Source organism: Coleofasciculus sp. B1-GNL1-01 (assembly GCF_040220235.1).
Classification (GTDB): Bacteria; Cyanobacteriota; Cyanobacteriia; order Cyanobacteriales; family Coleofasciculaceae; genus Coleofasciculus.
The window spans coordinates 1-57,671 of sequence record NZ_JAVJTO010000051.1 but is presented as its reverse complement, the minus strand read 5'-3'; the positions used below and the strand labels follow the sequence as shown (position 1 = coordinate 57,671).

Sequence of the window (57,671 nt, the reverse complement as noted above, 5' to 3'; positions counted from 1 at the left end):
CACTACCACCAATACCAGGTAGAACTATACCTTTATCATCTCGTGTGGAATCTTTAGCAAAGTAGAAAAACTCAAATTTACTGTAAATATCCTTGTTGAATTCACTACTTAACTTTTCTTCTGCTGTTTTATAAATGACTGGTGCAGCAATAATTATTTTTTCGGGTTCAATTTTTTGAATTAGATTAGTTAGATTTGTCCTCACAACACAAGCACCAGAGATAATGGACTTAATCACGATTAAATACTGAACAATATCATTATTAACAGGCTCTTGATATTTTTTGAGTATCGGAGCAACTTTTAACTCGTTTATCTCAAAGGGGGAAAATCGTTGATTCCAAAAACAAGCGAAGGCAAGTTTTGAAACTTTAGGTTCTAAAGTCGTAAGAATTCCTTTGGCTAAAAAATCCGCATCTTCAACGGTACAAGCTACATATACATTGCTTTGACTATTAATAGACCTTAAAATTGAATTGCCAAGTTTTACTCCTAGATTAAACATAACTGAGCGATAGGCTTCAGGAGATGTGCTTTTATCTGCTAACTTATCGAGAAATTTTTTTGTTTCCGTATCGGCTAATTCTGTATAGTATCTTGAGTTTATTTTAGTTGTAAATTGCATACCAATCATCTCCTATTTTGTATAACTAAAAATAAATAATTGTATAATTTTTATGCAAGTTCATAAATATTTACTCTAAAAATTTAATTTCTTTAAAAGTAAATTTCAAGTTCATCAAATGTCATTGGTTTATTTTGCTTAACTCGTTCTTGAAAGCGTCTAAAGTTTTCAGTCTCTATACTGTATGGCAAAGTTCCTTCTTCCAGTCCATTCGCAAATTGCCATTGCAAAAAACCTTTAGATATGCTGTATGTAAACCCTTGTATTTTAGCAAGAATTTTTTTAACCTCTGGATCGATTTGCACATCTTGGCTACCAAAGTAACGAATATAAGAAGGTTGCGATTGTCGAGATTTTTCCAAAATTTCCCTAAGAGAGACATTAGATTTATCGCTGGAAAGCCACGCGCCTAGAATCACACTAGCTACACATTCAATTTTATCGGGTTCAGGATTGTCAAAAGCGCAAAGATATGCCACCGCTTGGCTAAACTCCTGTTCTTCTTGAAGAACTTTTGGTAAACTAGGGGCAAAGTAAAAGTAATCAACTTTACTAAACTCGGCAATTTGCTGAGGTATTTGATTTGCCAACCTGTCTCTGAGTTGGAAGTTAGAAACAACTAATGTCATTTCTGATTGCTTTGATATAGTTTGATTTAAGTTGTATTGTTTAACAAAATCGTCAGCAATTGAGCGTAATCCACTTCCCCATCTTAAACTTGCAGTATTTTTCAACTGGTAGTGCTGATAAATATTCTCCTGGATGTCGTTAATAATTAAGTCATCAACAAATGCCATGATTTGACTAGCAAAGAATATTTCTTTATCATTTTCTAAGACATCTTTGGACAAAACCGATATTTTATATACGACAAAAAAATTCTCATAAGTATTACTTTTTTCGTTGACTATTCCCCCTTTATTTTTGTTTTTTAGATAATCGAGAAATTGCTTTCCAAATAACTCTTGAATTTGCTCTTGTTGGTACACGTCGTCTTCACCGTCATCTTAAATAAACCAAGCCCTGCACTAGATTCTAGACGCCACAGATTATTGCTTGAATCTCTTGGGCGGTAGCTGGGGCGAGGAGAACACCGTTGCGATAGTGACCCGTTGCCAGCAAGACATTATCATAACCTGATAGTTTACCAATAACCGGAGCAGGCTGTCCTTCTGGACGAGGACGTTTTCCTAACCAAGTGCGAACCACTGTGGCTTGGGCTAAAGCGGGACAAAAGGCGATCGCATCTTCCTTAACCTGTTCAAGTAACGCAGGTTCTGCTACCACTTCAGCGCCATCAGGGAACTCAACCGTTGCCCCCACCCAATAATCACTGCCACCGATTGGCACAATATGCACATCATCTCCGGTAATCACAGGCTGGAAATCGGGATTTCCGATTGTATTTTCTAAGCGTAATTGTAACGCTTGACCGAGAACGGGTTTCAGCTTAATCGAAGACGAGTGATCAAGTGGGGGTAGCAGAAAATTGACCAATTGCGCCGAACCTAATCCAGCCGCAATTACCAGCCAATTCACTGCCAAAGTTTCCCTGTTTGTGTGAATTTGTTGACAAATTCGCCGATTGGAACCATTGGCAGGTATGGATTCCACCCCTTCAACATCAACACCAAACTTAAACGTTACCCCCCTTTTTTCGGCGGCAGAGACTAGGGCGTGAGTGAGGGCGGTGGGTTCAACTTGTCGATCATTGGGAGAATAAATCGCACCGATACTATTCTCCAGATTAAGCTGAGGACAGTGGGATTGAACCTGAGAGGGGTTCCAAATTTCCAGTTGCCATCCTTGAGATTGGCGAATTTTGACTAAATTCTGCCAACGGGCTAAATCATCGTTCTCAAACGCCAGCATTAGAATGCCTTGACGGTTAAAGGGAATGTGATGCCCAGTCAACGTTTCCAATTCCGGAATCAGGGTTTCATAGCGCTGCATACTGCCTTGGCGCAACTGCCATGTTCTTCCCTTAACCTTTTGACTAATTACACCCATCAAGACACCCAATGCTGCCCCAGTTGACCCTTGGGCGGGTGGTTGGCGATCTAACACAGTCACCTGTAGCCCCGGAACGCCACTTAGTTCATAAGCGATCGCGGCACCAACAATCCCACACCCAATGATGGCAACATGAGTCATTCAGGCAACTCCAGCTACATTACTGGCATCCGGAATCAGCTTTAAGAACCGATCAAAGTCGATTAACGCCTCTTGATAATTGTTGATAGCAAGTTGATAGTTGCGGTTTTCAGCAGCAGTGTTGATTTGCTGCAAATGTTCAAACAAGTCGTCTGCCGCTTCACTGGCTGCCTTTTGGTCTTGGGAAACCAATTGGCGTGTCAGATAACTCATGGTTCGCCGCAGACTGCCCAATGGACCATGAATATAAGTGCTAACATCAACCCAGTCACGGTTATCAATTTTCGTTTTCAGAACGGGCATTTTTCCCCGCAGTTCCGAGAGGTTAGACACCGTGCGCTGAATCTGCTCAACCTGCTGAGATGTATAAGCTGGGGGCGGTGCAGTTGCCGCAGGACTCCCGCAGCTTACCAGACAGGTGGTCACCAGCGCCAGCATCAACGCCAGAATGGAGCGATAACTTCTGATCAGCATGAGTTTCCTCGTATACAATCCTTGATCTTGATATAGACAAACGAATACATTGGGTTATAGCTCAACCCAAACCTAACTAGAGGTATTATAGGGGGTGTTGCCAATCTGAAGGGGTGACAAGCTTTTTCCGATTTGGGACTGGACAATTCCCACAAATTGAGTATACTTAGGTTGTGTGTGTGAGGAAAAGGAAAAGGCGCTTGGGGTCGAAACACGGCAAGACTCCCAGGCGCTTTTCCCATATTTGCCTTCTCCCTCCTTGACGCCTCTTTCTTAAGAGGGATCTCATTGTTACAAAAGCGTGTAATAGTTGTTACAACAATCTGGCTGGTCGAATTAAGAAGGTAGGCATAGGCGACTTGAGTCGGCTATTCCAGAGAGGTCAGACCAGATGTTAGATTTAAACGTTATAACCTGTGGGGTTATCGGATCGTGTGCGGATACCCCGCCTATTGGCTGATTCCGAGTCAGGCGATCGCACGGCGAAAACCTTGACAAGTCCCTGAAACTATGATTTTTATGGGTGATATGAAAATTGGCAGCAACTACCTGGGTAAGGGTCAATGTGAATTCCGAGTTTGGGCGCCGTTCCGGGACAGCGTCGCCGTTCACATCGTCTCTCCCCACGATCAAGTGATTCCTCTGCAACAGGATGAATGGGGATATTGGCAGGAAACGGTAAACGCTGACCCCGGAACCCTCTACGTTTACCAACTCGATGGGTCACTGGAACGACCTGATCCCGCCTCCCATTACCAACCAGAGGGAGTCCATGGTTACTCTCAGGTGGTGGATCACCAATTTGACTGGACGGATAATTCCTGGCAAGGAATTCCCCTCAAAGACCTAATTATTTACGAACTCCACGTCGGTACTTTTACCCCAGAGGGAACCTTTGAATCGATTATTCCTCGCTTGAGTTACCTTCAGGATTTAGGCATAACCGCGATTGAAATTATGCCCGTTGCCCAGTTTCCCGGAAGCCGCAACTGGGGGTATGACGGGGTTTATGTCTATGGTGTGCAAGAGTCCTATGGGGGACCTGCGGGGTTGAAAAAGCTCGTGGATGCTTGCCACCAGGCGGGGATCGCGGTCATTTTAGATGTGGTGTATAACCATTTAGGACCCGAAGGCAACTATCTATGGGCGTATGGTCCCTACTTTACGGATCAATACCGTACCCCTTGGGGCAATGCAGTTAATTTTGATGGTGCTTATAGTAATGATGTGCGGAATTTCTTTATCCAGAATGCCCTGTACTGGTTAGACAAGTACCACATTGACGCCCTGCGAGTTGATGCAGTTCACGCGATTTACGATATGAGCGCTCAACCCTTTCTACAAGAGTTAGGAGATGCGGTGGCTAATTTCAATCGCACCACGCCAGTGCAACGATACGTCATCGCCGAAAGTGATCTCAATGACGTGCGCGTGATTAAACCCAGGGAAGACGGGGGATTTGGTCATGATGCTCAATGGTGCGATGACTTTCACCACATCTTGCACAGTCTGTTAACGGGCGAACTATCGGGATATTACGAAGATTTTGGCAAAATTGAGCAGTTGGCAGTCGCTCTGCGCGAAGGCTATATCTATAGTGGACAATATTCCAGCTTCCGCAAACGCAACCATGGCAATTCAGCAGCGGATCGCCCAGCAGAACAGTTTGTCGTCTGTATCCAGAACCACGATCAAATTGGTAATCGGCTAATTGGCGATCGCTTATCCACTTTGGTAGACTTTCAGGGGTTGAAGTTAGCGGCAGCGGCGGTATTGCTTTCTCCCTATGTTCCCATGTTATTTATGGGTGAAGAATATGGTGAAGAGGCACCGTTTCAGTATTTTGTTAGTCACAGTGATCCCGATTTAATTGAAGGGGTGCGTACCGGGAGAGCGGAAGAGTTTAAAGCGTTTGGTTGGGACAACGCCCCTGATCCCCAAGGGACAAAAGTCTTTGAGCAGTCAAAACTACAGTGGGAGAAGATAGACCAAGACAACTATGCCGTATTGCGGCGCTGGTACAAACAGTTAATTCAGCTACGGAAAGAAACCCCAGCTTTAGCTAATCTAGATCGCCAAGCTCTCAACGTTTCTAGCTTGTCCCCAGAAAAAGTTATCGTGACCCATCGCCAGACTGGAGAGAACCAAATCTTCGCTTTGATGCACTTTGGCAAAAATGCGGTAACCGTTTCGCCTCAGATTCCCCCAGGGAACTTCTCCAAAGTGATTGACTCGGCGGATAAGGAATGGATGGGTGAGGGATCTCAACTTCCCCAACAGCTACAAGCTGGACAATCCTTAACCCTTGCTCCTCTGAGTTTTTCCTTATATGCTCAGTGACCTGAAGGGGTGACAAGCCGTCCAAAACCTTTTAAAATCAGGTTTTAAGTGACATTAGTATCTCCAAAGATGAAGCCTTATTGACACCCTTATTGACAGATGAAGACCACCTGAGCAGATATATTCAAGCGAAGCGTTGCGCAGGGGGTATGGGGGAGGCGCTCGTCCCCCATTGGGGGGTCTGGGGGGCTAGTCCCCCAGAAAAAACTGCTATCTTTGACCTTATCTGTGACAAGAAGAAAAGGGATAAAAGCAGGATGGCTCAACACTTCAGCTAGTTTGTCACCCCGTTAACTCAGTGACACTAGCCTCGGTTCAGTCGTCAGAAAGAGGCGCAATCCGCCCAAAAGGGGATGTAAGCCCAGTCAAAATCATACCATTATCAACAAATAAGGTGTTACCTAGAGATAATGCATGTATTGGTTTATTTGTCAATCTTGGTGGCTGATATCAAATTCGCTTTTGTCACCCCCTTTATCCCTTGAGGTTCGTTTTCCTGGAAACCATCTGCCTTGGAGCTTTCTTGTCCGGTACTTTTGGTATTGCTCAGAGCTAATCCCTGTATAATTAACTAATGTTAAGCTATGATTTAAGCATTACGTTCAACGCCACTACCCTACGGTTTGACATCTTTGTTAACAAGCAATTTTTAAATCTAGTCCCAGAGCCAACGTTCTGTCAGTTCTTTAACCCCTTGAAAAGCTTATGATGCGGATTCCCTTCGCCACCTATAGAATTCAATTTAATCCTGAGTTTACCTTTGAGTCAGCAAAAGCCATTATTTCCTACTTGGCTGAATTAGGAATTTCTGACTTGTATGCATCCCCCATATTTAAAGCCCGATCCGGTAGCACTCATGGCTACGATGTCGTTGATCCCAATCAAATAAACCCAGAACTCGGCGGATTGGAGAACTTTGACTCTCTAATGGAGGAAGTGCAAAAGCACGGATTAGGATGGCTTCAGGATATTGTGCCGAATCACATGGCGTTTGATAGTCAAAACCCCATGCTGGTTGAAGTCTTGGAGAATGGTCCTAATTCTCAATATAAAGATTATTTTGATATTAATTGGGAACATCATTATGAGGGCATTCGAGAGCGAGTTTTAGCGCCATTTTTAGGAAAATTCTGCGGCGATTGCTTAGAAAGTGGTGAACTCAAACTCCAGTATAACCAAGACGGTTTTACGATTAATTACTATGACCTGCAGTTTCCCATTCGCATCGAATCCTACTCCAATGTCTTAACCTATGATTTGGCACGTATTCGCCGGAAATTAGGCAGGAATCATCCCGATTTTGTCAAGTTCCTGGGCGCTCTCTATGCGCTAAAATACATTCCCTCTGGCGAAGAAGGAACGGAACGCTATGATCAGATTGGCTTTATCAAGAGCATGTTGTGGGAACTCTGGAATGATAGCGTAGAGATCAAGGAGTTCATCGACGAAAATATTCAAATCTTTAATGGAGAACCCGGGAAACCCGAAAGTTTTGATTTATTAGAGCAATTATTAGCCGAGCAGTTTTTCCGCCTCGCTTACTGGAAGGTAGGTAATGAAGAACTGAATTATCGGCGATTTTTTACGGTTAATGACCTGATTTCCGTTCGCATCGAGGATGAACGGGTGTTTAATCATAATCATGCTTTGATCTTCAAGCTGATTGAAGAACAGAAATTTAGCGGCGTCAGAATCGATCATATCGATGGACTGTACGATCCGGCTCAATATTTAAATCGCTTGCGAGACCATGCCTCTGATGCGTATATCGTGGTTGAGAAAATCTTGGAAGAGGATGAAGATTTGCCGCTAACGTGGCCCGTACAAGGGACGAGTGGGTATGATTTCTTAAACAAAGTTAATGGCATTTTCTGTCATCAGCAGACTCAGCCTAAGTTTGACAGCGTTTACTATCGCTTTATTGGAAATTCCATATCCTATCAAGTCATCATAGAAGAGAAAAAGCGATTGATTATCGCCAAGCATTTGACTGGAGATATCGATAATTTAGCCAATTTACTCAAACGAATTTCTGGTCGGTACAGATACGCTAGTGACTTTACGATCTATGCGCTGAAAGCCGCTTTGGTCGAAATCATGGCACTGTTTCCGGTATACCGAACCTACATTAGTCCAGAAGGCTTGAGCCAAGCGGATCGGGACTATATTGAGTCTGTCATTAGCCAAGCCAAAGAAAATACGCCAATTTTCTTTAACGAACTGACGTTTATTGAGAAGTTTTTATTACTGGAGGTTGATGAGTCACTCAATCCCGAAGAAGCCGAACAATGGCGTTATTTTGTTATGCGGCTACAACAGTTTACCGGACCGCTGACAGCAAAGGGAGTAGAAGATACGGCGTTCTATATTTACAACCGTCTCATCTCTCTTAATGAAGTGGGTGGCAATCCGGGTGAGTTTGGTGTTTCCTTAGATGACTTTCATGAGTTTAACCAACACCGCATCGCTTATTGGCCCCATACACTAAATACAACAGCCACCCATGATACCAAGCGGGGTGAAGATGTGAGAGCAAGAATTAATGTTATCTCAGAAATCCCCGGCGAGTGGGATAGTATGTTGAGGAAATGGCAGGAAATCAATGCGGTGCATAAGGATTGTATTGATGGGTTAGATATTCCTGATCCCAATGACGAATATTTTCTTTACCAAACCTTACTGGGAACCTTTCCCTTTGATGAAACGGAGTTCCCTAGCTATGTGCAGCGGATCAAAGACTATATTATTAAGGCAATCCGAGAGGCAAAAGTCCATACCGCTTGGTTGAGACCCGACACCAACTATGAAGAAGGGTTTATTCGGTTTGCGGAACGCTTACTCAAAGATATCCATGACAATCCATTTTTAGAAGCGTTTCTACCCTTTCAACGCAAAATTCAACATTACGGCATTTTTAATAGTCTCTCCCAAGCTTTGTTGAAACTGACATCTCCCGGTGTTCCGGATTTTTACCAGGGAACAGAACTGTGGGATCTAAGTTTAGTCGATCCCGATAATCGCCGTCCGGTGGATTTTGAACAGCGGCTGGCTTTAGTTCAAGAATTGAAGCAGCGCTGCGAAACGGATAAGCTGGGTTTAGTTCAGGAACTTTGTCAGAGTCCAGAAGACGGTCGAATTAAGTTATTCGTCATCTATCAAGCCCTAAAAACCCGACGCGAGTATTTAGAGTTATTCCAGCGAGGGGATTACCACAAACTGACTGTTATTGGTAGTTTGAAGGATCATGTAGTCACCTTTGCCCGAACCTGGGATCATACAACCGTGATTGTTATTGTACCTCGGCTGTTAACGGGTTTAGTGAAGCCAGACGAATATCCCATGGGTGAACAAGTTTGGCAAGAAACCCGGATTTCTTTACCATCTAGTTCGTCCTCTATGTGGCAGGATATGATGACGGGACGAGAAATTGAGGGCGACGATACGCTGTGGATTCGAGATGTTCTCAGTGATTTTCCGGTGGCGTTATTGGTGAATCAAAATCAGCAGGAATGATGTATAAACATGGTAGGGGCGACCCGCCGCACACAATTTACACCACCGAACCATTAATTTGTTTGGGTCGCCCTCCACGGGGTTTCGGCAATTATCTGACGTCACGTACTTTGAGAAAAGGGCGAGTCGAGACAGGTTAATTCTCACACCATCTATTGATGCAGCGACTCGCCCCTACAACCAAAAACAAGGTTAAGTCAAGAATAATGATCTACTGATTAAATACCATCGCTGGATCAAGGCGCGTCACTTTCTGAATCGCGAAAATAGCCGAACCGACGCACATTCCCACGGTTATCGCCAAAACCGCGATCGCGGATACGGGGGTGATCAGAATCAAAATTCCCTGAGTTGCTGATGTCCACAAAGCTACGCTGTAACAGAGAATCATGGCGGGGAGATAACCGAGAATCGACATCCACAGCGCCTGTTCAATAATTACCCCGTAAATGCGCCAATCTGACGCGCCAATGGCTTTAAGCGTGCCAAACTCGGTAATATGGTCAGAAACTGATGAATAAAGAATTTGACCAACAATAATCACACCCACGACAACACCAACCACCGCCCCCATTCCGAGGATAAAGCCAATACCCGTTCGTTGTTGCCAAAAGTCTTGATTTCTTTTAATAAATTCCTGGCGCGTATAGGTGCTGACATTGGGTAATGCTTTCTCTAATCGTGCTTTCAGTTGTGACAAATCCTGATCGGGTTCCGCCGCAATTAAAACATATTGAATCAGATCCGAGGCAACTAATGGATTCGGTGGCGGTGGCGGTTGATTTTCAAGTTCTGCTTCCGAGGTTCTCGAATATGTATTTGTACAAATTAAATCCTCTGAACCTGACGGCAATTTACAAGAGAGTTCCGACTTTTGACCCGATTTTAAGAACGCATTCGCACTGGTTAGGGAGGTAAACATGAAGGAATTGGACACAATCGATGCATTCCCTTGGGTGAAACCCATGACTTTTGCAGGTAAGGAATTCACTTGGGCAATATCCCCAATCTGTTGAATATTTAGAGAACCTTGGTTGGTTGCATCGACGATAATGTTATAGGGTTCAGATAAGTCCTTCACATCGCCTTGAACGAGATTGATGGGTTGAAAGAGTTGCCCATTGGGGTCAAATCCGACGACTCTGACGCGGGTAATTTCTCCTTGGGGTGGATTCCACAACGCGCCACTAAAAATCAGGGCTTCAGCTTTGGCAACGCCTTCCACATTACGGGCAGAAATAACATGGGATAAGGGAATGGGTAGTGTTAGTTCAAGTTGCACCAATTTATCCGATGCTACCCAAATATCCGCACTAGAATTGTAAATTAACTGAGCCGTGGATTGGGTAAATCCATTAAAAATACCCGTTTGCAAGGTAACTAAACTCACCGCAAACATAATCCCAGCTTGGGCGACTAAAAAGCGGGGAATGTCTTCAAGTAAGTTCTTCCGGGCGAGAGAAACCATAGAGATTTGTCATTCGTCATTCGTCATTTGTCATTTGTCATTTTGTCATTCGTCATTCTCATGGGGCCACAGCAAGCGAACAGCCATTAGTGCAAAACCCACCGCCGCGATCGCTTTAAGCATTCGCACGGGTAATAGTTGCGCTACGCCTCCCCCAGCTAATACGCCAATCAACGTTGCCAACAGCAATGCGGCTACCGTCCCCAAGAATACAGCACGGGGCGACTTGAGGCTACCGCCAAGCGCGATCGCAGCCAGTTGGCTTTTGTCTCCAATTTCGGCTAGAAATACGGTAATGAAACTTAATCCTAGTAATTGCCAATCCATAATCTTCAAATCTCTGTGATTCAGTCGGGGCGGGTTTGTTCACATTTGGGTGAAGACAAAATGATCGGAGTCAAATCTGCCCCTACACACTCCAAATTGTTTCATCCGAGTTGCACCACATCCCACAGCAGCATAACAGAGATGAAGAGTAATAATGTCCCGGCGGCGGTTTCCAGGGTTTTGGGCGGTAAACGCTTGGCTAACCAGGTTCCCAGCAAGACACCGATTAAGCTGGTGGCAATGAGTGCGATCGCGGCTCCTGTAAACACAATCCACGGCGATTGAGATTCTGCACTGATCAGCAGTGTAGCTAGTTGGGTTTTATCGCCAATCTCAGCCAGAAAAATGGTTAGGAAGGTGGAACTAAAGATACCCCATATTCCCCGTTGGCGCTTGACGAGGGGACGCAAACTGGTGGGAGTGGGAGAAATTGGTAACTCAGAGGGATCAGAGACATCTTTGGGGGCTGGATTCATCGAGGAAAAGGGTGCTGTCAGGACAAAACCGACGATGGGCAAGGAAGATAGTTTCACAGGGATTGCTCAGTTTACGTCAATCTTTTTTCATATTCTATTCATCTTTGCAGAACTTTACAAATTTGACTACGATCTGCGCTGAAGTCAATATGAGAGTCGGTCAGTATGTATCTCGAATAACCTCTATTGGGGTTTCTCCTGTTTTTAGATGATAGAAAACGTTGACTATTTGACCGTGAACATCAGCAGAAATAAAGGCAAATAGCTTAACTGGGAATCTTATCCTTGTATCCAAGGAATTATAGGGGCGTGACGTCTCTAATTTGATGGATTGGAATGACGCCTATAAACTTGAAGAGTGCAAGTCTTGCGCCCCATTTAACTGGATTGGTGTTCTAGCTTTGCTGTTAATGTTGACGCTGTCTTGATGAAATTATCCCGCTAATGCCAAGTGCGACTAAACCCACTCCGGCTGTCGGTTCCGGTACGCTAACTGGAAATTGCTGCGACGTGAATAGAACCCCAATGGGACGTTGCATTTGGCTAGTTGTATCTACAAAAATCGCTCCTTCATTTCCTGGTGTCGGCAAGGGGTCTCCCGTGACACTGTTGTAACGTAAAATAGCACCAAAATTATTGTTAGTAAAATCAAAGCCGACTGTATAGAGAGTATTATCCGGGCTGATCACTAAGTTGCCGATGAAATTGTTAGCCGGAATCGTTCCGGTGTAATTTGTGGATAAAGTAGCCACCAATTCTCCCGTATCGAAGTCATAACGCCTGATATCATTAGCAAAGTCACTAACAAATAAATCATTATTGGGTCCGGTGGTTAAGCCAAGGAAACTGACAAACCCAAAACTATCAGGTGATGGAGTTGGCTGTTCAACGAAAACTGTAGACTGTTGGGTTTCCAAGTCGAAACGCAGCACTTGGCTAGGAAGCCCCGCACTAAAATCAGGTTCTCCATTTGTCGCGACACTACCTTGAGTGGTTACGTAGAGGGAACCATCGGGTCCAAATAATAAATCATTCGGTCCGTTTAAGCCACCTGGTTGACCATTACCCGAGGCAAAAACATCAACAAACGCTCCAGTGATAGCATCAAAACGTAAAATTTGGTCAGACAAAAAACTACTGACATAAAGATAACCATCGGGTCCAAACGCTGCGCCATAGGGACGAAATAACCCATGTCCTGACGCGAAACGATCCAGGAACTCTCCGGTTTTGCCATCGTAACGGAGAACAGCCGATGTTTCTGGAGTCGTACCACTGGTGATGTATAGATTCCCGTCAGGACCAAAATTTAAATCATCGGGAGAGAGTAAGCCTCCCGTCCCCGATGGAATTAATTCACCTAAAAATTGACCATTGCTTTGATCAAATAAAATAACATTATTCCCTTCAGTGTTGCCAATAATGAGTGTGGCATGGGCAGGTAAACTATCAGAAAACCAAGCCACGAATGCTGTCATCACAACTGTCGATAACAGCGAACTAATTTTTTTCATTTTTTGACGATAAAACAGAGTTGGGTTAATTTTAAACGACTGTTTTCATCAATGTAAACAAATTGATAATGACTTTACAAAATCTTTAAAGAGTGTCAGGCGGTACAAGGATACTCTTTTATATCCCCACTTCCCGGTCAAAGCGTAGTATCTCCAAACTGCGATCGCCGTAGAGATCCGCGATATGATCCCGACAACAGTCGATCGCAAAATCGTTTAACTCCTCCGGTTCAATCCCATACATCTGGTGAAAGATATCCGCCTCCACCCGACAGAAGCGAGGGCGATGGGCATAAATGCGACATTCACGAGTCGCATGATCAAAATTGACACACCAGCCGTCTTCCCCCACCATACTCAAATACTGGTCTAACTCCTCTGGTGTTAGATAGGTTTCTAATCCAGGGCGTTCGGTTGGGTCTAGATGACAGCACGCACCACATTGCTTTACACAACGCCAAGTTGCCATTGCATTTCACCATCGAGCGATTGATTCCAAGCTTCTCTAGGATAACGGGTTTTCGTCTGTCGGATAGACAAGGACAGATGACCCAGGACAAATGACATTTTTGTTACTTTTTGTATAGTTTTGTTAATTTGATTAAAAAAACTGACCCATTTCCCAGTAAAATCTAATCGGCAATTTTTAACGACATCATCTAAATTAGGTTAATCGGGAGGATAGATGGATTTAAGTTTTATCGGGAATATTAACTGGGAACTGATTGCCCAGCTTACCGTGCTGGCGGCGATTGTGATTGCTGGTCCTGTGGTTATTTTTCTGCTGGCTGCTTTTAGGGGAGACCTGTAGCCGTCTGTTTGCTTGTAGTGGGAGCATCTTGCTCCCTGATGCATTGAAGCTGGGGGATTTATCAGTTATCAGTGAACAGTTATCAGTTATCAGGAGCCGGGGGAGCCGGGGAAGCAATGTAGAGACGTAGCATGCTACGTCTGGAAGCTGGGGGAGATCCGGGAGATAGGGAAGCCATCTGATGACAGTTGTAGGGACGGGTTTGACAACTATCGTTTCTGTTGCACCCAAATCTAACTAAACCCGCCCCGACTAAATGACAAAGGACGAATGACAAAGGACATAAGACCAATGACCAATGACCAATCACAACTTTAAAGCACGAGTTGCGGCTTTAATTAAATGATAGTAATGAGGTTGGGTAACATCTACCTGTTTCGCATCATCCCGCTTAAATCCTAAAAGCCCTGTACGTTGTCCTTTTTGAACCACCAGAACTTTGCCTTCAGCATTCCTAATTCGCAACTCGTTTAACGATTCCCATAAGCTACAGGTATAGCGGCGTTCGTTGTGGTAAAATTCAGCTTTTTTAATCGATGATGGGGCGGATTTACTCACCCGAATGCCGACTAATTCTAATTCAATTGTCACATTTCCATTCCAGGCATTATCTTTGAGTTTATAGGCAATATCTATATTCGAGGGTAGAGGGAAATATTCACCCCAACGCCACGCGATCGCATTCAGTTGCTTGGTTCCATCAAATCCAGACAGGGTAAGCTTTAGATGTCCTTTGCCCACGAGTCTTTGTTCCACCACACGCACATTGGGCGTCCAGAATATTGGGTCGGGATTGCCAATTCCGCAAGGATGCAGTCGGTCAATTTGTTGGTAGAGATTATAGCTAATTTGATTAAAATTCGCCTCGGCGTCAATAGCGACTAAAGGCTTCAGATGTTCCGGTTCTAAACATTGATGGGCAAAGTGACTCAGCTGAGTTTGAAACGCGGTTAAATTTTCACTGGGTAATGTAAAGCCTCCGGCGGCTTGGTGTCCGCCAAATTTACCTAATAAATCATGGCACGATTGTAGGGCTTCAAAGACATGGAATTCGGGAATTCCTCGTGCAGAACCGCGAATATGTTCCTGATTTTCGTCTTCATAAGTACCAATAAATACCGGGACACCATACCGTTCCACCAGGCGCGACGCCACAATCCCAATCACCCCATGATGCCAATCCGGTTGCACTAAGACAAGAACGCGCTGCTGTTGCCAGTTTAACGCCTCTGTTTCAATTAGTGCGATCGCCTCTTCCTCAATTTCTGCACAAAGCTGTTGACGTTTCTGGTTAATTTGTTCGCATTGCATCGCCCGTTCCAAGGCGATTCCAGAATCACTGGTGGTGAGGAGTTCAATCACGATTTGCGGATCAGCTAACCGCCCCACGGCGTTAATTCTCGGTCCAAGTTTAAAGCCGATATCTTCCGGTTTCAGGGCGATTTGGTCTTCACTGACGCCTGACATTTGAATTAAAGCCTGAATTCCCGCCAGTTGAGATTTAGGTAGGCGTTGCAAGCCTCGTTTTAACCAACGGCGGTTAATATCCGTTAAGGGGGCGAGATCCGCAATCGTACCCAGGGTGAAGAGTTCTAGGAGTTGGCTAGTGAGTCCCTGGAGTTGACCTAAGTCTTGGGCGAGGGTAACGGCTAATATATAGGCGACACCGACACCAGCTAAACTGCGATAGGGGGAAGATTCAGGTAACTGTTTGGGGTTAAGAATCGCATCGGCGTTGGGCAGTTCAGGGGGAAGGTCGTGATGATCGGTAATAATAACCGTTACACCCAATTCTACAGCCCGGGCGATCGCGTCGTGTGCTGCAATCCCATTATCTACGGTAAGAATTAGCCCCACGCCTTCATTGGCGAATTCTTCCACAATCCGAGTATTAATCCCATACCCCTCTTTCATCCGGCTAGGAATCGCATAGTCCACATCCGCCCCCAACCACCGTAATGCCCGCAGTAACAAGGCGGTACTGGTCATGCCATCAGCATCATAGTCCCCACAGATCGCTATTTTCTCATTTTCTGCGATCGCTTCTTTGAGCATATCCACACTAATCGCCAAGTCAGGAAATTCATCCATAGGGGTGGGCATCGCCTGGGATTCTGGATACAAATAGACCATAGCTTGGTCTACGGTGTCGAATCCTCGGTTAAGTAACACTTGACCCAGCAGGGGTGACAATCCTGTCCCTTGGGCGAGTTGGTTGGCTTTTTCTGGGTTAGCGGAGGCTATTTGCCACCGTTGATTGGGCAAACTCTTTGGGGAAGGGTCAGAACTGGATTGGCTGAACACGCTAACTTGGGCAATTACATTTGGGCTAGAGATAGTCTACAGCAGATTTGTCCTTTGTTATTAGTCCTTGGTCATTTGCCAAACATGCGATACCTGTTCTGCTTAATCGAGAAGAAACACAGATGCGGGCGTCTGTAGGCGTGCAAGGCTTGCATTGGTGGAAAGCCGAGGTGTAGGGGCGGGTTTTACTAAGAATGTTGTGGCACAAACTGATAACTTAACTAAACCCGCCCCTTTTTTTCTTATCAAAAATCAAATTATTTTGTTCTTTAATCCAGGATTTCAACGAAATAATCTATCCCTTTACGGCTTGTCAAACGCCCAGTTATTTGAGTAATATCATAGAGTGTCATTGAAAAACCATCCCCTAATCTTAGGGCGCTAACGCGATGCCAAGTTTGAGTATTGTCTGGCTCATAACAAAAATCGCAGTCCATTGGCTCTCCGGTTTCCACCACCCGCACAAAGTCATCAAACAGAGACGGGTCATATTGGTCAAGGAATTTTTTGAAGCTAAATTTGCTTGTCCGATATTCTTTTTTGCCACCGAGGAATTGAGCCATCACCCTATTGACAACCACACATTGAAAATCTACAATTTCTCCGGTTGTCGATTCCCGAACTGCTTGCATTGCCGCAATACCTTCTTGACAAGAATTCAATACACTGGTAAGCAATGCGCGGGATTGGTGGAGAACTTCCTCGGCTTGTTGACCTTGTTTAATTTTCTCTTGCAAGAAAGCTTTTTCTCGTTTAATTGATAGTTGATTTTCGAGGCGGATAATTACTTCTGAGACATCAAAAGGTTTAGTTAGATAGTCAACTCCGCCAACTTTGAAGGCTTTAGCTTTATCAAAGAGCTCATCGGACGCACTTAAGAAAATCACGGGAATGTCGCAGGTGGCTTCATCAAGTTTGAGAGTCTCACACACTTCATACCCATTCATTTCCGGCATCTTGATATCCAACAAAATTAGATCGGGGGGATTCGTGCGGGCTAGGTTCAATGCCGTTCTGCCGTTGGTAACTGTGTGAACCCCATAGCATTTTTTCTTTAATAAAACCGATAAAACGTTGAGGTTATCGATAAAATCATCAACGATTAATATAGTGGCTTGCGTGGGCTGTTCTTTGACATTAGCACTGTTTTCTTGAAGAATATTCGCAGAGGATAAACCTTGGGTCTCAATAATTTTCTTAAAATTGGTTTTCGTAATTTTATCGCCGAAAAGTTCTGATAGAAGTTTCCATAAACGATATGCTGCATCCTTGACAGCACCTTCACTTAAGTAGAATCTTTCAGCAATTGCGCTGTACTTCTGGTTAAGCCAAGATGCTTTGAGGATATCTTGTTGTAGCGGTGTCAGGGTTTTACCTGTTTTGGATTTAACTATTGCGACTACAAATTTTATCGCGTCTTCACAATTCATTCGTTTTGCACAACTGGTATCGATTCAACAATATTGCTTTAATCTATCATTCGACTTTTCTGACTTAAAATCCGGACTTTTCCGACTGACATTTACAAAAAGACAGGTAATGATAGAGACAAGAAGGCAGAAAGCCAGACGGTGAAGCCAACTTCTGAATCAATCAAGAGTTAGATTGACGCTCAGGAGTGATAACCTCCCTAAAACGATTAGCTATTGTTTCGGGTGGTTTGAAAACTAGAGGTTTGCTTACTCCTGAATGCTGTTCCTGTTTTCTAGCTTGGTCACCGGGGGATCTATCACATACAGAACGCCATGAGTTTCTCACTCCATTAATAAGGCGTTGGCAAACTATGAGTTCTGTATTTCATCAACTGTTGTCCTTGTTTTTTGAGAGAAAATATCCCATGAAATTCCAAACTGTTAAAGCTTCCGTTGCTCTTGCTGCTACTGCTGTTAGTCTTGTTGGTTTCACCTCTATCGCTCGTGCGGGTGAAGGGGGTGTCGCGGGTGCTGCGGCTTTCACTGTGGATGGAGGTAATGTGACTGGCGTGGCTGTCTCCGCTGCTGTTGGTAAACAAGATGCTGCTGCAGCTGCGTTTAACTACGCCGGGGGGGGAACACCAGACGTACAAAACTCAGCATTCTCTTTAGGTAGTGCTGGCGTAATTTCTGCTGACGCAATTGGTGATCCGTCTATGGCTTCCCTCACAGGAGGTGAAGATCCTGCACTTGGAGAGCTGCAAAGAAATAGCTTCACTGAAGGGTTCAGCATCGAAATTGGCACTGCAAGTGGTGAATCGGTAGTTACAGCTCCTGTTGAGACTAATACTAATACCGATCTGTAGAACTGCTGCAAGTTGTTAACTAATCAGTCAACCCAAGCCAGTTAATTAATTTTATTCCCTCTCAGACATTACTTGAGGATCTCACCGACTTTCTTCCTACAGAGTTAAGGCGAGATCCTCAGGAAGGGGGAATTTTTTGTCCACAATTCAAGTATCAAACGGAAACCCTGAAGATGAAATCAACCGTACATTCCACCCTAACGCCTTCCAATCAAGTCGCTACGCTTGTTTTTATTGATGCTGGTGTTGATAATTACCAGCAATTAGTTGATGGGGTTATTCCCAGCGCTGAAGTATTTGTCTTAGATAGAGCGGCTGATGGCATTGTGCAAATTAGCCAGGTTTTACAACAGCGTCAGGATGTTGACGAAGTACATATTGTTTCCCACGGTGCGCCTGGTTGTTTGTATTTGGGGGATAGCCAACTGAGTTTAGATACTTTCAACCGTTATGCGACGCAACTGCAACAGTGGGATGTTGATAATCTTCTTCTCTATGGTTGTAACGTTGCGGCTGGCGATGCGGGTGCCGAATTTATTACTAAGTTGCAGACTCTGACTGGGGCACAAATTGCGGCGTCTAAGACGCTGACGGGTAGTGCTGCTAAAGGTGGAAACTGGGAGTTAGAAGTAACGACAGCCCAAACGCAGCCAGAGTTAGCGCTGCAACCCAAGGTAATGGTGAACTATTACTATGTATTAGCCAACGCCTTTGGCTACAAGGCTACAGACATAACATACCAAGCAATCGATCTTATTCCCGATACTACTGGAGTTACCTCCATTCTGACTAACGCTGATAATAGTTTTACTGAAATCAGCTTAGGGAGCAACACTTTCAACTTTTATGGCACCAACTACTCTTCGTTGTATATCAGTGATAATGGTCTGATTACTTTTGGTAGTGGTAACTCCAACTCTGGGAACACAGAGTTCACTTCTACTCCCAGTCAAGCAGCGATCGCCCCCTTGTGGGATAACTGGATAACTTATGTAAATACAAATGACCAAGTTCTCTATCAATTCCAAGATCTCAACAACGACGGCACTAACGACCAACTGGTAATTGAGTGGAATCAAGTCTACGGACTAGATGAACATCACTTTAGCTTTCTGTACCACAATGAACCATACTACTACAATGAACCGTACTACTACAATGAAACGTACTACTACAATGAGCAAGACTACTACAATGCTTATCCTAAGTTGGACTTCTACTATGAAGAGATACCAAGTCCCAGCAGCATAAACTTCCAGAGCATTCTACAGTTAAATACAGGTACAAATGCAGGGAATATTACTTTCAACTACATCAATTTGGATAGTGATAATTATCAAAACAGTGGGGCTAGTGCGACAGTCGGCATTAAAAACGCCGATGATAATCCCGATCCATTGTTAGTATCATACAACGATAGTAGTAATCCCCTCTTAGGAAATAGTAAAGCGATCAAAATTAGTGCCGCTCCCACCAATAGCGCTCCCACTGATCTCAGCCTCAGTGATAACACCATTGATGAAAACGTTGCCTCTAACACCACAGTTGGTACTTTCAGCACCATTGACCCCGATACAGACGATACTTTTACTTACACTTTGATAGAAGGCTACGGGGATAACGACGCCTTCACTATTGACGGCGATCAACTGCAAATCAAAGCTTCCCCCGACTTTGAAACCAAAGATAGCTACAGCATCCGCGTCCAAACTGATGATGGTAAAGGTGGTACTTTTGAGAAAGACTTGACCATTAGGATCAATGATGTCAACGAAGCCCCCACTGCTCTGGGTCTGAGCAACAACAGCATTGATGAAAATGTTGCCGCTAACACCGTCGTTGGCACTTTCAGCAGCACTGACCCCGATACAGGCGATACCTTTACTTATACCTTGGTAGAAGGAGAAGGTGATACAGATAACGCTGCCTTCACCCTTGACGGCGATCAACTGCAAATCAATGCTTCCCCCGACTTTGAAACCAAAGGTAGCTACAGCGTCCGTGTTCGCACTACCGACCAAGGTGGAGAGAGTTACGAAGAGACGTTAACTATCAATGTTAATGACATCGACGAGACAATGTACGGTACACCCAACCGAGATTTGCTGCGGGGTACTGCCAGTGTAGATCAAATCAACGGTTTAGCTGGGAATGATCGCCTCTACGGTAATGCCGGAAACGATACCATCAACGGTGATGCTGGTAACGACATCCTTTATGGTGGTGCAGGCGATGACCTCATCAATGGTGGTGCAGGTCGCGATCGCCTCTACGGTGATAATGGTAACGATATCCTTCTTGGCGATATGGGTAACGACCTCATCAAAGGTGGTGCAGGCGACGACCTCCTCAATGGTGGTGCAGGTCGCGATCGCCTCTATGGTGGTGCTGGACGCGATACCTTTGTCCTAGCATCAGGAATGGGTACAGATACCATCTACGACTTTGAAGATGGCGTAGACTTGCTTCAATTAGACGGTGGTCTCAGTTTCGGACAGCTAGATATTGTCGAACGTGGCAGTCGGACTCAGATTAACTTCGCTGACACGGGAGAAACCTTAGTCACGTTGTTTAGAACTGATGCGACACTGATTACCGAAGCTGATTTCACTATCGCTTAACAGTCTAGCTTCTCCTTTAACCAACTCTCAACTTCCCAGGTGCGTTAACCCCCATTAACGCACCAATTTCCTTTCCTTTATCGCTGTCTTCACCCCCACAACTCAATCCGCCTCTCGATTAAACCATCTACCCCCAATTCCTACCCCAACTCAACGCAGAAAACCAGGGATTTTCATCTCCAACACCTCATTGCTTCCACCCTGATTTTGCTCCTTGTCATGATTGTCTTTCCCTCCCCAAACACCTTCCCTTCTCAAAACCTGAAAACCGCACTCAATAGCACTCTTATCGTTAGTTTATCGGTCGTTAGTCTGCCTTACTCAACCTCAGCACTAACACCGACTCTTTCCCATCCCCACTCAGATCATCTTGCCAATCATTCTGAGCCTAATACGCCAACTTCGCCAACTCCGACTATTTCTGTCACGCCCGAAGAACCCAGCTTACCTGAAAGACTCGACTGGTCTACTAATGCTGCCGATCTCAAAATCACTTCACCTAATTTAACCCCTGAACCGACGCCCACCCATCTACCTTTAGAAAGAGAACCTAATACTTCCCCCCTCCCTTCTTCTAACCCTCAAGAAACAGAACCCACTCCCACCTCTGACCCCGATTATATTAGTCCACCGCGAATTGCTCCCCAGGAACAAATCAATCCTTCAACCACCACTATCCCCCTAAATGACACGCCAATTACTCACCTCACTGACTGGGAATTTAGTGCTGGAAAAACCTTTGCTGACACCCAAGAAAGCGACTTTACATTTAATACCACAATCAAACTTGACAGTCAAGTTGTCGAAAGCTTAAGTCGAACCAATATTTATACCGTAGACCAAAAAGGTAGGTATTTCCAACTGCGTACTGTTCCCCGCCAACGCACCGTTACCACTACAACCACCGAACCCCAAACCATGACCGGGTTAGAATTACAAATGAGTTTAACCGGGGCTTGTATTCTACCCAATTCTCCCGGTGGTGAACAATGTACCTATACTCCCGGTTTAGTCATTGATCGTGATAGTATTGATCCCCAATTTTTTGTTCCCACTCGCGTCTTTCAAACCTCTCAAGTTGGCGAGGTTGTCACGCCAGAATCTTTGGCGGTGATGCAATTACCCGGCTTTCAACGGGGTGCGAATGGTCAAGACATTGGCTTAGACCTTTATTTCCCCAATTTAGGGACATTTCCCCGCAATAACAACGGTGACGCAACAGAAATAGACAGAGAAGAAGACATTGATTACACGATAACCGGAACCTTTTCCCAAGTCCGACAAATTGTTAAAGCCAATGACACCGAAGCCGTTTTAGGGCGGACAATTCGCGGCATTACGATGTTTTCCTTCGACGATAACCGCCTAGTAAATACCACACTGCAACTCGGCGCTCAGGTTTTACCCGATGTCATTCCCGATTTAGACGGTAGTACCAATCCCGCGAATAGAAATATTAATCGTAACTTATTCCTCGCCGCCAATAATACTCGCTTACCAGCCAGTAGTTTTACTATCTATTCCGCCGGAATTGGACGCGCTGAAAGCTTAACCCCTGACATCACTGAGCTGAGTCAAATTCCTACGGCTAATTATAATAGTATTTGGCTCGGTCTTTCTCCAGTTATTGATCGCACGTTTTCCACAGGTGAACTCTTTTATCAAGCCACCAGTGCGCCGCGCTCAATCGCCCGTGCTGGTGCAGAGGGGGGGGCTGATACTGATATTGAACTGGTTTCTGCCGTTAACCATGATATCTTCTCCACGGCTAATTTACAAGATTTTTATACCCAAATTTATTTAGACTTTTTCAACACCGATGTTAACTACATTAGTGAGAGTATTTATCAGGAAGAAACCCAGTATTATCCTCACTTTAGCTTCACCGGAAACTTTAGCGGAACTCAGGATGTAATTCGCTATTATGCCGGGATTATTGCCGCCGAAGAAGTGAAGGGGTATCTCGGCGCTGATTATACCCGCAACACGAATAACGGTTGGAAGTTTAGGGCTGGCGGTGTTGGTTATTTTAACCCCGATCGCGACTATTATAGTCAATTATGGGGCAGTGTTTCTAAACGGATTTCCCTGGGTGAACAGGCGAATTTAATTTTAGCGACGGGCTTTAATTATGCCCTAGATCGGGAAACCCAGATTGGCGATGTGGTGAGTATTTCCCCCGCCAGTAGCTTAACCGCTAGCGGTCGTTTAAACTGGGGAATCATGTCTTTGGGGTTAACTAAATACTTTGGCGATGTTTTCCCCAATTCCTACGCCGATCAACTCCTGGCTGATGTCACAATTCGTCCCCTAGATAATCTGCGCTTGTCTGCTTATTTTGCGCCCATTGATGAAAATTCTAGTCGTTCGCGCTATGGTGCAAGTCTGTTGTGGAAATTGGGGGAAAGCTATAATAGTCCAACCCTTTCGCTGAATTGGCAAAATCAGGATTATGATTATGGCAGCGACGCTTTTGGCAATAATTTGGTGGTAAATGATGATATTTTTACTCTGCTATTTAGGGTGGGTTCGCCGACTAATCCTTTTTTTCAGGGAACAGGGAATAAGTAGTTGGACAAAAGAAAACGGTACTGTGTTAAGTTGTTTAAATAAGCATCGAACCCTTACATAAACGAAGAACTTAGCTTGTTTCCTTTCAGGAGCGAGTAAGAAAAAGAACGCTCCCCACCGTTAACTATAATTGTGTCCACCTACTTAATTCGTTTCCGAGGGATCAAGACGCTGCGATCGCGTTTTCCGACGTTGCCACCATGCATCAATGGAGACGTCATTAAAACTATTGCCAGCAATTAAGATAAAAAACACCAGACAATAAATCAATTGACTTGTTGCCGTATCCCAGTTTTGCAGTAATGTCACCCCATACATCAGCACGATCATTAAGCCAAATCCGGTGACTAACGCCGCTTGAGTCGCTAATCCCAGTGTCACCAGAAATCCGACAATAAATTCCACAATTGGCACCAGTAAAGCGGGTGCCCTGACTAAAGGTTCGGGAATAAAGGTATCTTGAAATAAATCAACCATCGACTGGGCAAAGCCGGGAATATTACCGAGGCGTGTAAAGCCGTGGTTAAAAAAGTTTATGCCTAAAACGATTCGCAGCAATGTATAGGCGATGACAATATCTCGACGACGGAACCAGGGGGTTGGGTGATGGTGCATTTGGTTAATTGTTGTTTGTAGTCAGTGCTTTAGCATTTGTTTTATTATCATCCTCTCTTGTCCGCCCTGATATGACTCGCGCCTGCCCGTTTGACCCCTATTCAGCGATCACCCTTAAAAAGGTGGCGTGGTGAGGAATCACTGCACTTATAGGGCGGTGATTATGTCAATATTCAGATTACCATTGCCAAGTCACCCGAATTCGCGTTAGTATGAATACCTCCCCCCTCACCCATGGGGTTACCACTATTCAGGGTAACCCCACCCCCCTTAATCTTCCTTCCTCTGAGAATAATGTTTCTGCCATGGGTTTGCATTAAACCCGAACCGGAAAACCTGATCGCATCCTCACTGGTGATGCTAATAATACCGCCATTCGTGGTTAGCGCGATCGCAGTTCATCTCGCGCTTGGTTAATTTCCTTGAGTTTGGCTTCGGCTTTCTGGCGTAAGCGCTGATTGTCCTCGGGGACGCGATCGGGGTGTCAAATAAATGCCAAGTCTTTGTAGGCTTGGTTCACGTCTTCGAGGGAAGCGCCGGGTTCGAGTCCCAGTATTCTATAGTAGTGGTCTAAGTTGTTAGATGACATTGCCGTTTAGCACCTGTTGAGCCGTTAGCACAAGGTTGGGGAACAGATCACAGTGAACGCGATCGCTCTCTTTATATTCTGTTGAATCATACCAACCTTCGACCAAGGTGAGGCGGGTGACTTTGGGAGCATGTCACCTTTGTAGGTTGGGTTGAGGAACGAAACCCAACGATAGCAGGCTAACTTGGACATGGCAGTTTTGGGGCTTGGGGGATAGTTCTAGTGTATTGGGTTATTGCCCAAATCTTCACGACTGATGAGTTGAACATAAACCTCCATGGTATTACCGTAGGGGAGTCTAGAGCCACCAACGAGAATAGAAGCGTTTCCAGGTTTATCATGCTTGCTCACCCGACATTCTGCCTTTTTTGGCTCGGTTTGTGACAACATAGCCACCGCGTTACCTCCCCATAACGCATATTCATCCGCCCCATTTGAGTAGACGTGCAAAATAGCCACCTCTGGCGATAGCTTTATCGTGATGTAAAGCTTATTGGGCGGGAAAAATATTTCTTGAGTTCTAATTATAACAATTACCGATTGCCTAAAATTTAGTAGAGAGCGCACAGCCATCATCTTTGTCAAAAAGATATCTTGCATCAGCATTATCAATGGTGCGTTACGCTTCGCTAACGCACCCTACGACACACCTGATTTAATGGATGACGCTTATATCCAGAAGCTGTAGGGGCGCACCGACGTGCGCCCACCGACGTGCGCCCAACCCAATCGTAAACTCGATTAAACCCGCACCGTATAAGTTTCTTCAATCAACCGCGCCGCAATTTTTCCCGAACTCATCACCCCCGGTAATCCCGCCCCCGGATGCGTTCCCGCCCCCACAAAATAGAGATTCGGAATATCCTCACTCCGATTATGAGGACGAAACCAAGCCGACTGCGTGAGAATCGGTTCCACGGAAAACGCACTGCCTAAATAACTATTTAGTGTATCGCGAAAATGCAACGGATCAATATAATGTTCGGTGACTATATGCTTAGACAAATCCGGTAAATAATGCTGTTCCAAATACTCAATAATCCGATCCCGATACGGTTTCGCCATCACCCGCCAATCGGTTTGACTCCCCAAATTAGGAACTGGAGATAACACGTACCAACTATCACAACCAGGTGGGGCTAATGATGAATCAGTCGCCGTCGGATGATGTAAGTACAAGGCAAAATCCTCTGCAAGCTGCTGGCGCACAAAAATATCCCGCATTAATTCCCGATACCGAGTCCCCATCAATATTTCATGATGTGCCATCTCTGGATACTGACGATTTGTACCAAAATACAGCACAAATAAGGACATAGAATAGCGCATTTTTTTAACGCGACGGTCATTATATTTGCGGCGAAATTTCTGGGAAACTAAATTCAAGTACGTAAACGCCACATCCGCATTACTCACCACCCCATCCGCTTTCAGGACTTCTCCACCCTCTACCCTCACGCCTGTGGCTTGTTTCGTCCGTTCATCTATGACAATTTCCGTTACCGATTGATTCAGTAATAGTTGTCCCCCAAGTTCCTGAAACAATTGCACCAACGCCTGAACTAATGCGCCCGTTCCTCCCATCGGAAACCAAATCCCAAACGCCTGTTCTAACTTATGAATCATGGCGTAGATAGCCGTACTCTGAAATGGATTTCCGCCAATTAATAAAGGATGAAAACTAAAAACTTGCTGCAATCGTTCATCTTGAATGTACTGATTCACTAACCCAGCGACGGATTTATAAGTCTGTAAGCGAATCAAATCTGGAGCCACGTTTAGCATATCCTTGAAGCGGCTAAACGACTGCTCCATCAATGGCAATCCTTTCTCAAAAATAGCGTTTGCAGCTTTAGCAAAGCGTTGATATCCAGCAACATCAGCCGGATTAAACGCCCGAATTTGTTCAATTAAATAGTCGGTAGAATTATTGTAGTGAAAGACTGACCCATCGGGAAAGCGAACATTATAAAAGGGTTCAAGGGAGACAAGTTTGACATAATCGGCAGTCTTTTTCCCCGCTAAGGCAAATAACTCATCGATTAAATGTGGCACCGTGATAATCGTGGGACCCCCATCAAAGGTAAACCCCTGCTGTTGATAGACATACGCACGCCCCCCGGCGCGATCGCGCTTTTCCACAATCGTCACCCGATGACCCCCAGCCTGTAACCGAATCGCCGCTGAGAGTCCACCAAATCCGCTACCAATGACCACAATATCCATAAGTTAGCTCCTTATCAGTGTTCGGGAAGCAGGGGAAGCAGGGGAAGCAGGGGAAGCAGGGAAAGCAGGGGGAGATGAGTACATACAACAAATGACCAATGACAACGGATAAATCGCTCTATCATAGGTAAAGATGTAAAGAAATGTAAAATTATATGCCAGATAGAGTGATTGTGGTCGTCGGTGCCACCGGAGGTATTGGATCAGCCGTCACCCACCAATTAGCCCAAGAGGGAGCCAATTTAGTCCTCGCCGCCAGACAGAGCGATCGCCTAGCCACTTTGACGTCCCAACTCCCCATGGCTAACCTAGAGCAAGTCTTAAATGTACCCACGGATATCACCGATCCAGCCCAAGTGGAAACGCTGATGCAGAAGGCGGTTGACAAGTTTGGTCAAATTGACGTACTCATCAATGTAGCCGGAGCAGGAGTTCTTAAACAGTACAACAAAATTACATCGGCTGACTTAGACGCGATGCTGGACTTAAATCTCAAAGGTAGCTTCTATACCTGTCAAGCCGCCGCTGAAGTGATGAAGGCTCAAAAATCCGGTCACATTTGTAACATCATCGGCATTTTAGGCAAACATTCCATGGCGATGGCGTCAGCTTACTGCGCCTCGAAGTTCGGCGTTGTCGGATTTAGCAAATGTATGGCAGATGAATTAAAGCGCTTTGGGATTAAGTTTACACTCTTTTACTTTGGCGGTGTAGATTCACCCTTCTGGGATAATGTCAGCTTAAAAGTGGATCGCAAAAAGATGCTGACTCCGCAAACAGCAGCGAATGCCATTCTGTTTGCCCTGAGAACTGATCCCCAAGCCGTACCGATGGAAATTAACATCCAGCCGGAAAGCCATCTCTTTTTCTAATCACCAATTATGACGAATGACAAATGACGTAGCTTGCTTCTCGCGATAGCGAGTATGACAAATGACTCTCCCTTAAGAATGAGCTGAAATTCCGCAAAAGACGGCAAAATTGACAACCAAGTAAGCTGCCGGATGGGATAAGCCATGAGAATCGATCACATTCACTTTTACGTTAAAGATGCGCTAGCCTCCCACGATTGGTTTGTTGAGAAAATGGGCTTTCAATCTGTGGCATCGGGGGCAAGTTGTCACACACACACTACGGTGGTCAAGAGTGGTGCTATTTATTTTGTCCTGTCGTCTGCGATCGCGCCTAATAGTCCCGTTGCCCAGTTTCTGCGCCAGCATCCTCCAGGTGTTGCTGATATTGCATTCAAGGTTGCCGATCTGGAATGGAGCCTGGAAAAACTTCTCCAACGCGGCGCGAAGGTCTTACAACCGCTTCAAACCCAAGTTGATGAGTCTGGATACATAAAGTGGGCTAAAGTCGCTGCATGGGGCGATATGACTCATACTTTGGTCGAACGCCATAGCTTTCATCCCATCCTCTGCTTTCCGGTACAGGTAGACTGGCTGAGTGAGACGAAGGTGGGGTCAAACGGAGTAAGTCAAAAGGACAAGTCAACATTCAACCCTCAGACGCGCCATGGCGCGTCTCTACATTCAACACTTCCCCAATCCCCAACTGAAACTGAAGCGTTTACCCATATCGATCACATTGTCCTAAATGTGGCGGCTGGGGATTTAGCGAAAGCGGTTCAGTGGTATCAGCAGGTGTTGGACTTCCAACCGCAGCAGGTGTTTACCATCCAGACTGAGAAATCTGGCTTATGCTCTCAGGTGATGGTGCATCCGGTAACCGGGACACAATTGCCCATTAATGAACCGACATCGGCGAATTCTCAAATTCAGGAATTTCTGGATGTGAATGGAGGAGCCGGAATCCAGCATATTGCTTTAGCCACGAGAAATATTGTGGGTGCGATCGCGCAGCTGCGTCGTCAGGGTATGTCCTTCATCAACGTTCCCCCTAGTTATTACAGTCAACTGCGTGATCGCTATCCGGGTTATAATTTCTCGACGGCGGCGTGGGATGCGATCGCGCAGCAGCAAATTTTGGTGGATTGGCAAGCTCAATACCCGCAAGCGTTGCTGCTACAAACCTTTACCCAACCCATTTTCGCCGAACCCACCTTCTTTTTTGAGTTCATCGAACGGCGATGGGGAGCCAAAGGCTTTGGTGAGGGGAATTTCCAGGCTTTGTTTGAGGCGATCGAGCGGGAGCAGATGAAACGCGGTTGTTTGCCGATGGAAAAGAGTTGATCCGTATTTTTTAGGGAAAAGAGGGAACAGGGAACAGAGAGGGTAGGTAGCTACAGGAAACAAAGCTGAACATCTCTACCCATTGTTACCCAAAATTATGTCCTCGAACCATGTCCTCTTTCCGAAGTGAAGAAGTAAAGGAGAAGTGAAGGAGAAGTGAAGGATGGGCAGAGATTTATCCCGATGGAATTTACCCTCTTGTCTTCTCCTCTTCCCCCCTTTCATCGCAGGAAGCTGCTAATCAGCCAGAACAGGACAAAGGTGACCAATGAGGCAAATTTCTCAACGGTCAAACCCATGTCGATAAGCAGTGACTCTAATGCTCCTCCCAGAACGGTTCCCAACGCTACACCTAGCAGCAAACCAACGAGGGTCAGCAATACAGCCCGACCAAATTGTTGTTCTTTGCGATTGAGGAAATAAATCGTACCGCCAAACCCCAAGGCGACAGTAAAGGTAAGAATTGACGCTTCTGGATAAAACAGAGTCAGACCAATCAAGACCAAGAACACCACCGTGGGTGCAACTAGATCACTTCTCGTCGGGGTATCCAACAGTCCTTGCAACCAAGCCGGAGAGGAATTGGCTGAGGGGGAGCTAAAACCCAACGGGGTTTGTGGCACTTTTTCCCGTTCTGGAAAACGAATGCGTTCTGGAACCTTGATTTTTCCTTCTTGGCGCATTCTGAGACGATCCATAATAATCGCATCATAAGCCGCCTCTACTGACTCGACAAGCTTAGGTTCGCCGCGATGCTGCTGCATCAAGCGTCCTTTAGCATCCTGAATTTCATCGAAGGAAGCGTCTTCTGTAACCCCAAGTTTTTTGTAGGGATTTTGATCGCTCATTCAAAACCTCCTAGACATCCCTTTTTTCACTGGTATATGTAAGACTCTACACTGGTTATTATGATAGACATCGATCTTCTAAACCCTGCTGTACCCAACAGGTAACAGCCTAGTTACGTACCGAGTGCCATGTTAACTCCCTTGCAAGCTAGTGTAGCCTGTTCTTTGCAAACAAGTCCTCTTGGCAGAAAAATTCGTTGAGGCAAGCCCAAGTGATGCCAGATCTGCCAAAAGCGGTTATGCTATTGGGCGGCTGCCCTATTTTCCCACTTGGGTAATGATGCCAGACGCTATTGGCATCCCTGAGTTCTCTGGCGATAATTGATTTAAATGCTGATTACGCCATTGATGTCACAAAAATCTATACCCTGATTCCTGATCCAGCTACGCTATAAGAGTATTGACTAAAATGCTCAATACATCCTAGTGGTGAATAGGTGTGCATCTTGTATCAATCCCTGAAATTAGTTCTCCGTGGAAATTTATGACCATGGTCTCCGCCAAAATTCTTGTCGTGGACGACGATCCGGCAATCCGCAATTTAATAATTCGCTTTTTGAGCACAAAGAACTATCAAATGGAGTCGGCGCAGGATGGTAAGACGGCTCTAGCCACATTTAAGCAATTCAACCCAGACTTAGTAATTCTGGATGTGAATTTGCCAGATGCCCTTGGCTACAACCTTTGCCGGGAAATGCAAAGCATGAATGATGTTTTTGTCCTCTTCCTCACGTCTCGCGATCAACCCGATGACAAAAATCAAGGGTTCAAACAGGGTGGTGATGATTATCTCACCAAGCCCTTCGATTTAATGGAACTCGAAAACCGAGTTGGGGCGATTTTGAGACGTAAGCGGGAAATTACGCCGACTGACCAGCAACGTCTCGTTTACAATCACTTGACGATTGATCCCACCCGTCGGGAGGTGACCCTTCACGACCAACTTGTCCCTTTGACCGCTCTAGAGTTCGATTTGTTACATTTCTTAGCATCTCACCCAGGTCAAGTCCTGCGCCGTTCTGAATTGATTCAGGAAGTTTGGGAATACGACTATGTTGGAGACCAACGAGTTGTTGACGTTCATATTGGGCAAATTCGCAAAAAGATCGAAATCGATGCAAGTGACCCGAAATTAATCCAAACGATTCGGGGGGTTGGCTACAAGTTTGAAGCACCCAACACTGAGCAACATAATGGGCAACGGTCTTTATGAACAACTGACACCAAGCTTATGTCATGGTGTCAGCTTTTTAGTTCATCACGAATTACTTAATTATAGACTGCCTACGATTAAGTCATACATCTTGTCTATCAGCAGCCGCCCGGATTCCCAGACCGATAGAATTTTGAGTCCTCCCTTACCAATCTGATGTTGGTTACTTTTTCATTTATAGTGAGTGCCACCGTCAGGACATCAATATCCTGGCGTTTTGTGGAATTTTAAGCACTGAGAAATGAGAACAGCTAGGGAAAAATCAGTTAGTATCTACCAATTCTTTGTCTTCACGTTCGCTAAAAACTATGTTTTTAGCTAGCTTGAGACGGAGTAGCGGCATGATTATTGCTATCTGTTGAATCACCTTCAGAAGTAGCTGGCTGCTGAGTTTCAGACAGTGCAGGTGTTTTCGCCGCTTGTTCTAACTGTTGAGCCTCACGCTTAAATTCCGTTTCAAATTCTCTCGAGGCATCTTGAAAACCGCGAATGGCTTTCCCTAGACTCTGACCAATCTCTGGTAACTTTTTCGGTCCAAATACTAATAGCGCCACGATTAAAATCAGCGCCATTTCCGGTAAACCAATACCAAAAACGTTCATTTCATAACCTCCTGATATACCAATAGCGGTTTCTATTGTATATCAAATGCTAAAGTTTAATTTTCATTGATAATTGTCTCCCCACTGACAAGCAGACAGGGAGAGGGTATTCATGGTTCATGCCTGATTAGAGAAAAGTTTATGGCTATGAACCATGAACGATGAACCATGAACGCTCAAAACCTAGAGACCTATTGACCTAGGCTTCTCCAATCCACATTGATGTTCTCCAGCAACAGCGAGGAGTTGTATAGCTGCAAGATAATTAGCAAGAAAACGAAGAATAAGAGCATGAACACTGCCATTAAAGGCGTTGTTCCCCAACCGGGAGCTACTTTACCATATTCAGAGTTCAGGGGTTTGAGAATATCTCCTAACCGCGTCTGTTGTGCCATGGGTCACCTATGATTAATTTCGATCACGTTTTGTAATGTTCTGTAATATTATAGAGGAAGAAGACTCATTTATATGATATCCACAATGGAACCTGCAATAGTTCTTAGCATTTCAGTCGCTGTGATTCTAATCGCCGTCACTGGCTTTTCCATCTACACAGCGTTTGGTCCGCCTTCGGCTGAATTGAGTGATCCATTTGAAGACCATGAGGACTAAGCTCTGACTTTCCGGTCTGAAGAGAGGGGAGTTATTTCAGAGCTTCGCTTTATTTCAGAGCTTCGCTCCACGGCGCTAACACAGGGAGTCATTGGTCAAAAATGCTAGACTGATAACTTGCTACTGTAGGAACTAAAAATCTATGCTGCATCGGCGTTACCAGTTTGATTCGAGTCAAATTATGCACCGGGCTGAGGAGCTAGTCACCGCTGCTTCTAACCGCTATCGGATTACGGTGCAAGTGGCAAATCGGGCAAAGCGCCGTCGCTACGAAGATTTTGAAAATCTGGATGATCCAATGATGAAGCCAGTACTGCGGGCAATCATTGAGATGTCTGATGAATTGACACAACCGGAAATTATTGGGGACTAAAGGTGGGCGCTAGTGCAGCGCCCTTGGAAATACTTGAGCAGCTTCGTAGATACGATTAAGCTCTTGGAGCATGTAGAGACGTAGCATGCTACGTCTGGAAGATGGGGAAGAGGAAAATAGGTAATCTTCTACCAGAGAGGGGGTAATCTTTATGGCGACAGCTATATCATCCTATTCACTATGATCCAACTGAAACGGAAGGGTAAGGCGACGCGCTTAGTTGTGCTGTTCACCCTTGCCATTCTGACGAGTATCGGCTTGTGCTGGGGCAAAGCGGGGGTTAGGACTATCCCCGTTTTGTCAATTATGGGTTCCCAACCCGCTAGCGCCCAATTAATACGATCGCAGGATACTTGGCGTCAAGTTTATGAACAGTTGCCCGATTTTCCCAAAGAAAACCAGTATGTCACCAATGAAACAGGCGAAGTCAATTTAGAGAGTACATTGGCAAGTCGCCTGATTCGTTATCACCTGTATGAGAAAAGACGTCTTCCTAATTATCGGTTTGATTGGAAGCTGACACTGGCGGATTATCTGGGGGCGAATGAGTATATCAATGAATCTGAGTATCCTGGTAGTAACACGTTAACGGAAAATCCGATGGCAGGCGATCGCGCGGCGATAGAAAAGCTGACGCGCCAGCAGCGAGAGGATTTGATTGAGGTTTTGGTTAGCATTTATAATCCCAATCGCCCCGATACCCAAATTTCAGCACCCAGCCAGCAGCCGTCGCCGCCTTCTACTCCAACTCGCCCTTCTAAGCCCCGATTACCTCAACCTGGGGATGCTGATTTACTTCGTTGAACGACTTCTCTAGAAGGGGCGGGTTTAAACACGTAAATAGCTGGTGATATCCGTTTGCTGTAAAACCTGCCCCTACAAATACCTGACCCCCTGCTTGCACATTAATGCAAGAAGTGACGCATACCTGTCAGCACCATCACTAAACCCAATTCATTCGCCGCCTGAATCGAATCCTTATCCCGTAAACTTCCCCCAGGTTGTACGATCGCGTTTATTCCAGCATCAGCCGCTGTGCGTACTGAGTCATCAAAGGGGAAGAATCCATCACTGGCGAGAATACTCCCTTTCGCTTTTTCCCCAGCTTGTTCCAAGGCAATTTTCACCGCACCAATGCGATTCATTTGACCCGCACCAATGCCCAACGTGGCGCGATCGCCTGTGACGACAATGGCATTAGATTTAACATGTTTACACACCTTCCAGGCAAATAATAATTCCTCTAATTGATCAGGTGTCGGTTGCTTTTCAGTCACAACTTGCCAGTTGTCGGGGCTATCTACCGCATCATCTGAGGCTTGCACCAGTAACCCGCCAGCAATAACCTTTACAGTTTGCTTGGGACCTTTTTGCAACTCAGGTAGCAGTAAAACTCTTAACTTGGATTTTTTCGCCAGAATCTCTTTGGCGTCGGGTTCACATTCTGGTGCGACGACACATTCTAAGAAGGTTTGGGTTAACGCCCCGGCTGTCGATAGGTCAATTGGATGATTCAAGGCGACAATACCGCCAAAGGCAGAAACGGGATCAGCGTGTAAGGCTTTTTCGTAAGCCTCAAATAGCGTACCTCCTAACGCCACACCACAGGGATTGGTATGTTTCAGAACAGCCGCCGCAGGTAAATCAGTAAATTCAGTAATAATCCGCCGTGCGGCTTCTAAATCCACTAGGTTATTGTAACTGAGTTCTTTTCCTTGTACTTTAGTTGCAGCTGTCCAGCCTGTGGGAGTGGTTCCGGTTTGATACCAAGTTGCTGATTGATGAGGATTTTCCCCATAACGTAGGGATTGTAGTTGCTTTCCAGAGAGGACAAAATCCTGGGGAAGGGATGGTGCTTCCTGGGCTGCGTCGAGGGGTTCCTGGGTTTTGCCTAGGTAGGAGGCGATCGCGCGATCGTAATCACCCGTATGAGAAAATGCTTCTATCGCACAGGCTTGACGGAATTCTAGAGACGGTTGATGGTCATGCTGGCGTAATTGTTCGAGATAGGTGTCATATTGGCTGGGCTTACACAAAACTGTGAGATGGGCAAAGTTTTTAGCTGACGCCCGTAACATGGCAGGTCCACCAATATCAATATTCTCGATCGCCTCGGCTAATGTTACATCGGGTTTGGCGATCGTTTCCTCAAAGGGATATAAATTCACCACCACCAAGTCAATGGGTAGAATCTGATGGGCTGCCATTTGTTCCAAGTCTTCAGCCACATCACGCCGTCCCAGAATACCACCATGAATCCGGGGATGCAGAGTTTTCACTCTACCCCCTAAAATTTCTGGAAATTCTGTATAATCAGATACTTTAGTTACGGGTAAGTCCGCCGCTTGCAGGGCTTTGGCGGTTCCTCCACTACTCATTAAGGCAAAGTCAAATTCTGTAACTAACTGACGGGCAAACTCAACCAGTCCAGTTTTATCCGATACACTCAGCAGGGCTAAACGTGCCATAACTCTTCTCGATTACAATCTTCTTTAGGATATCTGGGATTTGGGATGTTTCGTCATTGGTCATTGGTCATTGGTCATGCGTTAAGTCGGGGCGGGTTTAGTTACATCTGGGTGTAACCGCAAAGATAGTTGTGAAACCCGCCCCTACACAATTTCCCTCATCTTCCTCATCTTCCTCATCTTCCTCATCTTCCTCATCTTCCTCATCTTCCTCATCTCCTGATAACTGATAACTGATAACTCCTTCATCAAAAACCCCGTCCTCGCCAATTAGGGGGACGGGATTATTTTTTGGAAACTCAAAATTACGATGAAGCAATAGCGAGTTTTCCGGCTACAACTAATCCTTATAAGTCGGATTTTTGGATAGCTTGTGGTGGCAATTCTGTTGGGAGGATGTCACCAAATAACAATACCAACAAATTCTCTCCTCAATCTCTACCCACCATTCAGCTTAAGGCATCGGATGGAAAAGAAGATCCGGGAAAAAGCGGTTAAACTCAATCAAAATTCCGGCGGTAATGGTTAGCCAAACCGCAATTAACACCGGGGCTAAGGACAGATACTTGAGAAAATACTGCATCACACTTCTCCTGAACGTAATAGGTAAGGTAAGTCAATTAATTTGCCAATCTCTAGATTAGCGAGGGGATACGGGAACCTCATCCGCCTTGGCATATAATTTGCCAGAGAGGGCTTCTTGCACGGCAGCTAGGGGCCAAATAAAACCAAAGAGCATTTTATTAATTGCCAAAGGCACGTCGATGATAATTTCTTTTTCTTCGGGATTCTTTTCGCTTTGAATCGCTTGTAAATAGGCGCGACCAACCCAGCCAATCCAGCCAGCCATATACAGCCAGAGAATGCTAGGAATGAGAAAGTCACCCGCTCGACTCCAGCGACCATCCGCAATCAAGTGGGGCAGTCCGTCATCACCACAGAGGGCTTCGGAATAACGCTCAAAGCGTTTTTTGCCGGAATCGGGGTCGTCGGTGGTTGGACGGGCGTTCTGCGCTCGTTGCTGAAATGCGGGGGACTCACTACAGGGGGTGAGATGGTCAAAATCAGCCAAGGCTGGGGTGACAAAGCTAAACCAGAGGGTAACGGCGAAAAGTAGAGCCAACAATCGTCGCATAGAATTGTTTCCTTTTGTTACGAAATCAAAAGTTTTATGTACGAAACACAGAAACGGTTTGTACACTCCAGCCATATTACTCTGAGAGGTTGAACCGAGTAAAGTTTATGTGAACTACCAACATCAAATCAAAGATTATGATGTTGGCTTCGCGTCTCATTCGCCGATGCCGCCACACCCTCAAGATGTATTGGTCTTACTCAGCGTCTCTGGTTGAAATCCAACCTTTATCTCCGACAAGTGGGAGAACCCGCGCAGTTGCCCTGATTTCCAAGGCAGAAAAACTTTTTGTTTACACAAAAGTGTTCAGATTCCCGACCCTAGCCAGCTTGGTTTTCGCTGTTATTTTCTATACGGGAATCCTTTCAAAGGATTTTACCATCTTACTGAACAAGTTAAGATGTAACTTGAGTATTTCAGGTGATGGGCGGATGGCTTGTGTTTTAGCCATAGAAACCAGTTGTGACGAAACCGCCGTGGCGGTGGTGCAGAATCGCACTTGTTGCAGTAATGTTGTGGCATCTCAGATTCCGGTGCATCAGCCTTATGGCGGGATTGTGCCGGAAGTGGCGTCGCGATCGCATCTGGAGATGATCAATACCGCGATCGCTCAAGCTTTAACCGAAGCGAATCTGGGTTGGGAGGCGATTGATGGCATCGCGGCGACTTGTGCGCCCGGTTTGGTGGGTTCGCTGTTGATGGGGTTAACGGCGGCGAAAACGCTGGCTATGGTTCATAATAAGCCGTTTCTGGGAGTGCATCACTTAGAAGGGCATATTTATGCCACCTATCTGATTGAACCCGAACTCGATCCCCCGTTTTTGTGTTTGTTGGTGTCTGGGGGTCATACGAGTTTAATTTATGTTAAGGATTGTGGCGTCTATGAAATGCTGGGGTCTACTCGTGATGATGCGGCGGGTGAGGCTTTTGATAAAGTAGCGCGATTGTTACACCTGGGTTATCCTGGAGGTCCGGCGATTGATCGGTTAGCCAAGGAAGGAAATCCTCACGCCTTTAAGTTACCAGAAGGAAGGGTATCGCGTCCCAGTGGCGGATATCATCCTTATGATTCCAGTTTTAGTGGATTGAAGACGGCTGTCTTACGGTTAGTGCAAAAATTGGAGCAAGAAGGGGATGAATTACCCGTTCCGGATATTGCGGCTTCATTCCAGGAAACCGTCGCGCGATCGCTCACCAAACGGGCGGTGAATTGTGCGATCGATTATGGGTTAACTACAATTGCTGTGGGGGGTGGCGTTGCGGCAAATAGTGGCTTGAGACAGCACCTACAAGCGGCGGCGTCAGCTCACAATTTGCGCGTTCTTTTTCCACCGATTAAATATTGTACCGATAATGCTGCCATGATTGGTTGTGCGGCGGCGGATCATCTGAATCGGGGACATACCTCTCCCCTAACGATTGGTGTGCAGTCACGGTTACCGATTACCAAGGTTATGGAATTGTACCAACAGTCAACAGGCGATTAGGACAAAGGAAGGCGCTGAAACCTTGACCAGTCAATGTTTCCGTTATTTTGTTCTGGGGGGAACTTCAGTTTAACTAACCGCGAAACCGTCGTACTGGCGAACGAAAGGTGAATGGTAGGCTAGGACAATATCTGTTTTAGGAATACCGGATTCAATAAGTTCATTAGCTACGCCGACTTCTGTACCATCATACTGAATCCAAAGTTTCTCTCCTTTAATATCAATATGAATCAGGGCGCCGTATACACGTTTTTTTTGAAGCCATCCAGTGCGTAAAACTTGATAATGATCTCGATCTTGATCGAACAAAACATCCATCTCGATTTCGCCATAGACAGGTTTGATTTGGCTATGTGCCATTAGTATGTCTTGAACAATCTGTCGATATTGGCTCACTTTATCCATTGCACAATCCTCCTATCTTCTAGATCATAAATAACCAAATAAAGTTGATACTCTATTACCCCTTCTTGAATAAATCTGAGGCGAAAGAATTCTTCATAGGTTTGGCTGGGTACTGCCAGATAAAGTGTTCGGGTTGGCTCTTGTACTCGCAGTGCCCGACGGTAGTTGAGGTATTGTCCAACAGCAGTGTGAAATTCAGAAATTGCTGAGGGATTGATAAAACTTTTTACTTCTACGGCAATTTTTTCGGCATCTCGTTCGGCAGCGAGTAAGCGCTCAGCACCCAAATCAATCTGCATTTGCACATCACCGTAGTCTATGGGAAAAGGATCGTGGGTGATCTGCCATCCTTCTGCAAGGAGAGCCTCTTTGACAACATCGTGAAATAGATCTTTTGCCATTACCCATCCCTTTGCTATGACTTTCTGTTCTTCAGTTATGTTAAGAGTTGACGAATTTGATCTGCCATGGTTTGGCTCGCGCTATCCGCCGTTACCAGTTCGATTTGTTCGGCGCTGCTAGCACCTAATCCTAATTCTACGGCTCGTTGAATTTGCTCTAACTGCCAAATTGAACCACTAGAAACCGCGTCAGTGGTGCCAAGCGATCGCAAGATGGCAATGGCGACAGCATCAACCGCCACGCGATCGGTTCCCGCTAGCATTACCTCGGCTTTTACTTTCTTCCCAGAGGCGGGTCCACCATTGACAAAAGCGTCTACCCCATCTAATAGAATCAGTGCAGGTTTGTAGGCTTGGTTAATTTCAGCAATCATTATTCGTTGGTGAGGGGAGGAATGTAAATCCTGCATATAATTAAACGAATCCCCAGGTACATATTTGGCAACCATCCCCACGGAATTTTTCAGCGACAGGGTAAAATGACCGCCAAAACGATGAGTTTTCAAGCAACAGGTATTCACAATTGCGCCTGCATCTAAAATTGGACGAGCAAAGGCAAACCCTTTTTGCCAATGGGTTCCCTCGGCGGAAATGTACTGCCATTGATCCGCATCCATCTCGTCAAAAACAATCGTTTCTAAGCCATAGCGATCTGCTAATTGAAACACCTGTTTTTGTTCCATGGCTTGACGAGTATTTGCCATCCCAGAGCGATCGCCTATGGTAATTCCTTGGTTTCCAGCCGTCTGTAACTCTTGCACTAGCGCCTCTAGGAGTTGAGTATCCGTGGCGGCTGGGGCGGGATCTCCGGTGTTATAGTTAGGCTTAAGGAAGACAGTGCGATCGGAAAGTCCTTCGGGTTGTAGCAAATCCAGTGCTTTTTGAGTTCCTGCTACTCGGTCATCAGTACGCACCAGAACCACTTTACTCACATTACCGGATGGAGACTGGGCGATGGGGGTGGGTGTGGTGGTGGGAACGGTTGCATCAACGGCTGTATCAGGTGTTGGCGAGGTGGAATTCCCGGTTCTGCAAGCCGCAGGCAGAATTGAGGTTCCCGCAGCGAGTGCGGCTAAACGTAGAACACGGCGTCGTTTGTATTTGCGAGTGGAGTGATTGGGTTGCATGGTGGCTTGAGTTCAAAAACAACAGTTCTGAATTAAATTGGCTCAGTGCTAAAACCTGTTGATATCTTGTACCATTTTAAATCAGTCCGCCCATTCGCCAAGAACTCAAGTTCTTGGCTAAAAGCTCAAGTCCACTAAAGTGGACTAAAACTCGTGTATCAGGTCTATATAAACCATTATTATTATCGTATATTTTGCCATTTTTATACTTTACTTATTTCATCGAATTTTGACCCTATGCTTTGCCTTCACCATAATGTAACTATTCAACCGGACACGATATTCTACAGTCGTCTTTAGACGACTTTCGCTTTTAGTCTTGGGTTTTAACCCAAGGCGATTGGTGCGATCCTATACCCAATTTAAATGTGTGATAGCTTACCAAATTTGGCTTGCAGGATCAGTTTCAAAATGGTTTTGTACGAAATAGTTTCATTGTAATACTCACATAAGGAGTTCCACAGGTTTGGATGTGGATTTGCCTGTGGGTGTTTAATCTGAACGTGCCGAAATGCATCCAGCAAACTCAGATTTTCTTCTTCTTTTAAAGTGGCTACAGCAAATAAACTGGAACGACTGATTCCAGAACCACAAACAATTAGCACAGTTTGACTCTTGGCTTTTTCCTGGCGAACAAACTCAACACCTGATTTAAGCTGTTCAAACGGCAGCGGTTGACCATCTTCAACGGGAATATAACGGGAGACAATATTAGGCTGTTGTACATCCTCAGCTAGGTGTAACATTGCACCAATTTGGTTATGCTGGAGCAAGTCATAATTTAGACTTTCTCTATAGTTGCCAACGTACAACCACGGTCTAATACAATACATTTTGTTCTTGTCTTGGAATTTCAACGATAGGTCTAGTTTAATCCACGTATTGTCCGACTATAATCATGCAATAGATTGATGGTTAAATTGGGCGCACGTCTGTGCGTCCCTACAATTCTAATCCACCAATTAAGGTGTGCCACGCCACTACACATAGATTATATCCTAAGTGTATCTGACTACATTTTTTATCCTTAATTACTCCGGTTACCCTTCTCCCTCGATGGGAGAAGGGGTTAGGGGATGAGGGTGAAATGCTACGAAACATCAACTCACAAATCTGGTTCAATTCCTGCGGCTCGCAATTGTTCGGCTAATCGCTCGGCTCTTTGACGTTCTTGGTCTAATTGAGATTGAACCTGTTGGGCTTGTTCATGACCCGTTAACAATAAATTACCTTCAGAATCCCACCAACGTAACCACGGCAATTCTGTATTTTGATATCGACCTTGCCAAATTCCTAATTCAACACCTAACAGTGAAATCGGATAATGACCCCGTTCATTTGCCGTTACTAATTGATACTGACCTGCAACTAAACAATAAACCTCAACACTGGCGCGGTTCACTTCATAAATGCCGTAATACGCTGGACGAATTATCTGTTCATATATCCAGAATTTTCCCGGTTTTTCTGCTCCCGGTTCTTGAGTTCGGGATAAAGGAGTATTATCTCGTTCCTGTGAGCCATCTCCTGAGACAAATTCTAAAACAATCAGGGGTGGAATTAATTCTTGCCACAATACATAAGACCGCCGTACTTGACCATTTAACGTAGGCGGTACATTCGGAACATAAAACCAGTCCGGTGCTTCGGCTCCTGTTTCGGGTGGGTCAGTCAAACGCCAGTAAATCCCGCAATCTTGACCAATACAATATTGCCCATCTGGATGATATTGTTGCAGTACAGATGTGATGGAATCAGTTAAAAGAATGCTTTGGGGATGCTCCTGAAAGTTGTTCCCAAATGTACCATCAGATTCTGGTAATTGAGTATGGTCAGGTAGGGTTTTTGGAAAGGTTGGTGGGTTAGCTGTAGAAGTCATCGGAACCTGGGGATAACAGCTCTAACTGTATCTTAGTCTTAACGGCTGAGTTTCTCACTAGAATATTGAACCCAAAAGCCATCCTAATCCAAGTCCTAACCAAGAGGTTCCCAGTAAAATTAGAAAGGTGTGAAACTTGCTGAAGGATTCTTGTAACTTCTCCTTAGCCCCAGCCCCAGCCCCAGCGCCAGCCGCAGCTACAGGCACAGCCGCAGCCGCAGCCACCGCCACAGCCCCAAGCAAAACCGCAGCTGTAGCTCCAGCCCCAGCCATAGCCGCAGCTACAGCCCCAAGCACAGCCACCGCCACAGCCGCAGCCACAGGCACAGCCCAAGCCGCAGCCGCAGCTACAGCCCCAAGCACAGCCACCGCCACAGCCCCAACCTCAACCAAGAAAAAGCCTATCCCTAGGTAGCATCCTGCTATTACCGTAAGCCTAACCCACGGAATAGTTCTTGCTTTTCGAGTACTTGCTGTTCTAAAAGGTTGCCTAGAAGTCTGATTAGCTGAAGGACGAAAAAACTCTTGCTCGTGAACTGGAGGCGGAGTTAAAACTGTTGGAATTTCCAGCAACTTCAACCAAGCCTGCATCGACTGGGGACGCTTTTTTGGCTCCAACGCCATTCCTTTGAGAATTGCCCGATTCACCTGCTTACTAATCCCTGGAACAATTTGCCGAGGTTCAATCAAAGGTTGCTGATAAAGCTTGCGATCCAAACCCTTAGTAGGACATTGACCTGTCAGTGTATAATACAGCGTTGCCGCTAAACAATGAACATCGACATTTGGCTCCCGACTTCCCCGGTGTACCTGCTCATAAGGCGCAAATCCCTCATTACCAACTGCTCCTGTTGACGTGTATGTCGAGGGAACCAGTTCTTTAGCAATACCAAAATCAATTAAAACCGCTTTGCCATTTTGCCGCAATAGAATATTTCCTGGATGAGCATCTCGATGAGTCAACCCTACCTGATGCACTACAGCCAACGCTTCCCCAATTTGGCAAATATACCTCACCGCTTCCGCTTCAGGTATCGCTCCCCTGCGCCTAACTAACTCAAACAAATTTTTCCCCTCCACAAAATTCATCACTAAGCAGTAAATTGCTTTTTCTTGGAACAAGTCATGCACTCCGACAATAGAGGGATGCGGATCTCTGGATAGTCGGGCTAATATCTGTGCTTCTTCAATAAATCGAGCCACATACTTGTGATAATCTGGCTCGTATTGCAGATATTCGTTAGGCGTTTTAATCACAACATCATGATTCAGAGATACGTGCCGCGCCTTATAAGTGATTCCGAAACCACCTTGTCCCAGAACTCCTTGAATTACATATTTACCGCCTTGTAATTTTTGCCCTGTTGCCCAAACCATAGCTATTTTGAAATAATTCTAGAATTGTCTATGGCGAAATCGTCGATGATGGAGTAGGAGACGGGGGTGACTGAGGCTTTAACCGATCCATCCAGTCTGACAAGGGTCCAAAGAATGCCACAATTAAACTTAGCACCGCTACAATCAACCCCGCGATCGCAAGTTTTTGCTCTAAGGTTAATCCTCTCTTAGCAGGCGGTGGCGTGGGTGCTGGAGGAGAATCTTCACTGCTCAACCCCAGCGAATCTAACCATTCTCGCATCGACTGGGGGCGCTGCTTGGGTTCTAATCCCATACCCTGGAGAATCAGCCGATTTGTGCGATCGCGAATCTGATCGTTATACTCTTTTGGTGGGACTAATCGCTCTCGATCTAGCTTCCGCTTAATCGCACTCACAGGTTTTTGTCCGGTTAACAGTTCATACAACGTCGCCGCCAACGAATAAACATCCGTATATTCTCCCGGTTTCTCAGCCAGTCGGGAATAGAGTTCCATTGGCGCAAACCCGTCTGAGGCTTCTTTTGTCCGCACTGAAGTCACCTCACAGTCAAACTCCAGCGCTAAATCGAAATCAATTAAAACGGCTTCCGCTTTTCCGTCACGAACATGGAGAATAATATTACCCGGTTTCACATCCCGATGAATCAAACCATTCCCATGCACCTCAATCAGCGCCTCACCAATTTGCTGAATATAATTGAGGGCTTCGGCTTCGGGGAGCATTTTCGGGGCGCGGTAGGCTAAACTCATCCCATCCACATAATCCATGACGATGCACCACCGTTTCCCCTCTTTAAAAAGATCTCGGACTTTGACAATATGAGGATGATTACACCCTCTGAGTTTGACGGCTTCCTGGCAAAACTTAGTTTCCAATCGGTTTTGTTCTTGTGGGGTGAGGGAATTGAGGAGTGCATCATTCAAGGTTTTGATCACCCAGCGACAATCATCTCTATCCCGCACCAGATAGGTAATCCCCAAACGCCCTTGTCCCAGTTGTCTCTCTAAGATGTACTTACCGTTATAAAGCGCATCCCCTGTCGCCCAAACCATGGTTTGCCATTCTCAAAACTTAGGTTAATTTTGACACAGTATGTCAGAGACTGTAGGGGCGCACCGACGTGCATCCGTGTCAACTTAAGGTGAAAGTCAATGCTGGCAAGGTTTTAAACTGTGGCTATCTACTCCTTGACATTTTCCCCCTCATCCCCTAACCCCTTCTCCCGACCCCCCTCGTTCCCCCCTACAAGAGGGGGGAGGACAGATGATGCTTCGCTTTTGTTGCACGGGAGAAGGGGGATCGGATGCTCTTACTCCCCTCTCCCCGGCGTGGGAGAGGGGCTGGGGGAGAGGGGTTGAGCTTAAGTTGACACCAATGACCGACGTGCGCCCTTAGCCAGGGAAGCTATTCAGCATTTAAATCTTAATATCAAGAAGTGCCAATTTTTTGTAGTGTGAGCATCTTGCTCACTACCTAAAACACCACTGAAACCCGAAAACATACAGGTGTAGAGAATGATTAAAGGTTCAGTGCAAGATTCCAGTTAGCTATTCAGTGATATCAGAAATAATTACGCTTTGCTTAATTCTACTCCTCTAAAATCTCAACCAAATCCTCAACCATCACATCAAACGTGCGAGCCAACTTATAGAGGGCAGTATAATCGACCATTGACATTCCAGGACGACGGGCATAACTTCTCACCGTACTGTAAATTACACCGGAACGGTCGGACACTTCCTTCAACGTCCATCCCTTCTCTTGTGCGAGTTCTCGAATCTTTAGCCTAACTAACCCCATCCTTGACAAATGATGCAGTTGCATCGTTTAATGAGAGAATCTGAAAAAGCGATCGCCCTCTAGCCTGGAAAACTGTGGAGCGATCGCGCCAATGTCCCATTAAATGGGATGTAATTTCTATGTTATCAACACATACCACAAAAACGCCCATCTTTGGAGCGTCAAAACTAAACTATAAATCCTCCACCCGTCACCCCTTGGCACGATTCGTCACTGTAGAGACAGTCGCCTTACTGTTTAACCTGTCTCCTGACGAGGTTTATCGCATCGAATGCTGGCAGCATATCGTTTATGTTCACGGTAAAGGGTTGAGTCGATTTGTTAGCTACGCCGACTTTCCACCAATCCTGGAAGCCGAACCCCCCACCCCTCAAGATATGGTGCGTTGGCGTAAGCGCTGGAAATCTCCAATTGCCCCTGAATTTTGGACAACATTCTATGGATTCCAATTCAACCGAGCAACGAGTGAATCGCAGTTGCTAGCGTGGGGGCAATTCGTGGCTACTGTCAAAGGATTGCTATCAACAGCCGCCTTGCAACACCTGCGCCAACGGTATCAGTTAGAACAATATTGGTGGCGTCACTTTTGACGGCTGAATCTGGCTTAACTCAAGGAGAACAAAATCATGATAGATCAACGTGCGATCGCGTCAACCTTACCTATTCCTCCCCTGGAAAACGGCGATAAACTCACCCGCATCGAATTTGAGCGCCGCTACCATGCTATGCCCCAGGTGAAAAAAGCGGAATTAATCGAAGGAATCGTTTATATGGCATCACCGTTACGCCTGAGAAAACATGGAGAACCTCATGCTCGAATCATGACATGGTTGGGTAACTACTGGGCAACAACTCCCGGAGTCGGATTAGCAGACAATACAACGGTACGTCTGGATACTGATAACGAACCGCAACCCGATGCGTTATTGAGGATTGAGGTAGGAGGACAATCCTGCATCAGCGATGACGATTATGTCGAAGGTGCGCCAGAATTGATTGTAGAAATTGCCGCCAGTACCGCTTCCATCGATTTACATGACAAACTTAACGTTTATCGCCGCAATCAGGTACAAGAGTATTTAGTGTGGCGGGTGTACGATCAGCAATTCGATTGGTTTAAGTTACAAGAGGGTACATATATCAAGCTAGAACCCAATGAAAATGGTATTATTTGTAGTGAAACCTTTCCTGGCTTGTGGTTAAAACAATCCGCCTTACTTGCTGGAAATTTAGCCAAGGTATTGGAGATCGTCCAACAGGGGATAACCACAGCAGAACATCAGATGTTTATTAAGTCCTTATCGAGGGAGTAATCATGGGACGAAAAGCGAAACTCAAACAACTTCGACGCCAAAGTCAAGGACAAGAACAGTCGCCAACGTCAACACAACCGAACCATTTTGAGTCAACCCAATTCGTGCAACAACTTCAAGTTGAAGGCTATAAGCTTGATCAAGCGCAGCATTCTCCAGACGTGCCATTGCCAAAGCCGTTAAAAAAACCCAATCCCCAGTTATAAGTATTTACAGCCAAATTTTAGGGTGCGTTAGCGGAGCGTAACGCACCAATAAATCCTTAACATAGCCGTACCATAGCAGGTTAGAGAAAGAGGACTTACAGTGTAACCTGTGCCGTTTCCAACCAATCAAAAATTCGGTCTAATTGCTCTAATGAAATGAGTCCGTATTGCCACAACGTCATCGGTAATAGATTAGGACTCTCTTCCTGATGGCGTAAGGCTAAGGAAATTGCTGACGATGGGATCGCCAACTCTTCTCGTAAAAAGTGAATAAACTTGTCAAGTGCTGGGGATTTCATGGTTTTGGGTGTGGGATACTGGCTCTTGTTAGTAGTAAGGTACATCTAACGGGGATCAAAAAACCTCACCCATTAGAGTTATTCTAGTGCTGCATGATAGTACCGTAGGGTGGGCATTGCCCACCAGCATACCAGTCAGTACCATTGCCTTAACTTCCATACAAACGTTCACCTGTTCCCGGTAGAAGTGTCAGCATTCTCGGATTAATACGCTCTCCCACAGTGACTTCAATATCACCATCCCACTCTTCAATCGAGAGAACCTTATTCTCAGAACCTTCATAATCAAAATATCGACAACGTTCTGCTGTGCGGTGCAATGTTGTACCTGTACGTGTCATTTCTGCCACACCCGATTCTACACAGCGATAGATGTCACCGTCAAAGGTTAACTGCTTGGGAGGTTCTCCACTCACTTCTAACTGCTGCGTTGGCTCTAACAATGCCACTTCTACTCGGTCATCTTCATCTACAGAAAGCCAACAAATACGCTCTCCATCTTGCAGTAAATACTCGTACCAAGCATAGTCGCCAACATTGTAAGTCAGTTTTCCCTCCACTACCCAATCTGTCCCCATGTACTGGACAATATCACCAACTTCCAGGGTAAAAACGGTACGTTCTTCCAAGGGTAAACGCCCACGTTCACCGAACCCTGATAACTGTCCCCGTTGCTGAAGGACTAGCAAAACCACAGCCGTAGCAATAATTATAATAATTCCAATCCAAACAAATACCATCATCTGACTTATGACTGACTACTTATGGAGAAGGGCAGGTTTTGTTTAACAGTTAGCTAAGGCGGGTTTCGTTGTTCAGTTATTTTACCAATAGCTGACTGTAGTTCCTAAACCCGCCCCTACACGACGAAGGGCAGGTTTTGTTGAACAGTTATCGGTTAGTTAGGGCGGGTGCAAGTTGTTCAGTTATAGCGCTACGCGCTAGGCAATAGGCAATGGGCAATAGTTAGCTAGGGCGGGTTTCATTGTTCAGTTATTTCACCAATAGCTGAGTGTAGTTCCTAAACCCGCCCCTACAATTGACTAATGATTAATAGGCTGCCCAACGAGGGTCAGATTGATACCGCACAATCACGGGATGAGAGAGGCGATTTACCTGCACATTTCCTATTTGGACATCCCCAGGCAACTCAAATAAATGCTGCAAAATCGGCTCAGTCAGATAGCGCGTTGACACCGATAATGTCAACCTATCCGCTTGAATCGAGTGCCGCGACGCCAAAACAAAACCCCAGGGTCCAAAACTGGGAACACCCACCACATAAGGATGAGTTGATAATCCCACATCCGATAGCGTTGCTACAATACAGCTTAGAACATCTGGGGCAAAAAAAGGACTCGATGCTTGGGTGACAAAAACGCCATTCTCTGCCAGTCGCGGTAACAAACGCTGGTAAAACCCTTCAGAATACAACTTGGCAAGCACTTCTCGGTCAGGGTCAGGAAAATCGGCGATAATGACATCAAAGGTTTCATTTAAAGTAGGTGCTGTAACAAAAGCATCGCCGTTAATCACCTGAACACGCGGATCAGTTAACGCCCCCCCATTTAACCGCACCAACTGGGGATGAGACTCGGCTAACTTGACCACTTCAGCATCTAACTCAATCAGCACCACCTGTTCCACCTCTTCCCACTTCAGCACTTCCCGCAGCGCCATCCCATCCCCTGCACCCATGACTAGCACACGACGCCTATTCTGACTCGCACTCATCGCCGGATGTACTAAGGCTTCATGGTAGCGGTACTCATCCAAGGTGGACAGTTGTAAATCCCCATCCAAGAACAATCGCAAATCTTGTCCTCGGCGCGTCAAGACAATCCGTTGATAGGGAGATTGAATCCGGGTAATCACCGGGGCTTGATACAACGTATTTTCCAGCCGATTACTGATGGGAATCGCGGCGGGTGCGGATAATGTCAGAATAACGCCTAAACCTAAGCCTAGATATCCCCAACGGCGCAGCCGAGGAAACTGCTGTCCAATAGCAAACACCATAAAGGCGGGTAATGCGCCCAGCACAAAAGCGGCGGGAAATAAGCCAATTAGCGGTAATAGCAAGACGGGAAACAGCAGCGAACCCAACAACGCGCCGACATAATCCAGCGCCAAAACCCCAGCCAGCGCCTCCCGCACTCCCTCCTCTAATTCCAGCACTCGCGTCAGTAGGGGAACTTCTAAACCCGCTAAAATGCCCAGTAATATAGTGACCAGGAATAATCCCAACCAGAGGAAACCGTTTACCACAAATAGGGCAAATAGTCCTAAGGGTAATAATGCTGTCAGGGGAGCCATTAGCAGTTCAACCTGAACAAATGCCACCAGGAGTTGGCGTTGTTGGAGCCAAGGAGGGGACTTGGAGGCGATAAACTGACTTAAGTAAGAGCCAATCCCCATGGCGGCTAAAAAGCCACCCACGGCTACTCCAAAAGACAGCGCTTGATTCCCTACTAAATAGCTAGCCAGGGTTCCCAGTAAAAGTTCAACCGCTAATCCACAGCTAGAGGAAACCGCCGCCGCCGCCAAAAGTAGCCGACGTTGCAGCCGATTTAATGATGAAACCGGGGGTTGAGTGACGGGTTCAACATTGGAGTTGTCTGTTGAGACTCCTTGATCTGCCATGAATTTTTAGTCAGTCATCAGTTATCAATGTGTGTCAAGGACTTGGGAACAGGGGGAGATGGGGGAGCTGGGGGAGATGAGGGAGATGAGGGAGATGGGGAAAATGAGAGAACTTTCCTTGTCTGTGTAATCAGTGTCAATAAGCTCTCACCTCCCTACCCCTATCTCTCCAATAAATCCGTGAAATCAGTGTTTTGACAAATGACAAATGACGAATCCCTATTTTCCTGCACTTGGACCGCCGCCACGAAACCCCCTATAAGATGACCGATTGGGTAGAATAATCCAGGTTCCGCCACGATAATCGCCCGATAATCCTGTTCCATGTCGGGGCCAATAGTTATCCTGTTTCTCGGATCGTAGGACGAGGGCAGAACGCTGAGTATATCCGGCTGTAATTGTCAAGAGGGCGATCGCGATCGCAGCCCCAGCAAAAATCTTAGTTAACATTAGTTAAACTCCTAGAATAAACAGAGTTTTGAGTTCTCACTCAGACAGTGAACGAGTGCTGGATCAGGCATGTTTATCTTGGGGATGATCCGATAAATCCGATAAAGGAGATGGGCGAATATGAACAACCTCAACGGGAACAAGAGTGTGGTTGCGATCGCGCACCGTCAGCTTGGTCTGATCCACGGGTGCATCTGGCGTCACCTCGACATGAAACCCATAAGAACTGCGAGGGTCTAAGGTGAAAAAACATTGGAGTTGATGCCTCCTGGTATCTTCTGTTCCCAAGATGAAATGCATAGGCATAGCACGGGCATAGACTTGTTCCCCATAAGCATCATTAATCACCAGACGGGCGGTGAGTTGTCGGGGTGAGGTTTCGTCAGCTTTAACATTGATCTTGACCCGCACGAGTTGATCAGCCCCTCCCACCGTAGCGCGTCCACTGGGATCGCTATCCTGAATTGTTTTCGCGATCGCGGTTTTCCCTGACACGGGTGTGGCAATGATCGCGATAATTCCCAGAATTGTCGAACCGATTAAACCTGACCACAAATAGCGGGTATCAACCACCCCATTTTCCACTGTCACCTTAAATCCCACAGGTTGTTCGAGTTCTTGTCCAGAGGTGTTACCATACCCCAACACGGCAATTGCCACGGTTATTTGCTCATTTTTCTTTGCCTGAACGTCGAGTCCTCCCTGCAAATCCGATTCCGACCAACTCCCTGACTCTCCATCCTCGTACCACGTCCCCGACTCACTCCAGGCTTCCTTCCTTGCTGAGGCGATCACGTCTCCATTTTGGTCAAGAATTTGAATTTCGTAGATCACCCAGGTATTGCTTGGCAGCAATGCTCTCACATCAATCCGCAACGCACCAACCAGCCGAGGTTCGAGTTGTATCGACTCGAGTTCAACCGATGCCTCTGGCTCAACAGATACCCTCTCCGATACCAGCTTTTTATAGAAAAACTGAGACCCCATCAATGCCAGTAGCACTAATCCTGCTGCTCCCAGAGCAATATAAGACCAGGGATCGATAAAACGACTAGTTCGCTGAGTTTTGGTAGTAACTGGCATTGGCTTGAAGTTCAATTCAAATCGTCTAGAGAACTGAAACACGTCGTCTCAGTCTATTGCTGCTTCTGTTTAATCGGAGAAACTAGCGTAAGTACCTGGATATAAAGTTCGTTGGGCTGAGTTAAGAATTGTAAAAAACCTCAAGTCCTTGTTCCTGTTCCCTGCCCGTGAGTTCCCTAATCTTAACCGTAAACTTTAATGAAAGTCCGACTACTTAGTACAATTCTATCGTTAGGAATGATTACCGAATCCGAATCCGGATTCCCGAAGAGCGATCAATCACCTCTGAGCGTTGGATGCGGACTCTACCGGATCGCGATCGGCGTCTGGTAGACCGGGGTGTATCAATAATCACAGGGTCAACCAGGACAGAATCGGAAATCGTGGAATCGATAATCGTGGGGTTAATTAGCGTAGAATCACGAATGGTTCCCCGAATCGGTTTTTTATATCGACGATAGTCGCGATCGCGATAATTGCGATAGGATGAACCTCCAGAGGAAAAAGTACAAGGTCGTCCGGTGACTGGATTAACTGGCACTGGCGCTGGAATTGGGCTACCGTAAATCACTGAAGAACAGCGTGATGACTGAATGGGTCTAGCCTCTACAGCGCTATCCCCCACTATCATCCAAGCGACTCCCACGGTTAAAGGCGTGAGCATAATGTTCAGCCAACGGTGTTGCAGGAGAGAAAATTTCAGCATTATTTCACCTCAAAATAGGTTATATAGCGAGTCAGCGATTTAGTGAAGCGCAAAATTTATCCTGTATCCGGCAATCCTATTCCCTTATCAGTGTACCTATCCAAGCTGAATACGGATGTCAGTCCAACCTTACGCGAATATCAGGTTGACCCATTAGTTCCTTAGCGCTTTAATTCCGGCAGGTTTTCGTGTAATTTCAATATACAACCCAACAGCCAGATACAACTTCATCCAATGGCACTAACTTAGTGTCTAAATAATGATGTCAAGTTTTTGACCAATGACCAATGACCAATGACAAAGAACAATTCCGCATCGAATACCAAACCGGACAAGCTACCTTTGAGCGAGGGGACTATCGCACGGCGGTGAAGCATCTCGAAAAAGCCTGCACCTTGATCAACCGCAATTCTCGCGTCGGCGGAGAGGCGCAAATGTGGCTAGTTACAGCTTATGAAGCCGCCGGACAGCAAACTGAAGCGATCGCCCTCGGTCAGCAATTAACCAAGCATCCTGACCTGGAGATTCGCAAACAGTCCACAGGCTTACTCTACATCCTCCAAGCCCCCCAACTCAAGCGACCCGAAGAATGGATGACCAAGATTCCTGATTTAGGTGCTATTTCTGAAAGTGATCCTAGAGATCGCCGAGGTAGTGGGGTGACTAGAAGCAATCCCAGTTTGAAAAAGTCAGTTGAACCGGAGGCGATCGATCTGAGTACGGTTAATACCAAAGATAATCAGTTTATCTGGGTGGCTCTGGTTGTTATTGCTGCATTAGTGGGTGGACTCTTATGGTGGGGAATTTAACCCTAAAACTGTTCCCTGTTCCCAGACGTGCCATGGCACGTCTCTACATTGCTTCCCCTGCTTCCCCTGCTTCCCCTGCTCCCTATCCTCCCACAAGACTTACAGCTCTTTGCGCTGTAATAAAATACAGTAGATCAAAGTCCCCCTTCAGATCCCCCTCCCGTCCCCCTTTTTAAGGGGGAAGCAAAAGGATGCTTCGCTTTTTTGGCACGGGGAAACCAGAGGATGCTTCGCTTTTTTGGCACGGGGATTTAGGGGGATCGACAATGTACCGCATAGCAGAGCAAACTGCTGTATTCAGCAGACCCTACTTATTTACCATGGACTACCTATCATCGTAAACGCTGACCAAAAATAGGGATGAGATAAGTCTTTATCCCCAATCTCTGCTAATTCTGGCGGTAGCGTAATACTCTCCCCACTCCCCAATAATTTCCCCTCTTCTAACCGCACTTCTCCCCGAATCATTCCTAGTTGCGCCTGTCGCAGCGCTTCGGATTTAATCGGTGCTGTCTCTAACTGACGATAAAATTCGGTCATTAATCCCAATGTCGCTTCATCGCTGACATACCAGAGACTCCCCAGTGCCGATTTTACCCCCGCTTGTACCGCTAATCCCGCAAAGCCTAATTCCGCTTCTTCATCCCCCACGGCGGTGCGACAAGCACTTAGAACTAATAATTCTACTGTGGGTTCATACAACTTTAACTCACGCAGTTGATCAAGGCGTAGTTTGGTATCCCATAACTGAATATAAGAGTTTTCCGGGCGTCCCGATTTAAATTCACCATGAGTGGCTAAGTGGACAATCCCAAAGGGTTGTAGTTGACGCTCTTGTTTTAGGTTTTCCAGGGTAAACTCTTGGTTGAGGAAGGATTCTCCTTGCCATAGTTCTTGGGTAATCGCGGCTAATTCTACCGGGACAGCTTTTAAGGGGTTGGCGTCGGTAAATTCAGAGGCTCCCATTGCCAAAACTTGGAAGTCATTAATATCGCGATAGCGGGTATCGGTTAAGCTGATACTAGGCATTAAACCCGCACTATATTTTTCAATCAGGAATTGTTCCCCATCGTGGAGAGCCAGTAAGGGAATGGAACGCAATCCCCCATCCATGATAAAGCTGAGATTTTGAATCCCTTGGGTTTGTAATTGGTCTTCAATTGGGGCAATTATCCATTGATACAGTTGTTGGGCTGGGGCTAAATAACGGTTGGTACTGCGTGTAATTGGATTAGTAATCGCACGGCGTAATTTTTGAGCTTCCGCTAGAACAGTAGCGCGAGTTGCACCGGGAATGGGCATAAAGATGGGTTCCCCAGTTGGTGTAACGACAACCAGTTGCAGTTGGTCATTATCTTGGGGAACGGGATTAGTTAAAGAACCGGAGTTTGGTGTAATTCGGGTGGGGTAAAAGACGGTATAAATTAGAGCGGGTTTTTGACCTGTGGCGGATTCAATCTTGCTCAAGGTTATCCGAATTTGCCTTAAACTGCTAACGGAAGGATTGAAGATTCCTAGATATTGTTCAAATTCGCGGGTAAATAATTCTTCTAAGGGGAAACCGCGACGGTTCAGTGTAACGGTGAGAGATTGCGGCGGTTCAGCTTGGGGTAATAAGTCTTGGAATTGTTGTAGAAAGTCGAGAGTGGTAATAATTTGAATCGCACCTTTGCTGTAGGGACCCGGAAAGGATTGGAAGGGTAAGATTGAGTTATTGGCGCTGGTTGTTAAGGCTCCAGCCGTACCGTTTATCGTAGCATCACCAACATCAAAGGATATTCCTCTGGCTCCACCATCATGGCGAATAATAATTGTCCCTTCACCAACACCCCCCGCCGTAGAAATGCTGGCAATGATGTTATTTTGGTCGCTAAATGTGCCAGTCGCCTGGAAGAATTGTTCGGTGGTAATATCAACGGTTCCGCCTGTTCCTTCTGTACCCCCTTGGGCGTCAATTAGGGTAACTTGAATCCCATTTTCGGGGTCTAACTTGACAGTTCCGCCATTTCCTGATAATGAACTGGTATTGATTTCTTGGGTAATAATGCGATCGCGTGCTGTAACGGTAACATTTCCCCCCCCTGTTTCTCCCGTTGCGATTAAGTCACCGCTTTCGACTGCACCTGTTTGACTTTCCAGGCTAATATCACCGCCAACACTCGTGGTACTTGAAGTGTCGAGGGTTCCCGCCAATAGGTTATTCTCCGCTATCAGGGAAATATTACCGCCTGCGCCAGTGGTAGAAGAGGAATCCAGAGTGGCTGCGATCGCGTCGATGGTATTTCCGGTTATCGTAATCGTACCGCCATCCGTATCGATAGGAGATTGGAGTGCGATCGCGCCCGCTCGTAGTTGCGCTTTAGCGCCGATCACGCTCAAATCACCGCCTCTAGTGGAGATAGCGTTATTTAAGCTGAAACCCTCTGCGAAGGTAAGAGAAAGACTTCCTCCCTCGGTGTTGAGACTCTCATCTGAAGAGAAAACAAGATTACTCAGGGGATTAGTATTTCCCGCGATAATATCCGCACCACCGATAGAAAGGGTTTCGGGGAGGGTAATGTCTCCCGGAGTATTCAGGGTTAGACTATCGCCACCTTTGTCAGTTGAACCGAATCGTATCGCGTCGCTAATTGTGATCTGATTTCCAGCCGAGAGGTCAATTTTACCGCCACTCCCATTGGTAGAACTCGCATCAATTTCACTGGCGTTAATCTCGTCAGCCGCGTCAATAACTATCGCGCCACTCGCGCCATTTTCTGAGGATGAGTTAAGGGTTCCAGCGCTAGTATTAATACTGCCATTACTGCTGGTAATTGTAATATTCCCCCCAAAGCCTTCGCCAAAGCGTACACCTGCAAAGATGTCTGCTTCGGCGATAATATCTCCACCTGCTTTAAAGGTAATATTTCCGCCACTCCCTGTACCTGTATCGGTGGCGCTTAAACCTGCTTTGACGGTATTTATGGTAATGCTACCTGCTGAAGCCTCAAGAGTAATATTACCGCTTTGACCATCCACAGAAGATGTATCTAGAAAACCTCCAGTAGCATTAATACTACCCCTATTGCTGATCAGATCAATATCTCCACTACCTAATTCGCCAAATGAGTTGATATTACCTGTGATAATATCGTCACTCGCTTCCAGACTGACTGCACCACTTTGGCTACCAGAGACTGTTGATAGAGTACCAGCGCTAGTGTTTATCACTCCGGCGTTTGACCGACAGAGGATTCTATCGTGGCGGTTATGATATCGTTTTCAGCCTCAAGGGTGATTAAACCGCCGTCACCATTATCTGAGGATGTAAATAAAGTGCCAACGCTGGTATCGATACCGCCTCCGGTGCTAGTGAGGTTAATCTCTCCACCGCTTAATTCACCTCTTGCTTCAATGTCACCTGTAATGATGTCACCAAATGCAGTGATTGTGACATCACCACCATTGGCGTTGGGAGAACCAGTACCAGCATCAGTATCTATTTTTCCACCACTTATATCTATTGAACCTGCTTGACTGGTAATAGTAATGTTGCCAGCACTACCAGCATCTTCTGATTCTCTCCTCGCCCATTGGTTCTCCAGATAAGTTGAGAATCGAAATATTACCACCACTGGTAAAATGAGCATCTCTGGAAATCTTGCCATCACTGACTAAACTCAGATTTCCCCCACTCACAAACGGGGTGTCTGGATGATTCAGCGCCAGAATATCAATTCCATTATTCCCCTGAATATAAAGATTCCCCCCGGCTTGGGCTAAAAAAGGACTGGTGTGGTTATCCCTTACCAATACTGTATCCTTCGCCAATAGATTTAAATCCCCCGTTGTTACCAAAGAAGGTGCAACGCCTTCCCCAACCGGAACTAAGGTTATATCCCCTTCAGCCGATAACGTTGCTGTGTATCCTGTTACCTGATTAACAACAATATCTCCAGCTTCTGCTTCCACATCCGCCGCCGTGATTCTCGTCGCTTCAACCACACCCCCATTCGTCAACAATTCCGGTAACATTAACGGTTCAATCGCCAACAAATTCCCCTGATTATCTGTCGGTAATTCAACCTCCAAACTCAGAAGCTGTCCCTCTTGAGTCAACCGTACCCGACTCGTTCCCGGTACTGTCATCACTGAAATATTACCGTCTGGTGCTGTCAAACTCCCCGTACTCAGCACCCCGCCACCAATCAGCGCAAGATTCTGTCCTTCTGATACCTCTAAATCACCCGCATTAATAATCGCTCCGGGCTGCACCGTCTCAAATTTAAATCCATTCGGATTTGGGTAGGGAACAATATGGGGAGCCTTACAAGTATTTTGCCGTAGAAACCTTGATATAGTGTTAATTCAACTCCCTAAGAATGTCGGTTACCAATAATAGCGCGATCGCGAATACCAAGCTGCGGGTTACTTATGTATGTTTGGGGATGAACGCTAAAACTATTACGGCATAAAGCTTAATGCTGGATTTAGTATATTTGTCCGAAAATACTTCAGTTTAGGGCGCATCTAAACAACCCTCAAATTGAGGCGTATAAATTGCGTTCCTCTCTCGGCATTGATAAATATATAGATATAATATATTTCTTCAAAATAGCTAAGATTGATTAAGCGTACTGCCTGCGTAGGCGGGCAAATGAACTTATCCGAGTTTGAGCTTTTAACACTCCATAAGCTCAACTTGATGAGCTTGATGACTTTCCACTAATTGATAGGAATCAACGTAAGCAGCATCCACATAGTGTTCCCTCGGTAGCCAGTCTTTTTCGGCTAATTTATGATGAATTAATGATGTCAAGACACCATCGGGAGTTGTCGCTACCGTTGTCTCTACATTGGTAATTATATTTGGCGTGTCCGGGTCACAAGTTTCCGTCAAGTGAACTTTATATCCTGTCCAAGTTTTCTCTCTTTTTTTTCCCTTTCTTGCCTCCGTGTCATAGGGCGATTCAATCGAGATTGAGTTGGGAGGTAATCCCGTTTTTTCTTTTTTCCTCCATAACAATCTTCCCTCTATAAATACATACTGTTGAATCCACACCAGTCTTAAGGTGGCTACGCTCTCAATTTGACGCAACTTTTCGGCTTGTGGGTCATCTTCACTCCATAACTTTTCCATGAGATGGTGTCCATCCCTGCCAATTAACAATGCTATTTCTTCCCGTTTGGTTTTCTCTTTGGGTAACCGATAATTCTCAAATCGCTCACTGTATCGGTCAAACCCGTCTTCTGATATAATTTCTTGTAGCCATTCCGGTGCAAGTTTAGCTATTTGATTCAGTGTGGCTCTTAGGGTTTCGCCAACTAATTCTAAACGATTAACTTGACGTAT

General features: G+C 45.8%; 57 protein-coding genes and 2 pseudogenes (1 of these 59 running past the window's edge). 19 read left to right on the top strand and 40 right to left on the bottom strand.

Annotated features, from left to right (window positions below):
- The 4 genes from RID53_RS12505 to psbQ all read right to left on the bottom strand — a co-directional run.
- A protein-coding gene (locus tag RID53_RS12505) for a hypothetical protein (RefSeq protein ID WP_446388408.1) crosses the window boundary here: on the bottom strand, window positions 1-625 show its 5' portion. The gene continues 98 nt to the left of window position 1, outside the view; only the first 625 of its 723 coding nucleotides appear in the window; its start codon is at window positions 623-625; its stop codon lies beyond the left edge, outside the window.
- 92 nt (window positions 626-717) lie between these two features.
- Window positions 718-1,614: a hypothetical protein gene (locus RID53_RS12500; RefSeq protein ID WP_446388407.1), complete on the bottom strand. Its 897-nt coding sequence runs from the start codon at window positions 1,612-1,614 to the stop codon at window positions 718-720.
- A 46-nt stretch (window positions 1,615-1,660) separates the two neighbouring features.
- The gene (locus RID53_RS12495; protein ID WP_446388406.1) at window positions 1,661-2,779 is read right to left on the bottom strand and encodes an NAD(P)/FAD-dependent oxidoreductase; all 1,119 of its coding nucleotides are present in this window, start codon (window positions 2,777-2,779) and stop codon (window positions 1,661-1,663) included.
- Complete coding sequence (psbQ, locus tag RID53_RS12490; protein ID WP_446388405.1) at window positions 2,780-3,253, bottom strand: photosystem II protein PsbQ; 474 nt, start codon at window positions 3,251-3,253, stop codon at window positions 2,780-2,782.
- 528 nt (window positions 3,254-3,781) lie between these two features.
- Between psbQ and treZ the strand changes: the two genes are divergently transcribed.
- Both treZ and treY read left to right on the top strand, forming a co-directional pair.
- The gene (treZ, locus tag RID53_RS12485) at window positions 3,782-5,593 is read left to right on the top strand and encodes a malto-oligosyltrehalose trehalohydrolase (protein ID WP_446388535.1); all 1,812 of its coding nucleotides are present in this window, start codon (window positions 3,782-3,784) and stop codon (window positions 5,591-5,593) included.
- A 708-nt stretch (window positions 5,594-6,301) separates the two neighbouring features.
- A complete protein-coding gene (treY, locus tag RID53_RS12480) occupies window positions 6,302-9,106 on the top strand; it encodes a malto-oligosyltrehalose synthase (protein ID WP_446388534.1) in 2,805 nt (934 codons plus the stop codon).
- 211 nt (window positions 9,107-9,317) lie between these two features.
- Here the strand turns inward: treY and RID53_RS12475 are convergent, their stop codons facing one another.
- The 5 genes from RID53_RS12475 to RID53_RS12455 all read right to left on the bottom strand — a co-directional run bounded on the left by RID53_RS12475 (window position 9,318) and on the right by RID53_RS12455 (window position 13,360).
- On the bottom strand, window positions 9,318-10,574 hold the full coding sequence (locus tag RID53_RS12475; RefSeq protein ID WP_446388404.1) for an FtsX-like permease family protein: 1,257 nt from the start codon (window positions 10,572-10,574) through the stop codon (window positions 9,318-9,320).
- Window positions 10,575-10,619: 45 nt separating this feature from the next.
- Window positions 10,620-10,901: a TMEM165/GDT1 family protein gene (locus RID53_RS12470; RefSeq protein WP_446388403.1), complete on the bottom strand. Its 282-nt coding sequence runs from the start codon at window positions 10,899-10,901 to the stop codon at window positions 10,620-10,622.
- A 101-nt stretch (window positions 10,902-11,002) separates the two neighbouring features.
- Window positions 11,003-11,434 (bottom strand): TMEM165/GDT1 family protein, encoded by a 432-nt coding sequence (locus RID53_RS12465; protein WP_446388402.1) that lies wholly within the window; start codon window positions 11,432-11,434, stop codon window positions 11,003-11,005.
- A 350-nt stretch (window positions 11,435-11,784) separates the two neighbouring features.
- The gene (locus RID53_RS12460) at window positions 11,785-12,891 is read right to left on the bottom strand and encodes a Vgb family protein (protein WP_446388401.1); all 1,107 of its coding nucleotides are present in this window, start codon (window positions 12,889-12,891) and stop codon (window positions 11,785-11,787) included.
- A 118-nt stretch (window positions 12,892-13,009) separates the two neighbouring features.
- On the bottom strand, window positions 13,010-13,360 hold the full coding sequence (locus tag RID53_RS12455; RefSeq protein WP_446388400.1) for a YkgJ family cysteine cluster protein: 351 nt from the start codon (window positions 13,358-13,360) through the stop codon (window positions 13,010-13,012).
- Between the two features lie 216 nt (window positions 13,361-13,576).
- Between RID53_RS12455 and psb30 the strand changes: the two genes are divergently transcribed.
- Complete coding sequence (gene psb30 / locus RID53_RS12450) at window positions 13,577-13,702, top strand: photosystem II reaction center protein Ycf12/Psb30 (protein WP_006099423.1); 126 nt, start codon at window positions 13,577-13,579, stop codon at window positions 13,700-13,702.
- Between the two features lie 306 nt (window positions 13,703-14,008).
- On the opposite strand, the gene recJ is transcribed toward psb30, so the two are convergent.
- Window positions 14,009-16,006 (bottom strand): single-stranded-DNA-specific exonuclease RecJ, encoded by a 1,998-nt coding sequence (recJ, locus tag RID53_RS12445; protein WP_446388399.1) that lies wholly within the window; start codon window positions 16,004-16,006, stop codon window positions 14,009-14,011.
- Between the two features lie 47 nt (window positions 16,007-16,053).
- Between recJ and RID53_RS12440 the strand changes: the two genes are divergently transcribed.
- Window positions 16,054-16,182, top strand: coding sequence for a hypothetical protein (locus RID53_RS12440; RefSeq protein ID WP_446388398.1), 129 nt, complete (start codon window positions 16,054-16,056; stop codon window positions 16,180-16,182).
- 93 nt (window positions 16,183-16,275) lie between these two features.
- Here the strand turns inward: RID53_RS12440 and RID53_RS12435 are convergent, their stop codons facing one another.
- Window positions 16,276-17,436 carry a response regulator gene (locus RID53_RS12435; protein WP_446388397.1) on the bottom strand — a complete coding sequence of 387 codons (1,161 nt, stop codon included), beginning with the start codon at window positions 17,434-17,436 and terminating at the stop codon, window positions 16,276-16,278.
- Window positions 17,437-17,789: 353 nt separating this feature from the next.
- On the opposite strand from RID53_RS12435, the gene RID53_RS12430 reads away from it, so the two are divergent.
- The 3 genes from RID53_RS12430 to RID53_RS12420 all read left to right on the top strand — a co-directional run bounded on the left by RID53_RS12430 (window position 17,790) and on the right by RID53_RS12420 (window position 23,476).
- A complete protein-coding gene (locus RID53_RS12430) occupies window positions 17,790-18,284 on the top strand; it encodes a hypothetical protein (RefSeq protein WP_446388396.1) in 495 nt (164 codons plus the stop codon).
- Between the two features lie 173 nt (window positions 18,285-18,457).
- Complete coding sequence (locus RID53_RS12425; protein ID WP_446388395.1) at window positions 18,458-20,905, top strand: DUF4347 domain-containing protein; 2,448 nt, start codon at window positions 18,458-18,460, stop codon at window positions 20,903-20,905.
- A 219-nt stretch (window positions 20,906-21,124) separates the two neighbouring features.
- Window positions 21,125-23,476, top strand: coding sequence for a hypothetical protein (locus RID53_RS12420; protein WP_446388394.1), 2,352 nt, complete (start codon window positions 21,125-21,127; stop codon window positions 23,474-23,476).
- 144 nt (window positions 23,477-23,620) lie between these two features.
- On the opposite strand, the gene RID53_RS12415 is transcribed toward RID53_RS12420, so the two are convergent.
- The 4 genes and pseudogenes from RID53_RS12415 to RID53_RS12400 all read right to left on the bottom strand — a co-directional run bounded on the left by RID53_RS12415 (window position 23,621) and on the right by RID53_RS12400 (window position 26,906).
- Window positions 23,621-24,091: a DoxX family protein gene (locus RID53_RS12415; protein WP_446388393.1), complete on the bottom strand. Its 471-nt coding sequence runs from the start codon at window positions 24,089-24,091 to the stop codon at window positions 23,621-23,623.
- Window positions 24,092-24,479: 388 nt separating this feature from the next.
- Window positions 24,480-24,680 (bottom strand): annotated as a pseudogene (locus RID53_RS12410) (J domain-containing protein); the annotation flags it as partial.
- Window positions 24,681-24,899: 219 nt separating this feature from the next.
- Window positions 24,900-25,280 carry a hypothetical protein gene (locus RID53_RS12405; RefSeq protein WP_446388392.1) on the bottom strand — a complete coding sequence of 127 codons (381 nt, stop codon included), beginning with the start codon at window positions 25,278-25,280 and terminating at the stop codon, window positions 24,900-24,902.
- A gap of 141 nt (window positions 25,281-25,421) precedes the next feature.
- Window positions 25,422-26,906 carry a phytoene desaturase gene (locus RID53_RS12400; RefSeq protein WP_446388391.1) on the bottom strand — a complete coding sequence of 495 codons (1,485 nt, stop codon included), beginning with the start codon at window positions 26,904-26,906 and terminating at the stop codon, window positions 25,422-25,424.
- 155 nt (window positions 26,907-27,061) lie between these two features.
- On the opposite strand from RID53_RS12400, the gene RID53_RS12395 reads away from it, so the two are divergent.
- Both RID53_RS12395 and RID53_RS12390 read left to right on the top strand, forming a co-directional pair.
- Window positions 27,062-27,778: an SDR family oxidoreductase gene (locus RID53_RS12395; protein ID WP_446388390.1), complete on the top strand. Its 717-nt coding sequence runs from the start codon at window positions 27,062-27,064 to the stop codon at window positions 27,776-27,778.
- 144 nt (window positions 27,779-27,922) lie between these two features.
- Window positions 27,923-29,101, top strand: a complete 1,179-nt coding sequence (locus RID53_RS12390) for a 4-hydroxyphenylpyruvate dioxygenase family protein (protein WP_446388389.1) — start codon at window positions 27,923-27,925, stop codon at window positions 29,099-29,101.
- 221 nt (window positions 29,102-29,322) lie between these two features.
- Here the strand turns inward: RID53_RS12390 and RID53_RS12385 are convergent, their stop codons facing one another.
- Window positions 29,323-29,949, bottom strand: a complete 627-nt coding sequence (locus RID53_RS12385) for a CPP1-like family protein (RefSeq protein WP_446388388.1) — start codon at window positions 29,947-29,949, stop codon at window positions 29,323-29,325.
- A gap of 181 nt (window positions 29,950-30,130) precedes the next feature.
- On the opposite strand from RID53_RS12385, the gene RID53_RS12380 reads away from it, so the two are divergent.
- Complete coding sequence (locus tag RID53_RS12380; protein ID WP_446383962.1) at window positions 30,131-30,274, top strand: hypothetical protein; 144 nt, start codon at window positions 30,131-30,133, stop codon at window positions 30,272-30,274.
- 159 nt (window positions 30,275-30,433) lie between these two features.
- Complete coding sequence (locus RID53_RS12375) at window positions 30,434-31,162, top strand: response regulator transcription factor (RefSeq protein WP_446388387.1); 729 nt, start codon at window positions 30,434-30,436, stop codon at window positions 31,160-31,162.
- Window positions 31,163-31,476: 314 nt separating this feature from the next.
- Here RID53_RS12375 and RID53_RS12370 read toward each other — a convergent pair whose 3' ends face one another.
- Together RID53_RS12370 and psbH are read right to left on the bottom strand one after the other, a co-directional pair.
- The gene (locus tag RID53_RS12370) at window positions 31,477-31,764 is read right to left on the bottom strand and encodes a TatA/E family twin arginine-targeting protein translocase (RefSeq protein ID WP_446388386.1); all 288 of its coding nucleotides are present in this window, start codon (window positions 31,762-31,764) and stop codon (window positions 31,477-31,479) included.
- Window positions 31,765-31,955: 191 nt separating this feature from the next.
- The gene (gene psbH, locus RID53_RS12365) at window positions 31,956-32,159 is read right to left on the bottom strand and encodes a photosystem II reaction center phosphoprotein PsbH (protein WP_193877901.1); all 204 of its coding nucleotides are present in this window, start codon (window positions 32,157-32,159) and stop codon (window positions 31,956-31,958) included.
- Window positions 32,160-32,244: 85 nt separating this feature from the next.
- Between psbH and psbN the strand changes: the two genes are divergently transcribed.
- From psbN to RID53_RS12350, 3 genes are all read left to right on the top strand, one after another.
- Window positions 32,245-32,376 carry a photosystem II reaction center protein PsbN gene (psbN, locus tag RID53_RS12360; RefSeq protein WP_006099531.1) on the top strand — a complete coding sequence of 44 codons (132 nt, stop codon included), beginning with the start codon at window positions 32,245-32,247 and terminating at the stop codon, window positions 32,374-32,376.
- Between the two features lie 142 nt (window positions 32,377-32,518).
- On the top strand, window positions 32,519-32,749 hold the full coding sequence (locus RID53_RS12355; protein WP_006099459.1) for a DNA-directed RNA polymerase subunit omega: 231 nt from the start codon (window positions 32,519-32,521) through the stop codon (window positions 32,747-32,749).
- A gap of 180 nt (window positions 32,750-32,929) precedes the next feature.
- Window positions 32,930-33,553: a hypothetical protein gene (locus RID53_RS12350; RefSeq protein WP_446388385.1), complete on the top strand. Its 624-nt coding sequence runs from the start codon at window positions 32,930-32,932 to the stop codon at window positions 33,551-33,553.
- Window positions 33,554-33,654: 101 nt separating this feature from the next.
- Here RID53_RS12350 and purH read toward each other — a convergent pair whose 3' ends face one another.
- The 4 genes from purH to RID53_RS12330 all read right to left on the bottom strand — a co-directional run bounded on the left by purH (window position 33,655) and on the right by RID53_RS12330 (window position 36,352).
- The gene (gene purH / locus RID53_RS12345) at window positions 33,655-35,217 is read right to left on the bottom strand and encodes a bifunctional phosphoribosylaminoimidazolecarboxamide formyltransferase/IMP cyclohydrolase (protein ID WP_446388384.1); all 1,563 of its coding nucleotides are present in this window, start codon (window positions 35,215-35,217) and stop codon (window positions 33,655-33,657) included.
- A 97-nt stretch (window positions 35,218-35,314) separates the two neighbouring features.
- Window positions 35,315-35,536, bottom strand: a complete 222-nt coding sequence (locus RID53_RS12340; RefSeq protein ID WP_446388383.1) for a hypothetical protein — start codon at window positions 35,534-35,536, stop codon at window positions 35,315-35,317.
- Window positions 35,537-35,671: 135 nt separating this feature from the next.
- Window positions 35,672-35,800, bottom strand: a complete 129-nt coding sequence (gene psaJ / locus RID53_RS12335) for a photosystem I reaction center subunit IX (protein WP_006099310.1) — start codon at window positions 35,798-35,800, stop codon at window positions 35,672-35,674.
- Window positions 35,801-35,857: 57 nt separating this feature from the next.
- The gene (locus tag RID53_RS12330; protein WP_446388382.1) at window positions 35,858-36,352 is read right to left on the bottom strand and encodes a Photosystem I reaction center subunit III; all 495 of its coding nucleotides are present in this window, start codon (window positions 36,350-36,352) and stop codon (window positions 35,858-35,860) included.
- 431 nt (window positions 36,353-36,783) lie between these two features.
- Between RID53_RS12330 and tsaD the strand changes: the two genes are divergently transcribed.
- Window positions 36,784-37,839, top strand: a complete 1,056-nt coding sequence (gene tsaD, locus RID53_RS12325; RefSeq protein WP_446388533.1) for a tRNA (adenosine(37)-N6)-threonylcarbamoyltransferase complex transferase subunit TsaD — start codon at window positions 36,784-36,786, stop codon at window positions 37,837-37,839.
- A gap of 69 nt (window positions 37,840-37,908) precedes the next feature.
- On the opposite strand, the gene RID53_RS12320 is transcribed toward tsaD, so the two are convergent.
- The 8 genes from RID53_RS12320 to RID53_RS12285 form a co-directional block, all read right to left on the bottom strand.
- A complete protein-coding gene (locus RID53_RS12320) occupies window positions 37,909-38,244 on the bottom strand; it encodes an element excision factor XisI family protein (RefSeq protein ID WP_446388381.1) in 336 nt (111 codons plus the stop codon).
- Window positions 38,232-38,645 carry an element excision factor XisH family protein gene (locus RID53_RS12315; RefSeq protein ID WP_446388380.1) on the bottom strand — a complete coding sequence of 138 codons (414 nt, stop codon included), beginning with the start codon at window positions 38,643-38,645 and terminating at the stop codon, window positions 38,232-38,234. The genes RID53_RS12320 and RID53_RS12315 overlap by 13 nt, the downstream gene beginning before the upstream one ends.
- Before the next feature lie 35 nt (window positions 38,646-38,680).
- The gene (locus RID53_RS12310; RefSeq protein WP_446388379.1) at window positions 38,681-39,772 is read right to left on the bottom strand and encodes a DUF362 domain-containing protein; all 1,092 of its coding nucleotides are present in this window, start codon (window positions 39,770-39,772) and stop codon (window positions 38,681-38,683) included.
- A gap of 362 nt (window positions 39,773-40,134) precedes the next feature.
- A complete protein-coding gene (locus RID53_RS12305; protein WP_446388378.1) occupies window positions 40,135-40,605 on the bottom strand; it encodes a dual specificity protein phosphatase family protein in 471 nt (156 codons plus the stop codon).
- Between the two features lie 272 nt (window positions 40,606-40,877).
- Complete coding sequence (locus tag RID53_RS12300) at window positions 40,878-41,651, bottom strand: Uma2 family endonuclease (protein WP_446388377.1); 774 nt, start codon at window positions 41,649-41,651, stop codon at window positions 40,878-40,880.
- 57 nt (window positions 41,652-41,708) lie between these two features.
- Window positions 41,709-43,028 carry a serine/threonine protein kinase gene (locus RID53_RS12295; protein WP_446388376.1) on the bottom strand — a complete coding sequence of 440 codons (1,320 nt, stop codon included), beginning with the start codon at window positions 43,026-43,028 and terminating at the stop codon, window positions 41,709-41,711.
- 28 nt (window positions 43,029-43,056) lie between these two features.
- On the bottom strand, window positions 43,057-44,082 hold the full coding sequence (locus tag RID53_RS12290) for a serine/threonine protein kinase (protein ID WP_446388375.1): 1,026 nt from the start codon (window positions 44,080-44,082) through the stop codon (window positions 43,057-43,059).
- Window positions 44,083-44,617: 535 nt separating this feature from the next.
- Window positions 44,618-44,830, bottom strand: a complete 213-nt coding sequence (locus RID53_RS12285; RefSeq protein ID WP_446388532.1) for a helix-turn-helix domain-containing protein — start codon at window positions 44,828-44,830, stop codon at window positions 44,618-44,620.
- A gap of 119 nt (window positions 44,831-44,949) precedes the next feature.
- Between RID53_RS12285 and RID53_RS12280 the strand changes: the two genes are divergently transcribed.
- From RID53_RS12280 to RID53_RS12270, 3 genes are read left to right on the top strand one after another with little or no spacing between them, the layout of a single operon-like run.
- On the top strand, window positions 44,950-45,420 hold the full coding sequence (locus RID53_RS12280) for a hypothetical protein (protein ID WP_446388374.1): 471 nt from the start codon (window positions 44,950-44,952) through the stop codon (window positions 45,418-45,420).
- A gap of 36 nt (window positions 45,421-45,456) precedes the next feature.
- A complete protein-coding gene (locus tag RID53_RS12275) occupies window positions 45,457-46,143 on the top strand; it encodes a Uma2 family endonuclease (RefSeq protein ID WP_446388373.1) in 687 nt (228 codons plus the stop codon).
- Between the two features lie 2 nt (window positions 46,144-46,145).
- Window positions 46,146-46,349, top strand: a complete 204-nt coding sequence (locus RID53_RS12270) for a hypothetical protein (protein ID WP_446376743.1) — start codon at window positions 46,146-46,148, stop codon at window positions 46,347-46,349.
- Window positions 46,350-46,444: 95 nt separating this feature from the next.
- On the opposite strand, the gene RID53_RS12265 is transcribed toward RID53_RS12270, so the two are convergent.
- From RID53_RS12265 to RID53_RS12240, 6 genes are all read right to left on the bottom strand, one after another.
- The gene (locus RID53_RS12265; protein ID WP_446376741.1) at window positions 46,445-46,648 is read right to left on the bottom strand and encodes a DUF2949 domain-containing protein; all 204 of its coding nucleotides are present in this window, start codon (window positions 46,646-46,648) and stop codon (window positions 46,445-46,447) included.
- A 149-nt stretch (window positions 46,649-46,797) separates the two neighbouring features.
- A complete protein-coding gene (locus RID53_RS12260; RefSeq protein WP_446388531.1) occupies window positions 46,798-47,388 on the bottom strand; it encodes a DUF4178 domain-containing protein in 591 nt (196 codons plus the stop codon).
- Window positions 47,389-47,698: 310 nt separating this feature from the next.
- On the bottom strand, window positions 47,699-49,291 hold the full coding sequence (locus RID53_RS12255) for a polyamine aminopropyltransferase (protein ID WP_446388372.1): 1,593 nt from the start codon (window positions 49,289-49,291) through the stop codon (window positions 47,699-47,701).
- A gap of 219 nt (window positions 49,292-49,510) precedes the next feature.
- Complete coding sequence (locus RID53_RS12250) at window positions 49,511-49,741, bottom strand: hypothetical protein (protein ID WP_446388371.1); 231 nt, start codon at window positions 49,739-49,741, stop codon at window positions 49,511-49,513.
- A gap of 63 nt (window positions 49,742-49,804) precedes the next feature.
- Entirely contained in the window at window positions 49,805-50,824 is a 1,020-nt protein-coding gene (locus tag RID53_RS12245) for a hypothetical protein (protein ID WP_446388370.1), read from the bottom strand.
- Window positions 50,825-51,065: 241 nt separating this feature from the next.
- On the bottom strand, window positions 51,066-51,530 hold the full coding sequence (locus RID53_RS12240) for a hypothetical protein (protein ID WP_446376733.1): 465 nt from the start codon (window positions 51,528-51,530) through the stop codon (window positions 51,066-51,068).
- Window positions 51,531-51,817: 287 nt separating this feature from the next.
- On the opposite strand from RID53_RS12240, the gene RID53_RS12235 reads away from it, so the two are divergent.
- Window positions 51,818-52,339 carry a hypothetical protein gene (locus RID53_RS12235; RefSeq protein WP_446376731.1) on the top strand — a complete coding sequence of 174 codons (522 nt, stop codon included), beginning with the start codon at window positions 51,818-51,820 and terminating at the stop codon, window positions 52,337-52,339.
- 315 nt (window positions 52,340-52,654) lie between these two features.
- On the opposite strand, the gene RID53_RS12230 is transcribed toward RID53_RS12235, so the two are convergent.
- The 4 genes and pseudogenes from RID53_RS12230 to RID53_RS12215 all read right to left on the bottom strand — a co-directional run.
- Window positions 52,655-55,549, bottom strand: coding sequence for a CHAT domain-containing protein (locus tag RID53_RS12230; protein ID WP_446388369.1), 2,895 nt, complete (start codon window positions 55,547-55,549; stop codon window positions 52,655-52,657).
- Window positions 55,546-55,950, bottom strand: coding sequence for a hypothetical protein (locus RID53_RS12225; RefSeq protein ID WP_446388368.1), 405 nt, complete (start codon window positions 55,948-55,950; stop codon window positions 55,546-55,548). Before RID53_RS12225 ends, RID53_RS12230 begins: the two co-directional genes overlap by 4 nt.
- A complete protein-coding gene (locus tag RID53_RS12220) occupies window positions 55,880-56,593 on the bottom strand; it encodes a hypothetical protein (protein WP_446388367.1) in 714 nt (237 codons plus the stop codon). Before RID53_RS12220 ends, RID53_RS12225 begins: the two co-directional genes overlap by 71 nt.
- A gap of 406 nt (window positions 56,594-56,999) precedes the next feature.
- A pseudogene (locus tag RID53_RS12215) lies at window positions 57,000-57,671 on the bottom strand (IS5/IS1182 family transposase); the annotation flags it as partial.

What these genes read in the sequence shown, in the direction of transcription:
- RID53_RS12495 (WP_446388406.1), bottom strand. Translation starts at nt 2,779, where the DNA reads ATGACTCATGTTGCCATCATTGGGTGTGGGATTGTTGGTGCCGCGATC.
- psbQ (WP_446388405.1), bottom strand. Translation starts at nt 3,253, where the DNA reads ATGCTGATCAGAAGTTATCGCTCCATTCTGGCGTTGATGCTGGCGCTG.
- treZ (WP_446388535.1), top strand. Translation starts at nt 3,782, where the DNA reads ATGAAAATTGGCAGCAACTACCTGGGTAAGGGTCAATGTGAATTCCGA.
- treY (WP_446388534.1), top strand. Translation starts at nt 6,302, where the DNA reads ATGCGGATTCCCTTCGCCACCTATAGAATTCAATTTAATCCTGAGTTT.
- RID53_RS12475 (WP_446388404.1), bottom strand. Translation starts at nt 10,574, where the DNA reads ATGGTTTCTCTCGCCCGGAAGAACTTACTTGAAGACATTCCCCGCTTT.
- RID53_RS12470 (WP_446388403.1), bottom strand. Translation starts at nt 10,901, where the DNA reads ATGGATTGGCAATTACTAGGATTAAGTTTCATTACCGTATTTCTAGCC.
- RID53_RS12460 (WP_446388401.1), bottom strand. Translation starts at nt 12,891, where the DNA reads ATGAAAAAAATTAGTTCGCTGTTATCGACAGTTGTGATGACAGCATTC.
- RID53_RS12455 (WP_446388400.1), bottom strand. Translation starts at nt 13,360, where the DNA reads ATGGCAACTTGGCGTTGTGTAAAGCAATGTGGTGCGTGCTGTCATCTA.
- psb30 (WP_006099423.1), top strand. Translation starts at nt 13,577, where the DNA reads ATGGATTTAAGTTTTATCGGGAATATTAACTGGGAACTGATTGCCCAG.
- RID53_RS12435 (WP_446388397.1), bottom strand. Translation starts at nt 17,436, where the DNA reads ATGAATTGTGAAGACGCGATAAAATTTGTAGTCGCAATAGTTAAATCC.
- RID53_RS12430 (WP_446388396.1), top strand. Translation starts at nt 17,790, where the DNA reads ATGAGTTCTGTATTTCATCAACTGTTGTCCTTGTTTTTTGAGAGAAAA.
- RID53_RS12425 (WP_446388395.1), top strand. Translation starts at nt 18,458, where the DNA reads ATGAAATCAACCGTACATTCCACCCTAACGCCTTCCAATCAAGTCGCT.
- RID53_RS12420 (WP_446388394.1), top strand. Translation starts at nt 21,125, where the DNA reads ATGATTGTCTTTCCCTCCCCAAACACCTTCCCTTCTCAAAACCTGAAA.
- RID53_RS12415 (WP_446388393.1), bottom strand. Translation starts at nt 24,091, where the DNA reads ATGCACCATCACCCAACCCCCTGGTTCCGTCGTCGAGATATTGTCATC.
- RID53_RS12405 (WP_446388392.1), bottom strand. Translation starts at nt 25,280, where the DNA reads ATGCAAGATATCTTTTTGACAAAGATGATGGCTGTGCGCTCTCTACTA.
- RID53_RS12400 (WP_446388391.1), bottom strand. Translation starts at nt 26,906, where the DNA reads ATGGATATTGTGGTCATTGGTAGCGGATTTGGTGGACTCTCAGCGGCG.
- RID53_RS12395 (WP_446388390.1), top strand. Translation starts at nt 27,062, where the DNA reads ATGCCAGATAGAGTGATTGTGGTCGTCGGTGCCACCGGAGGTATTGGA.
- RID53_RS12390 (WP_446388389.1), top strand. Translation starts at nt 27,923, where the DNA reads ATGAGAATCGATCACATTCACTTTTACGTTAAAGATGCGCTAGCCTCC.
- RID53_RS12385 (WP_446388388.1), bottom strand. Translation starts at nt 29,949, where the DNA reads ATGAGCGATCAAAATCCCTACAAAAAACTTGGGGTTACAGAAGACGCT.
- RID53_RS12375 (WP_446388387.1), top strand. Translation starts at nt 30,434, where the DNA reads ATGACCATGGTCTCCGCCAAAATTCTTGTCGTGGACGACGATCCGGCA.
- RID53_RS12370 (WP_446388386.1), bottom strand. Translation starts at nt 31,764, where the DNA reads ATGAACGTTTTTGGTATTGGTTTACCGGAAATGGCGCTGATTTTAATC.
- psbH (WP_193877901.1), bottom strand. Translation starts at nt 32,159, where the DNA reads ATGGCACAACAGACGCGGTTAGGAGATATTCTCAAACCCCTGAACTCT.
- psbN (WP_006099531.1), top strand. Translation starts at nt 32,245, where the DNA reads ATGGAACCTGCAATAGTTCTTAGCATTTCAGTCGCTGTGATTCTAATC.
- RID53_RS12355 (WP_006099459.1), top strand. Translation starts at nt 32,519, where the DNA reads ATGCTGCATCGGCGTTACCAGTTTGATTCGAGTCAAATTATGCACCGG.
- RID53_RS12350 (WP_446388385.1), top strand. Translation starts at nt 32,930, where the DNA reads ATGATCCAACTGAAACGGAAGGGTAAGGCGACGCGCTTAGTTGTGCTG.
- purH (WP_446388384.1), bottom strand. Translation starts at nt 35,217, where the DNA reads ATGGCACGTTTAGCCCTGCTGAGTGTATCGGATAAAACTGGACTGGTT.
- psaJ (WP_006099310.1), bottom strand. Translation starts at nt 35,800, where the DNA reads ATGCAGTATTTTCTCAAGTATCTGTCCTTAGCCCCGGTGTTAATTGCG.
- RID53_RS12330 (WP_446388382.1), bottom strand. Translation starts at nt 36,352, where the DNA reads ATGCGACGATTGTTGGCTCTACTTTTCGCCGTTACCCTCTGGTTTAGC.
- tsaD (WP_446388533.1), top strand. Translation starts at nt 36,784, where the DNA reads ATGGCTTGTGTTTTAGCCATAGAAACCAGTTGTGACGAAACCGCCGTG.
- RID53_RS12320 (WP_446388381.1), bottom strand. Translation starts at nt 38,244, where the DNA reads ATGGATAAAGTGAGCCAATATCGACAGATTGTTCAAGACATACTAATG.
- RID53_RS12315 (WP_446388380.1), bottom strand. Translation starts at nt 38,645, where the DNA reads ATGGCAAAAGATCTATTTCACGATGTTGTCAAAGAGGCTCTCCTTGCA.
- RID53_RS12310 (WP_446388379.1), bottom strand. Translation starts at nt 39,772, where the DNA reads ATGCAACCCAATCACTCCACTCGCAAATACAAACGACGCCGTGTTCTA.
- RID53_RS12305 (WP_446388378.1), bottom strand. Translation starts at nt 40,605, where the DNA reads ATGTATTGTATTAGACCGTGGTTGTACGTTGGCAACTATAGAGAAAGT.
- RID53_RS12300 (WP_446388377.1), bottom strand. Translation starts at nt 41,651, where the DNA reads ATGACTTCTACAGCTAACCCACCAACCTTTCCAAAAACCCTACCTGAC.
- RID53_RS12295 (WP_446388376.1), bottom strand. Translation starts at nt 43,028, where the DNA reads ATGGTTTGGGCAACAGGGCAAAAATTACAAGGCGGTAAATATGTAATT.
- RID53_RS12290 (WP_446388375.1), bottom strand. Translation starts at nt 44,082, where the DNA reads ATGGTTTGGGCGACAGGGGATGCGCTTTATAACGGTAAGTACATCTTA.
- RID53_RS12285 (WP_446388532.1), bottom strand. Translation starts at nt 44,830, where the DNA reads ATGGGGTTAGTTAGGCTAAAGATTCGAGAACTCGCACAAGAGAAGGGA.
- RID53_RS12280 (WP_446388374.1), top strand. Translation starts at nt 44,950, where the DNA reads ATGTTATCAACACATACCACAAAAACGCCCATCTTTGGAGCGTCAAAA.
- RID53_RS12275 (WP_446388373.1), top strand. Translation starts at nt 45,457, where the DNA reads ATGATAGATCAACGTGCGATCGCGTCAACCTTACCTATTCCTCCCCTG.
- RID53_RS12270 (WP_446376743.1), top strand. Translation starts at nt 46,146, where the DNA reads ATGGGACGAAAAGCGAAACTCAAACAACTTCGACGCCAAAGTCAAGGA.
- RID53_RS12265 (WP_446376741.1), bottom strand. Translation starts at nt 46,648, where the DNA reads ATGAAATCCCCAGCACTTGACAAGTTTATTCACTTTTTACGAGAAGAG.
- RID53_RS12260 (WP_446388531.1), bottom strand. Translation starts at nt 47,388, where the DNA reads ATGGTATTTGTTTGGATTGGAATTATTATAATTATTGCTACGGCTGTG.
- RID53_RS12255 (WP_446388372.1), bottom strand. Translation starts at nt 49,291, where the DNA reads ATGGCAGATCAAGGAGTCTCAACAGACAACTCCAATGTTGAACCCGTC.
- RID53_RS12250 (WP_446388371.1), bottom strand. Translation starts at nt 49,741, where the DNA reads ATGTTAACTAAGATTTTTGCTGGGGCTGCGATCGCGATCGCCCTCTTG.
- RID53_RS12245 (WP_446388370.1), bottom strand. Translation starts at nt 50,824, where the DNA reads ATGCCAGTTACTACCAAAACTCAGCGAACTAGTCGTTTTATCGATCCC.
- RID53_RS12240 (WP_446376733.1), bottom strand. Translation starts at nt 51,530, where the DNA reads ATGCTGAAATTTTCTCTCCTGCAACACCGTTGGCTGAACATTATGCTC.
- RID53_RS12235 (WP_446376731.1), top strand. Translation starts at nt 51,818, where the DNA reads ATGACCAATGACAAAGAACAATTCCGCATCGAATACCAAACCGGACAA.